This window comes from Streptomyces odontomachicola (assembly GCF_039605595.1).
GTDB lineage: Bacteria > Actinomycetota > Actinomycetes > Streptomycetales > Streptomycetaceae > Streptomyces.
In genome coordinates this window covers 230,687-288,357 of the sequence record NZ_JBCFOK010000011.1, presented here as the reverse complement: position 1 = coordinate 288,357, position 57,671 = coordinate 230,687, and the positions used below count along the sequence as shown (strand labels likewise).

Genomic DNA, 57,671 nt, shown 5'->3' with positions numbered 1-57,671 from the left:
GTGCAGCAGCGGGGTGCGGTGTTCCGCGGGCAGCACGCGGAAGTGGATCGAGCCGGGCACCGAGACCAGGGCGAGCACCCGCCACAGCGAGCGGGCGTAGTGCTCGGCGCGAGCGGCACCGTCCCACTCGTACAGCCCCCGGTAGCGGCCCTGCTCGTCGGCGGCCATCCACAGCTTCGAGACGAACCCCGGAAAACCCACGAACAGCGGGGTGTTGAGCAGGCTCTCGCGGCGGAAGAGGGCGTGTCCCGCGCCCCGTACGCCGCGCAGCCGGAAGGCGACCACCAGAACGCACGGGTCGCGCACCGCCAGGTCCCGTACGACGGTCTCCCGGTAGACCCGCGCCGAGGTGCCGTCAGCGAACCGCAGCCGGACGCCCACGCGGTCCCGGGGCAGAAGGATCCGGTGCCGGGTGAGCAGCAGTGCTGTGCGGGCGATGCACCGGCACAACGACAACAGCGCGGCCCCGTATGCCAGCGGGCGCTCCTCGTTCATGGCTCCCCCCTTGGTGCTGCGGCGTCGATGGCAATGCGCTGAGCCTCCACCGGCTTCGCCCGCCGCCCTGGACCGGAGCGGGCCGGGCTCACCGATCCTGGGGCCGCGTCAGGTTGCTCGCTATCTGCTCCGCCCAGCCGTCGATCTCCTTCCAGTCGCGGTGGTCGCCGTACCTGCCGCGCAGGGCCTTGAAGACCAGGTGCCCGAAGAAGGAGGTCTGGTCGCGGTAGAAGGCGCCCGCGAACTGGTGGTGCTGCACGGGATGGACCGAGCGCAGGAATTCCGGGATCTGGCGTGGCTCGGTGGCCAGCCGGCCGAACCGGTCGGCGACGATGCGGCTCAGCCCCACGCTGAAGAGCCATACCGGGTGCTGGGCCAGGGCCTGGCTGCTGCGGCGTACGAAGTCGGCTGCCTGCGGCATCCATGCGCCGTTGTGCACCGCGCTGCCCAGCACGAAGGCGTGGTACCCCGCCGGGTCCAACTCCACGGTCAGCGGGCGGGTCTCCACGATCAGCCCGCTGTCGATGAGGCGCGTGGAGATGCGTTCGGCGACCCCGCGTGTGGAGCCGTGCTCGCTGGCGAATCCGACCAGTACCTCCATGCCATCCCCTCCAGGCTGTGGTCCGGGCAGGCGAGAGGAGCCCGCGGCCCCCTATCCAGCGAACCCCAGAATCAATGCGCTCTTTATCCGCAGCAAGTAGGGAAAACCGCCAACTCCGAATGCTGGACGGGCGGGGTGGCCGTGGGGGCGGCACCCGGTGTTCTCGCGCGCACCCCTGGAATTCCGTATTGCCCCAGGGCTTTCTCGGGCGCCACTTTTTCTGGTCCTGTGGCGGTACCGACTGTCCAGTACGCGTGCGTCATTGCGGCGGGCGCCCTGCTGCCCCGGCAGCAGGGCGGTCCGGCGATCGTCCCTGCGGTGAATCACCTCCGGGCGGCCGTCACTCTTGGGCCGCGATGTGGGAGGCAAGGTCGAGGAGGCGGTTGGCGTAGCCCCATTCGTTGTCGTACCAGCCGAAGACCTTCACCAACTCGCCGTGCGTCATGGTCAGTTCCGGGTCGAAGACGCAGGACGCGGGGTCGCCGATGACGTCCCGCGAGACGATCGGCGCCTCCGAGACCCGCAGTACGCCGCGCAGAGGCCCCGCGGCGGCCTCGGCGAAGGCCGCGTTGACGCGCGCGGCGTCCGCCTCCTCGCGCAGCATCACCGTGAGGTCGGTGAGCGAGCCGTCCTCCACCGGCACCCGCAGCGCGAGCCCGTCGAGGGCCGCGTCGAGCTCGGGCACCACCACTCCCACGGCGCGTGCGGCCCCCGTGCTGGTGGGAATGATGCTTAGCGCTGCGGAGCGGCCCCGGCGCAGGTCCTTGTGCGGGCCGTCCAGCAGGGCTTGGCCGTTGGTGTAGCCGTGCACGGTCGTCATCAGGCCCTTGCTGATGCCGAAGCGCCGGTGCAGCACGCTGACCATGGGGACCACGCAGTTGGTGGTGCAGGAGGCGGCGGAGACGACGTGATGGGTCCGAGGGTCGTAGAGGCTCTCGTTGACGCCCATCACCACGGTGGCGTCGACGCCCTTCCCCGGCGCGGAGACGATGACCTTGCGCGCCCCGCCGGCCAGGTGCACGGCGGCTGCCTCCCGTTCGCGGAAGCGTCCGGTCGACTCGATGACGAGGTCGGCGTCATGGCGGCCCCAGCGGACGGCCGCCGGGTCCCGCTCCGCGCTCACCGGCACGGAGACACCGTCGATGACCAGGGCTTCGCCAGTGTGCGCGACCTGCCGGCGCAGGCGACCGAACGTCGAGTCGAACTCCAGCAGATGGGCCAGGGTCGCCGGCGGTGCGATGTCGTTGACGGCCACCACCCGCACCTCGGGGGCGCCTTGTGAAGTGCGCTCCAGCGCGGCGCGGAGCACGCTGCGGCCCACCCGCCCGAATCCGTTGATCCCCACCCGTACGACCATGCGCCGGCCTCCTTGTGCCCTGTGTCGCGCTCGTGCCCTGTGTCGCGGTCTGGAGGAGGCGGGCGGTACGGCAAGGCGGCACCCGCGAGCACCCCGGAACCGAGAATGCGGCGGCCTGCGCGGCGCTTCCAGGGCCGAGCGGCCCTCGGGCCGGACCGTCAGGCCCAGGGAGCGCGGGGCACTCCCGGCCTCGCCCTGCGCCCGCGCCCTTCGGCAACCGGGGCGCCCGGGCGGCCCGCCGCCCGGCCGGCGTACGCCGTACGCCGGAAAGGGCCGGTCGGCCTCCCAGCTTGCCCCGCAGGACTCTTTGGCGGCAGCGGCGCCGCGCCAAGGCTGGGACATCTGAGCACACGCCGTGGGGGACGGCGATGGCAGAGGCCCAGCCTTCATCCGTGGAGAGGGGAAGCAGGAGCATGAACATCACCACCATCAAGGTCGCCGTCACGACGGCCAACCGCGACGGTGCCAGCACCGACGGCAATGTCATGATCGGCATCTGTGGGCGCGAGTTCCACCTCGACACCACCGCGGACGACTTCCGCCAAGGGCAGTCGCAGACCTTCGTGCTGGGCGACGGTTCGAACAACCTCAACCCTCCGGGCAACGACCCGCGCAAGCCGCAGCTCGACACCGGGGAACTGGGCAACTTCCCCGTCTACGTGCACTTCAGCCCGGTGGACGCGAAGGACAACTGGTGCCTGGAGGACATCTCCATCACCGTCAACCCCGGCGCACAGCAGATCAAGTACGGCAACACCCCGGTCATCGGCGGTGACAAGTACCTGTGGATGGCGATGGACGGCGGGCGGACGCTGTATCTGAAGAAGCAGTAGCAGCCCGGGGCGGGGAGCCGCGCTGCTCCCCGCCGCTTCTCGTGCCCTTGGCGGCCGCCACGGGATCGCCCATGCTCTTCGCTTCCGGTCGAGCTCGTGCAGCCGGAGCGCTGTCGCCAAGGGGCTGCCCCGCGCGGAGCCGGTGAAGCCCTCGAAGTGTCCCAACCGAAGGAGTCGTTGAGATGAGTGGACTCGAACGGCGTCAGGGGTGGTACCCCCTGCTCCCTGAACTGATCGACTGGATGGAGGCCGGTGTACCGGGGCGCCGGACGCCCGGCATGCACGACATCCGGGTCGAGGAGCAGATCACCGAGGACGGTTATGTCCTGCGGGCCGAACTGCCCGGCATGGACCCGGAGAAGGACATCCACATCAGCACCTCGGGCGAGGTCCTGGTCATCCGCGCCGAGCGCGAGGAGCGCACCGAGCACAAGGGGCACTCGGAATTCCGGTACGGCTCCTTCGCACGGTCCATGCGGCTGCCCGAGGGCGCGCGCGGCGATGAGGCCACCGCGAGCTACGCCAACGGCGTGCTGGAGGTCACCGTGCCGCTGGCCGAGGCCAAGCCCGAGTCGCGCTCCATCCCGGTGCAGCGCGGCTGATACAGCGTCGACCTCGATCTGCACGGCGAAGCCTTGCACTTGGCCGTGGACGAGCCGGTCGTCCTGCTTCACGGACTGGGACGGACTGGGGTGCGACTGGCGCCAGTGGTCCCGTCAGATCGGCTGGCTCGTCCACTGCAGACGCACGGTCGTTCCCGACGTCCGGGGTGGCTGCGGCAAGACCCGCTGGAACAGGCCGGCTTGGACGACGGCGGACATCGCGGCTGACGTCCAAGCGGTGATGACCGCTCTCGGACTGCGCCGTGTGGCGGTGGTCGGCATCAGCATGGGCGGCACCGTGGCCCTGCGGTACGCGCTCGCCCCTCCCCAGGCCAGCCCCAGGCCAGGTGGAATCGGCCTTCGAGGCGACGGCCGGCTGGGCGGGCCGGAAGGAGTACGTGACCCCAGGCGACGGCCACCATCACGGGCTGAACGGGCCCTCGCCCGACGGGCTTGGCCCACGCGACGGCAGCGTGGACGGGGGCGACACCACCACTGCGGTCTTGCCGCGCAGCTAGCCCAGGTCGGTGGCCGCGCCCTGGGCCGAAGCCCCTCGATACCGGGCTACCGGGCGACCGCGCCCGCCCGTCCGGGGAGGCGCCCGCTCAGTACGGCTGAGCTGACCTGGTGTCGCCGAACTCGGCGTCGAGTTCGCGCCCGATGCCGCGGGCCCACTTCTGGATGCGCTCCCGGTCTCGGAAGTCTCCGCCGCGCCCGGCGGCCACGATGCGCCGGGCCAGCCACCCCTGTGCCGTGTCGTCCAGCTTGCCGCCGAAGACGAGGTGTTCCCGTGCGTCCACGCGCATGAGGGCGCGCTTGGCCTCGGGCACGGGCGGCAGTTCGCGTTCCTCGGCGGAACTGTCCAGCGGTCCGCTGCTGAACAACCACACCGGGCGGCGGGCGAGTTGCTTCTTGTACCGGCGTGCGAAGCGCCGCGCGTCACGGTGCCAGTGCCCCGAGTAGAGCGCCCCGCCCACCACCACGGCGTCGTAGCTCTCCGGTGAGGGCCTCTCGGCGGCGGACCGCACCTGAACGGCGCATCCTTCCGCCTTGAGCGCGTCAGCGATCCATTCGGCGATCTGCGCTGTGGAACCGTTCGTGCTGCCGTACGCGACAAGTACCTGCGGAGGCATGCGATCACCCGGCCCGTGTCGAGGAAACACTGTCGAGGAAGCGGTGTCGAGGGAACGACTGACCTTGCAGCCCGAGTGTCATCCCCGGGTGCGGCTTACGGGAGGGGCCGCATGGTCCCGCCGCTCGGGCAAGCCCTGCTGTCGCCGTGATCGTGCGGCGAACCGTCGTGCGGCGAACCGTCGTACGGCGGCCGTCCCGGGCGTCAGGGCCGAGTCCGCGGCCGGCACCGGCCGACGGCCGCATCCCTTCCCCGGCGGGCCGTCGGCCGCGCTCCCCTCCTGGCCGAAGTGTGGCCGACCGAGGGCATCACAGGTGTAGGCCGACCGGTCCCCTCGCAGAGGGACATGGCCCCTGGTGTGACGCGGTGGACGCGGCCGAGGGTGCAAGGGACAGGACACTCGCAGAGACCGGGGGCCGCCATGTCCTCCACCTCGTCGGTCACGCCGGATCACGCGGCCACCTATCTGGTGCGTTCCGCCCTCACGGCACCCTCGCTGCACAACAGCCAGCCCTGGCGGTTCGTGTACCGGGACCGGACGCTGGAGCTGTACGCCGAGGACGCCCGCCGCCCGCGCCGGGCCGACCCCGACGGGCGCGAGACGCTCATCGGCTGTGGGGCCGCGCTGTTCAACGTGCGGCTGGCCATGCGGCACCTGGGCTTCGTGCCCGTGGTGCGGACGTACCCGGAATCCGCGAGCCCGGAGCTGATCGCCCGCATCGGATGGGGCGCCTACGCCCCTCCCAGCGCCGAGACCGACCGGATGTACCGGGCCATGCTGGTGCGGCACACCTACCGCGGTCTCTTCCACCACCGCCGGGTGCCGTCCGTGCTCGCGGAGGAACTGTGCGGCCAGGCTCAGCAGGAGGGCAGCGACCTGTTCGCCCCCTGCGGCTATGTGGAACGGCGCCGCCTGGCTGACTTGATCCGAGCGGCTGAGGAGCAGCAGCGGGCCGACGCCGGCCTGTCAGCAGAGCTGGACGACTGGACCGCGCTGCGGGGGAGGCCACGGCTGGACGGCGTTCCGGCTTCGGCGATCGTGGCGTCGCCGGACGCGGGAATCTTCCCGGGGCGCGACTTCGCCGGCCTGGCCCGGCGCGGGGGCCCGCATCCTGTGGCGGGGTGGCGCGAGCCGCGGACGCCGGGCCTCGTGGCGGTGCTGAACACCCAACGCGACGGCTGCCGTGCGTGGTTGCGCTCCGGGCAGGCGCTGCAACGCGTGCTGCTGTACGCGTCCGCCCGGGGAATCAGCGCCGCCTTCCACACCCAGCCCCTGGAAGTGCCGTACCTGCGGCAGCAGGTGCGCGAGCTGGTCACAGCGGGCCGCTACCCGCAGATGATCCTGCACCTGGGCTACGCCGGGCGGCTGCCGCCGGTGCCGCGGCGCCCGGTGGCCGAGGTGCTGTCGCAGGGGTGCCGGAGCGGGCTGTGCGGGTGAGCCGCGGGGCATCCGTGCTCAAGGCCCAGTCGAAGAGCACGTTCCAGAAGGTGGTGATGATGCAGCCGGCACAGGGTGCCGTAGTGGTGGGCATCGACGGGTCGGTTCCTTCAGCTGCCGCGTTGCGCTGGGCGCTGGGTCAGGCACGGCTGCTGCGCACCGCGGTGCTGGCCGTGCACGCCTGGCTGCCCTCCACCGTGCTGAGGGCCCCCTACGCCCCGGCCTCCGAGGAAATGACGGAGGCCGAGGAGCGGGCACGCGCGCAAGAGGTTCTGCGCGGGGCCGTGGGCGACGCCCTCATGGGCGGACCGCGTGTCCGTGTGCGTACCGCGCTGGAGCGGGGCGCCGCGGCAGCACTCGCGCAGGGTCGGAGCGGGGCTCGTTCCGTACGTCTGCTTCCGTGAGCCCGCCGGGGTTGTCACAGGGCCCGGACCGTTCCATGGAGGGGTCGTTCGGCCCCTTAGCCCGCGGCCCGCCAGAAGGTGATGCTCGGGAGTGAAGGCTGCGGAAGCCGCTTGACGAGGGGAGCCTGCCATGACGGCGGAGACCATCCACAAGAGGGCACCGTCACCGGTCATTCCGTACCTGGGCGACTACGAGCGCGAGCGCGCGGGCTTCACCTGGAAGCAGGCGCGCGAGCGGCTGGCCGGGCTCCCGGGCGGCGGTCTGAACATCGCCTACGAGGCGGTGGACCGCCATCTGGCAGTGGGACGGGGCGAGCGTACGGCGCTGCGCTGTGTGCGTGCGGACGGCACGGTGGAGGCGGTGACCTATGGCGAACTGGCCCGGCGCACCAACCGGTTCGCCAACGTGCTGCGCGCCCTCGGGGTGGGACGCGGCGAGCGGGTGTTCACCCTGCTGGGCCGCTGTCCGGAGCTTTTCACCACGGTGCTGGGCACGTTGAAGAACGGCAGCGTGCTGTGCCCCCTCTTCTCCGCCTTCGGCCCCGACCCCGTACAGCAGCGGCTGCGCCTGGGCAACGCCCGGGTGCTGGTGACCACCCAGCAGCACTACCTGCGCAAGGTCGCCCCGGCCCGTGAGCTGCTGCCCGAGCTGGAACACGTCCTGCTGGTGGGCCCCACCACAGCAGAGGTGCCCGGCACCCTGCGCTTCGACGGCCAACTCGCGTCGTCCTCCGAGGACTTCACCACCGTAGCCACCGCCCCCGCCGACATGGCCCTGCTGCACTTCACCAGCGGCACCACGGGCAGCCCCAAGGGCGCGGTGCACGTCCACGAGGCCGTGGTGGCCCACCACATCAGCGCGGCCTACGCGCTCGACCTGCACCCCGAGGACGTGTACTGGTGCACGGCCGACCCCGGCTGGGTGACGGGCATGTCGTACGGGATCATCGCGCCGCTCACGCACGGGGTGACGGCGGTCGTGGACGAGGGCGAGTTCGATGTCCGGCGCTGGTACCGGACGCTGGCACAGGAGCGGGTGTCGGTCTGGTACACCGCGCCCACCGCGATCCGCATGCTGATGCGCGCCACGCCCAGGGAGGGGCCGTACGGGCTGCCGCGCTCCCACGATCTCTCGGCGCTGCGCTTCATCGCCTCGGTCGGCGAGCCGCTCAACCCCGAGGCCGTGCTGTGGGGGAGCGAGGTGCTGGGGCTGCCCGTCCACGACACCTGGTGGCAGACCGAGACCGGCAGCATCATGATCGCGAACTTCGCGGCGTGCGACATACGCGCCGGCTCCATGGGGCGCCCGCTGCCCGGCATCGAGGCCGCCGTGCTGGCCCGCGGCGTCGACGGCAGGGCCTGGTGCGAGGGCGGACACGTACGGATGCTGCACGAGCCGGACGCGGAGGGGGAGTTGGCCCTGCGGCCCGGCTGGCCCTCGATGTTCCGCGGCTACCTGCACGACAAGGCGCGCTATGCCGCCTCCTTCGCCGGGGGCTGGTACCTGACCGGCGATGTGGTGCGCAGGGACGCCGACGGCTACTTCTGGTTCGTCGGCCGCGCGGACGACGTCATCAAGTCCGCAGGGCACCTCATCAGCCCCTTCGAGGTGGAGAGCGCGCTGCTGGAGCACCCGCGGGTGGCCGAGGCCGGCGTCATCGGGCGCCCGCACAGCACGGCGGGCACGATCGTGAAGGCCTTCGTGTCCCTGACCCCGGGCACCGAGCCCAGCGAGGAGCTGTGCTCCGAACTCCTCGCCTTCGCCCGGCGCAAGCTGGGGCCCGCCGTGGCGCCCCGCGAGATCGCGTTCGAGCAGAACCTGCCCAAGACGCGCAGCGGCAAGGTCATGCGCCGTCTGCTGCGCGCCCGCGAACTGGGCCTGCCCGAGGGAGACACCTCCACGCTGGAGAACCCGTCATGACCGCAGCACGCAAAACCCCGAAGACGCCACGCGGCGGCACCGCAGCGAAGAAGCCCGCACGCCGCGACGGCGCCCGGGCCAAGCACCAGCGCGACCTGCTCTCGGCGATGCTGCTCATCCGCCGCTTCGAAGAGCGCTGCGTGGAGCTCTACAGCGCCGCGCGCATCCGCGGCTTCGTCCACCTGGGCATCGGCGAGGAGGCCGTCGCCGTCGGCGCCACCCGCGTGCTGGAGCCCGCCGACCCGGTGGTCTCCACCTACCGCGAACACGGGCATGCGCTGGCCCGCGGTGTGCCCGCCGAGGCGGTCATGGCCGAGATGTACGGCAAGGTCACCGGGTGCAGCCGCGGACGCGGCGGCTCCATGCACCTCTTCGACGTCGCCCGCGGCTTCTACGGCGGCAACGCCATCGTCGGCGGCGGCCTGCCGCTGGCCGCCGGCCTGGCCCTGGCCGAACGGGTGCGCGGCGGGCCCGGGTTGGTGTGCTGCTTCTTCGGCGACGGCGCCGTGGCCGAGGGGGAGTTCCACGAGACGGCGAACCTGGCCGCGCTGTGGAGCCTGCCGCTGCTGCTGGTGTGCGAGAACAACCTGTACGCCATGGGCACCCCGCTGGCCACCGAGCACGCGCAGACCGACCTGGCCATGCGCGCCGCCTCGTACGGCATGCCCGCCTGGGCGGTGGACGGCATGGACGTCCTGGCCGTGGAACAGGCCGCACAGCGCGCCGCCGACGGCATCCGCGCCGGGCACGGCCCGCACTTCCTGGAGATGCGCACGTACCGCTACCGCGCGCACTCCATGTACGACCCGGACCGCTACCGCGACAAGGACGAGATCCAGCGCTGGCGCGAGCGCGACCCCATCGACGCCCTGGCCGGGCTGATGCGCGCCGAGAAGACCCTGGACGACGCCGGATTCGCGGAGCTGGAGCGCGAGGTGGCCGAAGAGGTGGCCCGTGCGGAGAAGTCCGCTGAGGCCGCACCTGCCGAATCCCCGGACGAGCTGCTGCGATTCGTGCACACCGCGCCGGACGATGCGGAGCCCCACACCACGCCGGTACGAGGGGAGGCGCGGCCATGACCTCAGCGGGGACCACCGAGGCGACCACGGCCACCGGAGCGGCCAAGACCACCCCGTCCGCGAAGGTCACCTACCGAGAGGCCGTACGCGAGGCGCTGCGCGAGGCCCTGCGCGCCGATCCGCGCGTCTTCCTCATGGGGGAGGACGTGGGCACGTACGGCGGCGCCTTCGGCGTCAGCCTCGGGCTGGTGGAGGAGTTCGGGCCCGAGCGCGTTCGCGACACCCCGCTCTCCGAATCGGCCTTCGTCGGCGCGGGCATCGGCGCCGCGCTGGCCGGACTGCGGCCCGTCGTGGAGATCATGACGGTCAACTTCAGCCTGCTGGCCCTCGACCAGATCCTCAACAACGCGGCGACGCTGCGGCACATGTCCGGCGGCCAGTTCTCGGTCCCGGTGGTCATCCGGATGACCACGGGCGCCGGGCGGCAGCTCGCCGCCCAGCACTCGCACAGCCTGGAGGGCTGGTACGCGCACATCCCCGGCATCCGCGTGCTGGCGCCCGCGACCCTGGAGGACGCGCGCGGCATGCTCGCCCCCGCGCTGGACGACCCCGACCCAGTGATCATCTTCGAGCATGGTTCGCTCTACAACACCTCCGGCGAACCGCCCGCGCCCACCGCCCCCGCGGACCTCACCTCGGCGGCCGTACGCAGGGAAGGCGAGGACATCTGCCTCATCACCTACGGAGGCTCGCTGCCCAAGACGCTGGAGGCGGCCCAACTCCTCGCAGCGGACGGCATTTCCGCCCACGTCATCGATCTGCGCACGCTGCGACCCCTGGACGACGCGACCGTGATGGCGGCGGTCGCCCGCACCCACCGCGCCGTGATCATCGACGAGGGCTGGCGCACCGGCAGCCTCGCGGCGGAGCTGTCCGCGCGCATCACCGAGCAGGCCTTCTACGAACTCGACGCGGCCGTGGAGCGCGTGTGCAGCGCCGAGGTGCCCATCCCCTACGCGCGGCAGATGGAAGAGGCCGCCCTGCCGCAGCCGCAGGACATCGTGCGCGCGGCCCGCAAGGCGGTGGGGCGCGATGGCTGAGTTCCGCATGCCCTCGCTGGGCGCCGACATGGAGGAGGGCACCCTCACCCAGTGGCTGGTCAAGAGCGGGGACACGGTCACCAAGGGCGAGGTGGTCGCCGTCATCGAGACCGCCAAGGCCGACATCGAGGTGGAGTGCTTCGAGAGCGGCACCGTGACACGGCTGCTGGCCGAACCGGGCACGGTGCTGCCGGTCGGCGCACCGCTGGCGGAGATCACGCCGGCGGCCTCGGCCACGACGTCAGCTCCCGCGCAGCAGGCCGCCGCACCCGCTCCCGCGCCACAGGCACCCGAACCCTCAACACCCCTACCGCAGACGGGGGCCGAGCCCGCTCCCGTACCCGTCCCTGCGGCGCAGGCCGCCGCCGTCTCCACGCCCGGGCCGCAGACAGGGGCCGAGCCCGCATCCGTACACGCGGCGCAGGCCGCGGCACCCTCAACACCCGCCACGCAGAGGAGCGGTGAGCCCGATCCCGCCCCGCAGCCCGCAGCGCCGCGCGCCGCCGCACCGGCGGGGGCGGAGGCGACGCGGCGATCGGCAGGCCCCCTGGTGCGGCATCTGGCGCAGGAGCGGCACCTGGACCTCACCGCCGTCCACGGCACCGGCCGCGGCGGGCGCGTCACGCGGGCCGACGTGGAGCGGGCGGCAACAGCCCCGCCGTGTAGGCGAGTACGGGCCACACCCCTGGCGCGGCGCCTCGCCGCGGAGTCGGGCGTGGACCTCGCCGCCGTGCGCGGCACGGGGGAGGGCGGCGCCGTACGCGCAGCGGACGTGCGGGCCGCGGCGGCGATCGCGCCCCCGGCGCCGGACGGCCACGCCCCCACGCCGCGGGCGACGAACCCGCGACCGGAGCGCGCCGACCGCCACCAGGCCATGCGCCAGGCCACGGCCCAGCTCATGAGCCGGTCCAAGCGCGAGATCCCGCACTACTACCTCGCCCGCACCGTCGACATGACCCGCGCCATGGCATGGATGCGCGAGCACAACCGCAGCGCACCCGTGGCCCGACGCCTCGTCCCGGCCGCGCTGTTGCTCAAGGCCGCCGCGCTCGCCGCCCGCCGCGTACCGGAGCTGAACGGCTTCTGGGAACAGGACCGCTTCCACCCCGCAACCGAGGTCCACCTGGGCACGGCCGTCTCGCTGCGCGGCGGCGGCCTGGTCGCCCCGGCCCTGCGCGACGCCGACACCCTGGCCCTGCCCGAGCTGATGACCCGGCTGAAGGACCTGACGGCCCGCGCCCGCACCGGGCGGCTGCGCGCCTCGGAGACCGGCGTCGCCACCGTGACCGTGACGAGCATGGGCGACCTGGAGGCCGACGCCGTCTACGGCGTGATCCACCCGCCGCAGGTGGCCCTGGTCGGCTTCGGCACCGTACGGGAGCGCCCCGCCGCCGTGGACGGGCTGCTGGGCGTGCGCCCCACCGTCACGGTCACCCTCGCCGCCGACCACCGCGCCAGCGACGGCGCGACCGGCGCCCGCTACCTGGCCGCCGTACAACGGCTGTTGCAGCACCCGGAGGAGCTATGACCACCACCCTGACCACCGATGAGGCCGTACGCCTCGTCCAGCAGGAACTCCTGCGCATCGCCCCCGACGCCGACCTGGCCTCGCTGCCCGCCGACGCTCCCTTCCGGCAGGTGCTGGAACTCGACTCGCTCGACTTCCTCAGCCTCGTCGAGGCGCTGGCCGACCGTGCCGGCATCCGCATCGACGAGGAGGACTACGACCAGCTGGAGACCCTGGAGGGCAGCGCCGCATACCTCGTACGCCGCGCCTCCCACCCCGACACCGTGCGGTAGGAGCCGAACGGCCCCTGCCCCGCCGCCCGCGAGCTGCCGACTCTGAAAGCACGAGGAGGCGGGCCGCGCGGCGGACCCGTGGGGAGGTGCCGCGCATGCACCAGCACATCGTCGCCGGATTCAGCGGCTACCAGGCGAGCCTGGGAGCCGCCCACTGGGCGGCCAGGGAAGCGGAGTCGGCGCGCCTGCCGCTGCGCCTCGTGTACGCGCTGGAAGGGCTGCCGCCCGGGACCGAGGACAAGCTGGGCCTGGAGCGGCGACGCTGTCTGACCCAGTACGGTCTGCGCCACACCGCCGGTGAACTCTCCAGCCGGCACCCGCGCTTGGAGGTGGAGGCCCTCCATGCCTGGCAGCCCCGGCTTCCCGCGCTGCTGGAGGCGACACGGCACGCCGACTGCCTGGTGATCGGCAACATGGCTCCCAGCACCCTCGGAGGATTCCTCACCGGCTCCCTCACGCTGCTCACGGCGGCGCACGCCGAGGGGCCCGTCGTCCTCGTACGGCCCGGCTGGGAGACGACCGCCGCCGCGCACACGGCGGATGCGCGGCCCGTCGTGCTCGGCCTGGACCCGGCACACCACCAGGACCCGGCCATCGCCTTCGCCTTCGAGGCCGCGCTCCGCCACCACAGCACGCTGCGCGTGGTCCACGCCTGGTGGCTGCCCGTCGCGCACGCCCTCGCCCCCATATCCCCCGCCACCTGGGAGGAGGACGAGGCGGCAGCCTATGCAGCGGTACGCGCGGTCCTGCGCCCGTGGCGGGAGAAGTACCCCCAGATACGGGTGAAGCTGGACCTGCGCCACGGAGACCCCCGCCCCACCCTGTGCGTGAACGCCGCCCGCGCCTCCCTGACCGTCGTCGGCCGCGGCCCGCACACCACCCCCAGGCCTCATCTCGGCCCCGTCACCCATACGTTGATCCGCCGGGCGACGTCTCCGGTGGCAGTGGTGCCGCATGGTTGATCCGCTGCTGGCTTGTGTCAGTCCGTTCTTCCGGTTTCCTCGCCAGTACACCTTCACGTAGGTACCCCCGACAGCAGCCGTCGGGGGTCTGGTCATCCTGATGCCGACCTCATGCTGACTTTCGTGGCGGGGCGTCATTTGAGGTAGTCGGTGCCCCGGCAAGAGCGCGTCCTGGTGTCGCCAGTCCTGGTTGCACGTGCCTGGGGTGTTCTTGTGCCGTACGGCGGCCGTGGTCGAGCTGGGAGGCTGCGCTGCGAACTCGGAGCAGAAGCGCCCGAGCTGGTGCTGGGAGGGTTTCCCTCGGCCTCGTTCCGCTGGCGATCGAGGGTGCTCAGTGGCCTGCTTGCGTGTCGTGGGGTGACAGGCCGAGCAGGGGGAGCCACACCGTGTCCACGATCTCGACGATCTTCTCGTCCGGCACCGCGCCCGTGGTCGTCAGCATGTCGTGGTGTACCAGGTCGAAGGGCAGGTTCACCACGCGTTCGGGGCGCGGTGCATCCGTGAGCTCGCCTCGCTCGACGGCGCGTTGGACGAGCGTCGCGAAGGGGGGCTGCTGGTCCGTGGGGTGGAGGCGGCTGCGCAGGTCGTTGAAGTTGGTGCCGGTCTCGCGGAAGTAGTCGGCGAGCTGGATGCGCAGGAGTATCACCGTGCGGGCCCGCTCGGCGTTGACCGTGCGGAGGAAGGTGAGGGCGTCTTGGCGCAGGCTGCCGGTGTCGGGGATGTCGAGTGGACGCCAGCGTCGGGCGAGTGTGGCGATGAGGAGGTCCTCGCGTTGTGGCCAGCGCCGGTAGAGCACCGGTTTGCTGGTTCCGGCGCGCGCTGCGATGGCTTCGTAGGTGAAGCCGTTGTAGCCCTGCTCGACGAGGACTTCCCAGGCGGCATCGGTGATCGCGTCCTCCAGGGCTGCGCCCCTGCGCCGCGTGGGAGTGCCTTCTGTGCGCCGCTCACTCACCGCTGCTCCCGCATGTCCGTTCTCATGGCATCTCGCCGTGCACTTAGATCCGCTTGCGTATCTTAACTTGCGGCCGTACGCTCGGGGCAATAAGAAACGACTCCGTATCTTAGTGGGGTCGTGGACCAAGCAAGGGAAGCCCGCATGCCCATGATCAACGCCGCGCTCGTGGAGTCATTCGACGAGCCGCCGCACTTCCGCTCCGTCCCCGCCCCCGAGGCTGCCCCCGGCCAGGAAGTGGTCGACGTCCTCGCCGTCGGTGTGCACCGTGCCACCAAGGGAATCGCCGCGGGCAAGCACTACACCAGCCCCAAGACGCTGCCCGCCCTGGCCGGCGCCGACGCCGTGGTCCGCCGGGCCGACGGCAGCCTCGCCTTCGTCATGCCGATGGGCGCGGGCTCTCTGGCCGAGCGCATCGCCATCGACCCGGCCACCGCCATCCCCGTCCCGGACGGAACCGATCCCGCACTCCTGGTCGCCACCATGAACCCGGCCCTGTCCTCGTGGACAGTGCTGCGCACGCGCGTCCCGTTCCAGGCCGGGCAGTCGGTCCTGGTGCACGGCGCCACCGGCAACGCCGGCTCGACGGCCGTCAAGGTCGCCAAGCACCTCGGCGCCGAGCGCGTGGTCGCCGCAGGACGCAATCGCGCCCGCCTCGACGAACTCACCGCCGCAGGCGCGGACGACATCGTCCAGCTCACCCCCGACCAGGACGCCACCGCGGCCGCGCTCGCCGAGGCCGCCGCGGAGGTCGACGTGGTCCTCGACTATGTATGGGGGCCGCCCACCGAACTCGCCATGCGCGCCGTCCTCGAAGTACGTACCCAGCACACCCGCCTGCTCGACTGGGTACAGGTCGGCGGCATGGGCGGAGACTCCATCACGCTGTCCGGACACGCCATGCGCTCCAACGCATTCCGCGTCCTGGGCAGTGGCTTCGGAGCGGTCCCCATGGACGTCCTGCAGCGGGAGTTCGCCGAACTCGTCGCCGCGATCGCCGCGGGCGGCATGGCCGTGCGCCCGCACCCGTTCCCGCTCGACCGGGTCGAGGCGGCCTGGGCCCACGAGGATGCACCCGGCGAGCGCACCGTCATCCTCCTCTGACACGCCCGCCGTCGGCTGACCGCGCGCATGACGGACTGCTGCCGCCTTCTGGAAGCGTGCGAACGCCTTCTTCGCCGACCACGGCATCACCGTCGATCGCGTCCTCACGGACAATGGCTCCTGCTGCCGATCCCGGCCGTTCTCCCAGCCCCTGAGCGCCGCTGGCATCGTCCACAAACGCACGCGCCCTTATTGCCCGCAGACGAACGGCGAGGCCGAGCGTCTGCATCGCACTCTGCTCGACGAGTGGGCGTACGTGCGCCCGTACTCGCAACACCGAGCGCACCGAGTCCCTCGGCGCTGCGGCGGCCGGGGGTGGTCGTCGTAGCGCCGTCGGTCGGAGGGATGGCGGAGGGTCAGGGGCGGCCCACTGTGAAGGTGGGGCGGCCGGGTGGCAGGGGCACGGTGTTCTGGCGCAGGTATGTGTCCAGGTACGGCGAGCGCTCGCCCGCTGTGGGGGTGTCGTCTGACGGGTCGTCCAGGGACAGCGCCAGGCGTGCGTCCTTGACCCGGATCGTCTCGCCCGACGGTGTGTCGTTCCACGAACCGGTCTGGATGGAGCCCGTCTCCACGACCAGCCTGTGGCCGGCGGCCAAGGTCCAGTCGGTGGACTTGAGATCGATGCTCAGCCGGCCCGAACGCACCAGGGAGACCTGCTCGTCGAACATGACGGCGCTCCCGTCCGGGGCGCGGTCGTACAGCTTGAGCATGATGTTGCCCTTGCCCTTGGCGTTCAGGGTGATCCGTGGGGTGCCGGTGATGCGTACGTCCCGCTTGAGTGGGCGTGACCAGGTGAAGTAGCTGGAGGTGACCTCACCGGCCTGCTGCTTCTTGACCGTTCCCTTGGCGAGGTTCTCCGGGATCTGCGCGGTCGCGGGCGCCTTCTCCATGTCCCCCTCGCCGGAGGAACGGTCGGGTTTCGCCGGCGTACCGGACAGGCCCGCGGCCCTACGGGCGGAGGTGCCGCCGTCGTCCACGTAACTGCCGCCGCCGAGCGGCAGGTTGGCGGAGTGTTCCGGGGCCGGCCAGGTCTTCTGACCGCGCCAGGCGCCGGTGGAGTCCTCCACGGCGTATGCCGGATACCGCGCCGAGGGCTTCTTGCCCTTGAGGTAGCGGTCGTAGAAGGAGAGCGTCTCCTCGTACCAGCCCTCGCGGCCCATGGCCAGGCGCCCGTCCGGGGTGCGGTCGCCGCCGCGTACGTGGTCCCACTGGCCCACCCAGCCCCGTTCGACACCCTTGTGGTTGCCGAGGTACTCCGTCATCTCCTCGGGCTTGGTGTTGGGCTCGATGAAGCCCTGGGTGATGAACAGAGGGGTGTCGCTGCCCTTCGCCGCCTTGGCGAGGTCGCGTGAAGTCCAGTGCGGATCGTTCCGGTCGGATATGCGGTATCCGGCGGAGTTCTCCGTGAGGCACTGCGGATGGCCGTCCTCGTAGCGGGCGTTGGCCCGGTAGTGGGCGTCGTCGTCCGCCAACGGGTCCATCGTGGCGATGGAGTTGTACGCGTTGGCGGTGCCGGTCACGTTCGGCCGCGGCACGCCGTTGGAGTAGATGTAGGGGTACATGTCCCACAGGGGTTCCTGCGAGACGACGGCCTTGAGGGCCTTCTGGTCCAGGTTGTTGCCGATCAGGCCGGTGACCCCGTCGTAGGACTTGCCGTACATGCCCACCGCTCCGGTCGACCAGGGCCGGCTCGCCGACCAGTCGACCGCGGCCTTGACGTCGGCCTGTTCGCCGGGGCCGCCCCAGTCCAGGCAGCCGGTGGAGCCGCCGAAGCCGCGCAGGTCCACCATGACGAAGGCGTAGCCCCGCTTGAAGAGGTCGGTGCCCTCGATGAAGTCCTGGAAGCGGTTCGAGGGGCCGGTGTGCGTCCAGCCCTCGGGGCCGCTCTGCCCGCTGTGCGAGAAGTACGGGCCGACGGAGAGGATCACGGGCACCTTCTTGCCCTTGGGCATCCCCTCGGGCCGCAGGACGTCGGCGTGCAGCTCGGTGCCGGAGCCGTCGGAGGAGGGGAAGTAGTGCTGGGTCCATTCCGCGCCCTTGGGGACGCGGTCGTTCTCCTCGTGGGTGACGGGGCCGGACGTCGGGGCGGCCGGCCCCGTCGCGGTGCGCGCGGAGGCGGTTTGCGCCGAGGTGGTCTGCGCTGAGGCGGCGGGAGCCGCGAGTGCGCCGGTCAGCGCCAGGGTGGTGATCAGTGCGGCGACGGCCCGTACGGCCGTCTTGGGTCTCTTCACATGCTCCTCCCGGGGCGGTGGGTGCGGGATGGTGCAGGTGGTACCGGTCGGGCAGCGGCCGTCGCCGTGCCGGGCGCCGCGATGGGGAACGGCCCCACGCACAACGGCTATTCGCTCGTGCGTACGGCCGGAGCCGACGGCGAGTGAGCCTAGGATCGGCCGCAATGGACGTCAATGTGGCGCAGTGGGCTACGAGTTGCCGATGTGCGGAGTTCGGGGGCCAGGTCGTTTCTGTGGGCCCTTGCTGAGGTCGGTGGAGCAGCCCTGCGGCTGGGCGGGCGCGGGGCGGCGGGTTCGCCGGCAGCCTGAACCACTACCGCGGCTGCCAGCGCTACGGCGCCGACGACCTGGCCCGCCGCATGCACCGGCTCCTGCCGGCGCCGAACCACTCGACGCCGTTCTCCGCGCGGCGCGCTGCGGGAAGCGCAATCTCCTTCTGAGCGCGGTCACGACGGTCGGCTTGACGGGACGTCAGGGCATACGCAGGGAGGCGGATAATCGCCGATTCTCCGTGCGACTTCGGGTGGATGCGAACGCGACCAGAGGGTGACGCGCTGGACAGGTGCCGGTCTCAAGAATGTTCGCATGACCCAGACCATTTCGGGACTGTACATGTCCCCTCTGGAAATCCTCTTGGTGCTGGGCGCCGTCGTGTTGGTGGTCGCGCGCTGGATTCCTCCCGTCGCCCGCCCGCCGGTCACCATTGCCTCGGCATTAGCGGTCGTGGTGTCCGGGGTCGCGCTGGGCGTGGTCGGGCTGCGCTGGCAGGTGGCGCTCGTGCTCGTGGCGGCGGCCCTCGCATTCCCTTTCGCGGTCTCGCCCGTGCTGCGCGCGCGTACCGGAAAGCCGGCGAGGAGGGCCCGATGGTGGCTCGCGTTGCCGGGTTCTGTGGCATGCCTCGGGTTGGTCGCGGCAGGCCCGGTGTCGGCCTGGGCCTTCCCCGTACCGGAATTTCCGAAGCCCTCGGGGGAATTCCCGGTCGGCACCCGCGTCATGGAATGGACTGATCCGGAACGAGCAGAGCCCGCGACCGCCGCGGCCGATGACCGGCGTACGGTTGTGGCCCAGCTCTGGTATCCCGCCCAAAAAGCGGCCCACGGCGCACAATCGGCGCGGTACCTGGGGCGTACGGAGCGCGAGGCGCGCATCGTCTCCGATGCCTTTGCCGACTCTGTGGGCGTTCCCGGATTTCTGCTCGACGGCGTCGCATCCGCCCGTACGCGCTCGGTTTCCGGTGCGGCGGTGGCCGAGGGGAACGGGCGATTCCCCATTGTGCTGTTCTCTCCTGGGTTGGGTGGGGTGCGTACCCAGAACACGGCCTGGGCTGAGGAATTGGCCAGTCACGGGTACGTCGTCGTAGCCCTCGACCATCCCTACGACTCCGCCGCCGTCACGCTGGCCGACGGCCGGACCGTCCACAAGAAGATCGAGGCCACGGGCGACCGGGCCACGGACGACAGGCGGGCTGCTGGATGGGCTGCGGTGCGGGCCGCCGACCTGCGCTTCGTGCTCACTCAACTCACCCGCGTGGACCGGGGCCAGGGCGCGGGCCCCCTGGCCGGACGGCTCGATGCCGGCCGGGTCGCGGTGACCGGCCATTCCATCGGCGGCGCCGCGGCCTTGCTGGCAGCGCGCCAGGACCGGCGGTTCGACGCCGTCATCAACGTGGACGGCTTTCCGCGCGACCCCGCGCCCCGTCCGTTCCACCAGCCGGTGCTCGCGCTCACCCAGGACGTCACGAAGGACATCGACCCCGACTACCTTCCCCGCCTCGCGAAGACCCTCGCCTTCAGCACCGCGACGACCTACCGGCTCTCGGTCCCCGGCGCGGTACACCTCACCTTCACCGACGCCCCGCTGTACCTGCCGCCGGTGCCCGCACTCGTCGGGTCCCTTGACCGTACGGAGGGCCCGCGTGTCACCGCGGCTGCCAGTCTTGCGTTCTTGGATTCCACGGTGCGGCAGAAGCGTGGCGATCTCGGGGCGGCCTTGTCGCGGTACGGCGACCTGAGCGTCCGCGCCCGCCATCCCCGCTGATCAGCAGCTCGTTCATGCCGCGAGGGTGCGGTCTCCGCGTACGGGCGGTCCTGGGGTTTCCCGAGTCCTGGTATTCGTGGCGCCATCAATTGCCGGCCGTCGCCGGGGCCGGTCACCGGGCGGTGGCCGTCGACGTACGGGGTTACGGCCGCTCCTCCAAGCCGGACGGGCCGGACGCGTACCGGATCGGCGAGCTGGCGGCCGACAGCCACGCCGTCGTCCGGGCGCTGGGCGAGGAGTCGGCCGTGATCGTCGGACACGACTGGGGCTCGCCCATCGCCACGGCCTCGGCGCTCTCGTACCCGGACACCTTCCGCGCCGTGGGCCTGCTGAGCGTGCCGTACGCGCCGCCCGCCGACGTCAGACTCACCGAAGCCCTGGCCCCGTTGGCCCAGGGCGGCGAGTTCTACCTGGACTACTTCCAGCGGCCGGGGCGGGCCGAGGCCGAGATCGAACCCGATGTACGCGGCTGGCTGGCCGGTTTCTACGCGGCCCTGGCCGCCGAGGGGATGGGGGATCCCGACCGCCCGGACCCGTTCACGATCCCGCCGGGCGCCCGGATGCGCGACCGCTCTCCCACCGGACCGCTGCCCGGCTGGCTGTCGGATACCGAACTCGACTGGTACGCGGCCGATTTCGAGCGCACCGGACTGACCGGAGGGCTCAACCGCTACCGGGCCATGAACCACGACGGCGACGACCTGCGCGCCTACCACGGCGCCCCGCTGGTCCAGCCCTCCCTGTTCATCGGCGGGAGCCTGGACGGGCCGACCCGGTGGCTGGGCGAGGCGATCACCGCGTTCCCGACGACGATGCCCGCGCTGTTCGCCTCGCACGTCCTCGACGGCTGCGGCCACTGGGTGCAGCAGGAGCGCCCGAAGGAGACCAACGCGCTTCTCCTGGACTGGCTGGCGTCGCTGCCCTCGTGAGGGAGGCACGTCCAGGTGGGCCGACCTCCGCCGTACCTCGCCGCGGTAGAACGTGTCGTGGGCGCTGGTCGGCGTTGCTGGAGAGGAACTGCTGGATGAGGTAGCCGTAGGCGCCATGCAGTTCGACTCCGTCGAAGCCCGCGTCCAGGGCGGGTTCGGCGGCGTCGGCGAACGCCCAGCAGCGCGGGGTCGACGTCGACGTCGACGTCGAGCGCCCCGGCCGCGCGCAGCTCGGCGAGCCTGCGCCGGGCGGTGGTCCGCGACCTGCCGGTCGCCTTCGCCAGGTCACGGAAGTCGGCCCGCAGGCGCGCGTAGCGGTGCGCCACCGTCTGGTCCGACCGGCCCATCGCGCCCTACACCACCCGCGAACCGGACACCACCCACGAACCGGTCAAACACCCTGTGGCCGGGCAATATAGATGTCCCATAAGGCGCGCCCCCGAGGATCCCCACCGGGTCCAGCAGTTCTCTCGGGTTCTCAGGGGAAGCACACACATGACGCAGCAGCGCACCTCCACCACGCCGGTCCTCGTCGATCTGGACGGCGCGGCGAGCCTCGACAAGTGGCTGGCCGGGAACCCCGACTGGGTCGGCTCCCTGGTGGAGCACGGGGCGGTGATCTTCCGGAACGCCGGGGTCGGCACGGTCGAGGAGTTCGACGAGGCGGTCTCCCTCCTCGTCGACCCCAGCACGCAGTTCGGGGAGGAGTCCTCGCCGCGCACCGCGCTGAGCGGGAAGGCGTTCACCTCGACCGAGTACCCGGCGGCGTTCCCGATCCAGTTCCACAACGAGTTCTCCTACCGGCGCCACATGCCCGACTGCCTGGTCTTCGCCTGCCTGGAGGCGCCCGCCTCGGGCGGCAGCACGCCCATCGCCGACGGCCGAGCCATGCTGCAAGCCCTGCCGGACGAGGTCGTGGCCCGCTTCGAGGGCGGCGTGCGCTACGCGCGCAACTTCTGCGGCCTGGGCGTCTCCTGGCCCGACGCGTTCGGTACGGAGTCCCGTACGGACGTCGACGCGTACTGCGCGGCCAACGGTGTCGAGGCCCGCTGGAGCGAGCTGGGCCTGCACACCACCCAGGACGCGCCCGCCATTCGCACCCACCCGGTGTCGGGGGAGCGCACCTGGTGCAACAGCGTGCTCAACCTCAACGTGCGCGGCACCGAGCCCAAGGAGGTGCACGAGGCGCTGCTCGCCACCGACCCGGGGATGCGGCCCAACGACACCTTCTACGCGGACGGTTCCGAGGTCGGCCCCGAGACCATCGAGGCGCTGCGCGGCGCGTACGAGCAGGTCGCCTACCGGCACCCGTGGAGCCGCGGCGACGTGATGATCATCGACAACGCGCTGATGTCGCACGCCAGGGACCCGTTCACCGGCTCCCGCCGCGTCGTCGTCGGCATGGGCGCGCGCAAGAGCTGACGCGAGAGCCGACGCGAGAGCCGGCTCCGACGGGACCCGAGCTTCGGGCCCCGAGCTCCGAACCCCGGGCCCCGGGCCGTGCCGCACCGCGAGTGCCGCACGGCCCTCCGCCGCGCGGGCACGGCCCCGAACCCACCCCACCTTGAAGGGACTTGCATCCATGGTTGACCAGAACGCCTGGGCCCCGCTGGAGATCACTCCGGGGGACGCGGGGGTACCGGCCTCATTCGACGGGCTGGTCGGCTACCTGGACCGCCTTGACGGTCTGGGCGAACTCCTGACCCGCGAGAAGGCCCTGGTCTTCCGGGGCTTCGGGCTGGACAAGGAGCAGCTCGACCCGGTCCTTGACCGGCTCCTGCCGCACCGGCTGGCCTATGTGAACGGCAACTCGCCGCGTACGAAGGTCGGTTCCAACGTCTACACCTCGACCGAATACCCGGCCGAGTTCGTCATCTCGATGCACAACGAGCTCTCGTACGCGTCGAGCTGGCCCACCCGGCTCGCCTTCTACTGCCAGGTCGCGGCCGAGACCGGCGGCGCCACCCCGGTCGTGGACGCCGCGCTGTGGCTGGAGTCGCTCGACGACGAGGTCCGCGAGGCCTACCGGGACGGCGTCCGCTATGCGCAGAACCTGCACGGCGGCAAGGGCCTCGGCAAGAGCTGGCAGGACACCTTCGAGACCGAGGACCGCGACGAGGTGGACGCCTACCTCAAGGAGGCCGGCTCGGAGTGGAGCTGGCTGCGGGACGGGACGCTGCGCGTCAGCACGGTGCGCCCGGCCACCCTCACGCACCCGGTGACCGGTGCCGAGGTGTGGTTCAACCAGTCCGACCAGTGGCACCCCGCCGCGCTCGGCGACGAGACCGCCAAGGCGCTGGCGCAGATCATGCCGCCCGAGGAGCTGCCCCAGTCGGTGACCTTCGCCGACGGCACGCCGATCCCGGACGCGTACGTGATCCAGGTGCGCGACCGCGGCCTGGAGAACGCCGTGGACGTCGACTGGCGCGAGGGCGACGTGCTGCTGATCGACAACATCCTCGTCGCGCACGGCCGCCGCTCCTTCACCGGGAGCCGCCGCGTCCTGGTCGCCATGACGGGCTGAGCACGGTCGCCACGACCGGCTGAGCGCGCGTACGCCGTGATCCGCCGCCGTGAGCGCCGCCGTGATCCGCACGCCGTCGTACGTACGCCGCATATAGGTCATATATGGCGCGGGTCCGCAGACTGACCGCGTACGGGGCCGGCGCGCCCCCGGGCGGGCCCGCGCCCACCCACGTACCCGCCAACGCATCCCCGTTGGCCGAACCGAACTCATCAGGAGAGCGCAGTGAGCGAGCAGCAGAGCACCGAGACCTTCCGCGTCGTCCTCAACGACGAGGAGCAGTACTCGATCTGGTGGGCCGACCGCGACCTGCCCGCGGGCTGGCGCGAGGAGGGCACCTCCGGCAGCCGCGAGGACTGCCTCGCCCACATCGACCAGGTGTGGACCGACATGCGCCCCGCGAGTCTGCGGCGCCGCATGGACGCGCAGGCCACGGCCTGACCTGACCCCACCCCTCCATCCCGCGACCAGCCACCCACCCGCGACCAGTCATCAAGAGGAGCGGACATGAATCCCGCGCAGGGTACGGACTCCCCGGCGAGGCCCCCGCTGACGCCCGAGCTCATCGCACGTCAGGCGGTGGCGACCCCGGACGCCGTGGCGGTGGTGGCCGGCCGTACGGAGCTGACGTACGCGGAGCTGGACCGCCGCTCCGCCCGCGTGGCCCACGGACTGAGGGCGCACGGCGCCGGGCCCGAGACCACGGTGGGCGTCCGGCTCGGCCGGGGAACCGACCTGGTCGCCGGCCTGCTGGGGATCTGGCGGGCCGGCGCCGCCTACCTGCCGCTGGACCCCGGCGCGCCACAGGCCCGACTGGAGGCGCTGGTGCGCGCCTCCGGCACGCGGCTGGTGCTGTGCGAGGCCGGCGACGCGGATGCGGTGGCGGCCTCAGGGGCGCGGGCGGTGACGGTGGATCAGCTCGCGGAGGAGCCGTCGGCTGAGGGCTCGTCGGCCGGTGCTGAGGCGGTGTCCCTGGACCCGGACGGTGCCGCGTACGTGCTGCACACCTCGGGTTCCACGGGTGAGCCCAAGGGCGTGGTCGTCAGCCATGAGGGGATCGGCAACCTGATCCGCTGGATGGTGGAGACCTTCGGGTTCGGGCCGGGGAGCCGGGTGCTCCAGCGCACGTCGCTGATCTTCGACGCGCACGTGTGGGAGGTCTTCGCCCCGCTGGCGTGCGGCGGCGCCGTGGTGCTCGCGGAACCCGGCGCGGAGCGCGACCCGGGCGCCCTGGTGCGCGAGGTGGCCGAGCACCGGGTGACCACGCTCCAGGTGGTGCCCTCCATCCTGCGGCTGATGGTCGCGGAGAGCGGCTGGGAGGGCTGCGGCGCCCTGTGGCAGGTGCTCTCGGGCGGCGAGCAACTGCACGCCGAACTCGCGCACCGCGTGCGGGAGTTGGCCGACGTCGAGGTCTGGAACACCTACGGGCCCACCGAGTGCTCCGTGAACGCCACGGCGCACCGCTTCGACCCCGCGCAGGCCACCGGGCCCGTGCCGATCGGGCGGCCCGTCGCGCGCACCCGGGTGCTGGTGGCGGACGCCTCCTTCCGGCCGGTCGGCGTGGGCGTTCCCGGCGAGCTGCTGATCGGCGGCGCCGGGCTGGCCCGCGGCTATCTGGGCCGCCCCGGCCAGACCGCCGACCGCTTCGTGCCCGACCCCTTCGCCAAGGACGCCTCGCGCCTCTACCGCACGGGGGACCGCGTGCGGTGGACGCCGGAGGGCGTGCTGGAATACCTGGGCCGCGCCGACGACCAGGTGAAGATCAACGGCGTGCGGATCGAGCCGGGCGAGATCGAGGCACACCTGGCGGCCCACCCGTCCCTGCGCGCCGCGGTGGTGCGCCCGTACAAGGTCGAGGACGGCGGACAGCGCCTCGCCGGGTACGTCGTGCCGCGGGAGGGCGCCGAAGGTGAGGTGACCGAGCACGCGCTGCGCGCGTACCTGCTGGAGCGGCTGCCCGGCAGCCACGTCCCCTCCCGGTTCGTGCCGCTGGACGCGCTGCCGCTCGGCCCCACCGGCAAGGTCGACACCAAGGCCCTGCCCGACCCGCTCGCCGCTCCGGCCGCTGAGGCCGGTCATATCTCGGGCCGAGCCACGGAGTTGGTGGCGGAGGTCTGGAAGGACGTGCTGAACGTCGCCGAGGTCGCGCCGGGCGATGACTTCTTCCGGCTGGGTGGTACGTCGTTGCAGGTGGCGGTGTTGGCGACGCGGTTGCGTGCGGCCACGGGGCAGGACATCGGCCTGCACGATCTGCTGCGTACGCCGGTCCTGGCCGAGCAGGCCGCGCTGCTGGAGCTGGACGAGGACGGGGAATCCCTCGACACGGCGCAGCAGTTGGTGGCCGACTGTTGGAAGGACGTGCTGAAGGTCGAGGACGTCGCGCCCGGCGATGACTTCTTCCGGCTGGGTGGTACGTCGTTGCAGGTGGCGGTGTTGGCGACGCGGTTGCGTGCGGCCACGGGACAGGACATCGGCCTGCACGACCTGCTGCGTACGCCGATCCTGGCCGAGCAGGCCAAGCTGCTGGGGACGGTGGCGGCACCCGCGCCGGCCACCACGGTCGTGCCCGTGCCCAAGGACCGCGGCGTGCCGCTCTCGTACGGCCAGCGGCGCCTGTGGTTCCTGGACCGGCTCAATCCGGGCAGCCCCGAGTGGGTCGCCGGGCTGCTGCTCAAGATGCCGCGCATCGCCGGGCCCGAGGTGGCGGAGCAGGCGCTCCAGGTGCTGGTGGACCGGCACGAGGCCCTGCGCACCCGCTACGCCGAAGTCGACGGCGAACCGCTCCAGTTCATCCGGCCCTCCGTGCGCGTCCCCTTCACCACGGTGGACTGCACCCGCGAGGAGCTGCCCGCCGAGCTCAACGCGCTGATGACCGCCGGCTTCCGGCTCGACGCGGAGGAGCCGCTGCTGCGCGGCGCCTACTGCCGGCTGGACGACGGCTCGCGCATGCTCGTCGTCGCCATGCACCACATCACCACCGACGGGTGGTCCTCGAAGGTGCTGGAGAGCGAGTTCCACCAGGTCGTGGACGCCCTGGTGTGCGGCGAGGAGCCGGAGCTGCCCGCACTGCCCGTGCAGTACGCCGACTACGCGGCCTGGCAGCGCGACCGCCTGACCCCGGACGTCGTACGGGACGAAGTGGCGCACTGGCGCGAGGTACTGGACGGCGCCGAGCCGGTGTCCGCGCCCGCCGACAGGCCCCGCCCTGCCGTGCGGGACGGCAAGGGCGCCATCGCCCCGCTGACCGTGCCCGCCGCGACGGTGCGCTCCCTCGACGCGCTCGGCCGGGAGATCGGCACCACCCGCTTCACCACCGTGCTGACCGCGCTCGCCACCGTCGTGGCCCGCTACACCGGCCAGTGGGACGTGCCGGTGGGCGCGCCCGTGTCCGGGCGCGGGCTGCCCGAACTCGACGGCGCCGTCGGCTTCTTCCTCAACACCGTGGTGCTGCGCTGCGGCCTGGAGCCGGGGCTCGGCTTCGCCGAGGCCGTCCGGCGCACCGCCGCGGTCACCCGCGACGCGATGCTGCACCAGGAGCTCCCCTTCGACCTGCTGGTCGACGAGCTGGCCCCCGAGCGCGACCTCTCGCGCACCCCGCTCTACCAGGTCGCCTTCGACCTGCACGGCGAGGACTTCAACGGGCCCGTGGACGGCGACCTGGAGACCCTCTACCGGATGTGGCACCTGGCCCACACCGACCTGACGCTGCTGCTGCGCCCGGAGCGCGACGGCTCCCTGGTCGGCGGGCTGGAGTACGCCACCAGCCTCTTCGACCACGCCACCGCCGAGCACCTGGCCTCGGCCCTGGGCCGCGCCCTGGAGAGCGCCGCGGCCGACCACTCGCGCAGCCTCGCCGAGCTGCCGCTGCTGACCGAGGAGGGGAGGGCGCGGCTGGACGCGTGGGGCCGCGACCCCGCGCCGCAGCCCGAGCGGGCGGCGCACGTGCTCATCGCCGAGCAGGCCGTACGCACCCCGGACGCGGTCGCCGTCGAGACGGACGAGACGCGGCTGACGTACCGTCAACTCGCCGAGCGGGCCGGTCAGATCGCCGATCACCTGCACTCCCTCGGCGTGCGGCGCGGCACCCCCGTGGGCGTCCTCGTCGACCGCGGCCCGCTGCTGCACGCGGCGCTGCTGGGCACCTGGTGGGCCGGCGCCGCCTACCTGCCCATCGACCCCGGCTTCCCGGCCGACCGCGTGACCGCGATGCTCGCGGACGCCGGAGCCTCGGTGCTGCTCACCGACCGCGCCCCGGACGGCGGGGCGACGGGCGGCTTCGAGAGCGCGATGGCCAGCGGGGCGAACGGCGGCTTCGACGGCGGCCCGGGCAACGGAGCGGCCGGCGGCTTCGGCGGCCGTACGGTGCACCTCGCGGGGCCCGGCCTCGACGCCGTACGCGACAGGCCCGTGCGGCCGCTCGGCGAACTGGCCGAGGCGGCACGCGAGGTGAGCCACCCCGACGACCTCGGCTACGTCATCTACACCTCCGGATCGACCGGCCGCCCCAAGGGCGTGGCCGTCACCCACCGTGGCATCGCCAACCACCTGTTGTGGGCCGCGGAGGCGCTGGCCGGCGCGGGGCAGGGCGGCGGGGCGGTGTTCTCCTCCGTGGCCTTCGACCTGGTGGTGCCGAACCTGTGGGCGCCGCTGCTGACCGGGCAGCGCGTGGTGCTGCTGCCGCAGGAGGCCGACCTGTCCGAGCTGGGCGAACGCCTGGTGAAGTCGGGCCCGTTCAGCTTCCTCAAGCTCACCCCGGGACACCTCGACGTGCTGTCCCGCCAGCTCACCCCCAGCGAGGCGGGGAGCCTGGCGGCCAGGATCGTCGTCGCGGGCGAGGAGCTGCCCGGGCGCCTGGCCGCGCACTGGGGCGAACTCCTCGGCGAGGGGCGGCTGTTCAACGAGTACGGCCCCACCGAGGCGTCCGTCGGGAGCACCCTCCTCCCGGTGCCGCGGGACCCCGGCACCGGCACCGTGCCCATCGGCGGCCCCCTGCCCGGCATGGAGCTGCGGGTGCTGGACGAGGGCATGCGTCCCGTGCCGGTCGGCGCCGTGGGCGAGCTGTACGTCGGCGGCACCGGCGTGGCCCGCGGCTATCTGGGCCGCGCCGCGCTGACCGCCGAGCGCTTCCTGCCCGACCCGTACGGCGCACCGGGCGCCCGTCTCTACCGCACCGGCGACCTGGTGCGCTGGCGGGACGGCGGGGTCGTGGAGTTCCTGGGCCGCGGCGACGACCAGATCAAGATCCGCGGCCACCGCGTCGAGACCGGCGAGATCCGCACCGTCCTGCTGGGCCACCCCGGCGTCGCAGAGGCGGTCGTGGTGCCGAGGGGCGAGGGCAGCGCACTGCAGCTCGTCGCCTACTGGACGCCGGCCGGGCCGGAGGAGGCCGACGAGCGGGCACTGACCGAGCACTGCGCCCGGTACCTGCCCGAGTACATGGTCCCCTCGGCCTGCGTACGGCTCGACGAGATGCCGCTGAACCGCAACGGCAAGGTCGACCGGCGCGCGCTGCCGGACCCGGCCCCCGCGGCGGCGGCCGATGAGGCGCCGCTGAGCCCCGTCGAGGAGACCGTCCAGGAGATCTGGCGGGACACCTGCGGCGTCGAGGCCGGCGCGCACGACAACTTCTTCCACCGCGGCGGCAATTCGATCCTCGCCATCCGGATGATCGCGGAGATCCGGAGCGAGTTCGACGTGACCCTCCCGGTGCGCGCCGTCTTCGACGCGCCGACCGTCGCCGGCATCGCGCGGACCGTCGAGGACCTGATCCGCGCCGAGATCGACCAGATGAGTGACAGCGACGTGATCGCGGACTCTGAGCAGACGAAGGAACCCACCGCATGAGCCACCAGGAACAGTCCGCCGCAGCTCTGCGCGAGGAACTGCTGCGGAAGCGGCTCGCAGGCCGGGGCGCGCGCGGCGCGGCCCGCAGGGACGCGCTCCCGCGCGCCGACCGCTCGGCGCCGCTGGCGCTGAGCCACGGACAGCAGCAGATGTGGTTCCTCAGCCGCCTGGAGCCGGACAGCACCGAGTACCTGGTGCCGCTCGTGCTCCGCATGCGCGGCACCCTCGACACCGAGGCGCTGCACACCGCATGGCAGCACCTGTGCGCCCGGCACGAGATCCTGCGCACCCGCTACGCGCTCCACGAGGGCGAACCTGTCCAGGTCATCGACCCCGTCGGCACCGTCGCCCTGCCGGTGACCAGCCTCGACGGCGACACCGCCGAGGCGCGCGAGGCCGCGGCGCGCGCCGCGCTCGACACGGAGATGGCCACGCCCTTCGACCTGGCCGAGCAGTGGCCTGTGCGGGCCAGGGTGCTGCGCCTGGCAGAGGACGACCACGTACTGGCCGTGGTCTTCCACCACATCGCCTGCGACGCCTGGTCCACGCGCGTCTTCGGCCAAGAGCTCAGCGCCGTCTACACCGCGGCGCTGGACGGCCGCGAGCCCCAACTGCCGCCCGTGCCGCTGCAGTACGCCGACTACGCCGCCTGGGAACGCCGCGAGCTGGCCGGCGAGGGCGCCGCCCCGCACCTGGCCTACTGGCGCGAACGGCTCGCCGGCCTGGAGCCCACCGAGCTGCCCACCGACAGACCCCGCCCCGACGTGCGCGACCACGCGGGCGCCGACGTCGGCTTCGAGCTGCCCCAGCAGCTCTCGGACCGGCTGCGCGAGGTGGCCGGGCGCTACGACACGACCCCGTTCACGGTGCTGCTCACCGCGTTCCAGGCGCTCGTCTCCCGCTACACGGGGCGCACCGACGTGCCGGTCGGCACGGTGGTGTCGGGGCGGAACCGCCCCGAGTTCCAGGGCATGTTCGGCTACGGCATCAACTCGCTGGTCATGCGCGCCCGGTGGGAGGGCGCCGAGACCACGTTCGGCGAGCTGCTCACCGAGGCGCGCCAGGACGTGCTCGACGCCTTCGACCACCAGAGCGTGCCCTTCGCCCGCCTGGTCGACGAGCTCCAGCCGGAGCGGGACCAGTCGCGCACGCCGCTCTACCAGGTCGCGTTCACGATGCACGAGTGGCGGATGGACTCCTTCACGCTGCCCGGCCTGACCGTCGAGCCGTTCCATCACGAGGACGGCATCGCCAAGTGCGACCTAACCCTCCAGGTGCAGGAGCATCCCGAGGGCCCCTTCCAGGGCCGCCTGGTGTACGCCACCTCCCTCTTCGACGAGGAGACGGCACGGCGCCTCACCGGCCACTTCCGCACGCTCCTGGAGCAGGCGCTCGGCGCCCCGGACACCGCGATCGCACGCTTCGACATCCTCGGCGAGGAGGAGCGGGCACTGGTCACGGCCGGCCCGTCGGCGGGGCGCGGCGCGGGTGAACACACCGTCCTGGCCCACGAGTTGTTCGAGGCAGCGGTCGCCGATGCGCCGTCCGCGGTCGCCGTGGTCGCCGGTGGCACGGAGCTCTCGTACGCGGAGGTGAATGCCCGCGCGAACCGTCTGGCGCATCTGCTCCGGGGCGCGGGTGTGCGCCCCGAGGACATGGTGGGCGTGCATCTGGAGCGTGGGGTCGAGCTGATTCCCGCGCTGCTGGGCGTGCTGAAGTCGGGTGCGGGTTATCTGCCGCTCGATCCGGCGAATCCGGTGGAGCGGCTGGGCTATGTGCTCGGCGACGCGGGGGCGGGGGTCGTGGTGACCACGTCCGACCTGGCCCCGGGGCTGTCGGCGGTCTTCGACGGGCGGCTGATCGTGCTGGATGACGCTGCGACCGTTGGTGAGTTGGCACAGCAGTCGGCGTCCAACCCCGTGCGGGTGTCCTCGCCGGAGAACGTGATCTACACGATCTACACCTCGGGCTCGACGGGCCGCCCCAAGGGTGTCGTGCTGTCCCACACCAATGTCGTGCGGCTGTTGTCGACCGCGCGTGAGCACTTGGCGTTCGGCGCGGGCGATGTGTGGTCGATGGCGCATTCGTACGCCTTCGACGTGTCGGTCTTCGAGATGTGGGGCGCCCTGGCGCACGGTGGCCGGCTGGTCGTGGTGCCGCGCGCGGTCACGCGTTCCCCCGAGGAATTCCTCGACCTGCTCGTCCAGCAGCGGGTCACCGTGCTGAGCCAGACCCCGTCGGCCTTCGGCTCGCTGGTCGGTCTGGCCGGCGCCGGCGACACCCGCATCGATGAACTCGCCCTGCGCGCGGTCATCTTCGCCGGCGAGAAGCTGGAGATGGGCGAGCTGCGCCCGTGGACCGAGCGCGTCGGCCTGTCCGCTCCGGTGCTGGTCAACATGTACGGGATCACCGAGACGACCGTGCACACCACGTACCACGAGGTCGGCACGTACGACGCGGAGCACCCGGCGCTGAGCCGCGTCGGGCACCCGCTGTCCGACCTCGCCGTGTACCTGCTGGACGCCGAGGGGCGCCCGGTGCCGGTCGGCGTGCCGGGGGAGATGTACGTCTCAGGGCCGGGTGTCGCGCGCGGCTACCTGGGGCGCGCGGCGCTGACCGCCGAGCGGTTCGTTCCCGATCCCTTCGGCGCGCCCGGCGCCCGGATGTACCGCAGCGGTGACGTGGCCCTGCGCCGTGCCGACGGCAGTCTCGAGGTGCTGGGCCGGATCGACGACCAGGTCAAGATCCGCGGCTTCCGCATCGAGTTGGGCGAGATCAGCGCCGCGCTGATGGCCTGCGCCGGCGTACGGCAGGCGGTGACCGTCGTCCGCGAGGACACCCCGGGCGACAAGCGCCTGGTGGCCTACCTCGTGCCGGCGGAGGGCGCCGAGGTGTCCCCGGCCGATCTCCGTACGGAACTCCTCCAGACGCTCCCGGAATACATGGTCCCCGCCGCATTCGTGGAGCTGGAGACCATCCCGCTCACCACCAACGGCAAGCTCGACAAGCGCGCCCTGCCCGCGCCCGCGGGTGCCGCGCTGCGCAGCGCCGGTGCATTCACCGCGCCGCGCAACGACCTGGAGCGCCGCATCGCGGGGGTGTGGCAGTCCGTACTCGGCGTCGACCAGGTCGGCGCGCACGACAGCTTCTTCGAGCTGGGCGGCGACTCGCTGCGGGCCGTCGCGCTGGTCGGAGAGCTGCGCGAGGCCGGGTTCGAGGTGACCGTGCGGGACATCTTCGACGTCCGTACGGTGGCCAGGCTGGCCGAACTCACCGGTGAGGCGCGGGAGCAGAGCGTCACCCAGCGGCTCGTGCGGCCCTTCGAGCTGATCGCGGAGGAGGACCGTTCCCTCCTGCCCGAGGACGTGGTGGACGCCTATCCGCTCGGGCAGAACCAGCTCGGCATGGTCGTCGAGATGCTCACCGACGACACGCAGAACAACTATCACAACGTCTCCTCGTACTGGATCCGCGACGCCGCCCCCTTCTCCGCCGAGGCGTTCGCCGCCGCGGGCCGCGTGCTCGTGGGCCGGCACGAGGCGCTGCGCACCTCGCTCCACCTGTCCGGCTACTCGCGCCCGCTCCAACTGGTGCACCGGCAGGCCGAGATGGTCGCCCGCACCATCGACCTGACCGCGCTGGACAAGGACGCGGTGTGGGAGGAGGTGCGGCGCTTCGCCACCGCCGAGCGGGCGCACGCCTTCGACATGACCGTGCCGGGGCTGATGCGCTACCACGCGCACACCACCAACGGCGACGGCTGGTGGCTCTCCATCACCGAGTGCCATCCGATCATGGAGGGGTGGAGCTACCACTCCCTGATCATGGAGCTGCTCACCACGTACTTCGCGCTGCGCGACGGGAGGGAGCCGGAGTACGCGGGCACCCCCGACGTACGGTTCGCGGACGCCATCGCGGCCGAGCTGGCGGCGCTGGAGTCCGAGGAGGACCGCGCGTACTGGGACGAGACCGTCCGGGACTACGCGCCGCTGCACCTGCCCGAGGACTGGGGCGACCAGGGCGCCGGGCGCTTCGACGCGCACAAGGCCGCCTTCTCCTTCCGGCACATCGAGTCCGGGCTGCGCGCGCTGGCCGCGGCCACCGAGACCTCCCTCAAGGCCGTGATGGTGGCCGCGCACCTGAAGGTGCTGAGCCAGCTCACCGCCGAGGAGGACTTCCACACGGGCCTGGTCTGCGACATCCGCCCCGAGATGGTCGGCGCCGACCGCGTGGCGGGTATGTACCTCAACACCCTGCCGTTCCCCTTCCGCCGGGGCGCCGGCACCTGGGGCGAGCTGGTGCGCCGGGTGTTCGACGCCGAGGTGCGCATGTGGGGGCACCGCCGCTACCCGATGCCGACCGTGCAGCGGGCCTGGGGCGGCAGCGGCCGGATGATGGACGTCTACTTCAACTACCACGACTTCCGGCAGGTCGACACCGACCTGATCGACATCATGGCGGGCAACGACGACAGCCCGACCGAGTTCCCGCTGACCGTCTCCTCCCGCTCCGGCCACATCATCCTCACCGCCAACCGCCGCTGGCTCGACGACACCCACATCCACCGCCTGGTGGAGATGTACGGGGCCGTGCTGGAGGCGATGGCGGCCGAGGGTGTGGGCGGCGACGCGATCGCTTCCCGACTGCCTGCCGGTGAGCGGGAGTTGATGACGGCTGCTGCTGCGGATGCGGGGGAGCCGGTTGCTTCGCTGGCGCATGAGTTGTTCGAGGCGGCGGTTGCGGATTCTCCGGATGCGATTGCCGTGGTTGCTGGTGGTACGGAGCTTTCGTACGAGGAGGTGAATGCGTGGGCCAATCGTCTGGCGCATTTGCTGCGGGGTGCGGGTGTGGGCCCTGAGGACATGGTGGGCGTGCATTTGGAGCGTGGGGTTGAGCTGATTCCCGCGTTGCTGGGTGTGTTGAAGTCGGGTGCGGGTTATTTGCCGCTCGACCCCGCGAATCCCGTGGAGCGGCTGGGTTACGTGCTCGGCGATGCCGGTGCGCGGGTCGTGGTGACGACGTCTGAGCTGGTGGGCGAGCTGTCGACGGTGTTCGACGGGCGGCTGATCGTGCTGGACGATGCCGCGACGCAGCAGCAGTTGGCGGAGCAGCCGAGCTCGAATCCCGCACGCGTGTCGTCGCCGGAGAACGTGATCTACACGATCTACACCTCGGGCTCGACGGGCCGCCCCAAGGGTGTGGTGCTCACGCACGCCAATGTGGTGCGGCTGCTCTCGACGGCCCGCGAGCACTTGGCGTTCGGCGCGGGCGATGTGTGGTCGATGGCGCATTCGTACGCCTTCGACGTGTCCGTTTTCGAGATGTGGGGTGCCCTGGCGCACGGTGGCCGGCTGGTCGTGGTACCGCGCGCGGTGACACGTTCCCCGGAGGAGTTCCTGGACCTGCTCGTCCAGCAACAAGTCACAGTGTTGAGCCAGACCCCGTCGGCGTTCGGTTCGCTGGTCGGTCTGGCTGGTGCTGGCGATACCCGTATCGACGCCCTGTCCCTGCGCGCGGTCATCTTCGCGGGCGAGAAGCTGGAAATGGGCGAACTGCGCCCGTGGACCGAGCGGTTGGGTCTCGACGCGATCTCGCTGGTGAACATGTACGGGATCACCGAGACCACCGTGCACACCACCTACCACCGCATCGACGGCTTCGACGCGGAGCACCCGGCACTGAGCCGGGTCGGCTACCCGCTGTCCGACCTCGCGGTCTATCTGCTCGACGCGCAGGGGCAGCCCGTACCCGTCGGGATCCCGGGGGAGATGTACGTCTCAGGCCCGGGTGTCGCGCGCGGCTACCTGGGCCGCCCGGCGCTGACGGCCGAGCGCTTCGTGCCCGATCCCTTCGGCGCGCCCGGTGCGCGCATGTACCGCAGCGGTGACGTGGCCCTGCGCCGTGCCGACGGCAGCCTCGAAGTCCTGGGCCGGATCGACGACCAGGTCAAGATCCGCGGCTTCCGGATCGAGCTCGGCGAGATCAGCGCCGCGCTGATGGCCTGCGCGCACATACGCCAGGCCGTCACCGTGGTCCGTGAGGACGCACCCGGCGACAAGCGCCTGGTCGCGTACGTCGTGCCCGAGGGCGAGGTGTCCCCGGCCGATCTCCGTACCGAACTCCTCCAGACGCTTCCCGAGTACATGGTTCCGGCCGCCTTCGTGGAGCTGGAGTCGATCCCCCTCACCACCAACGGCAAGCTCGACAAGCGCGCCCTGCCGGAGCCGGCGGCGCAGCAGCTCGATCAGGGGCGCTACGTCGCCCCGCGCACTCCCGCCGAGGCGCGCATGGCCGCCGTGTGGGCGGAGGCCGTCGGCGCCGAACGCGTCGGCGTGGAGGACGACTTCTTCGCGCTCGGCGGTGACTCGCTGCGGGCCGTCACGCTGGTCGGTTCGCTGCGCGCCGCGGGCTTCGAGGTCTCCGTACGCGACGTCTTCGAGCACACCACCGTCGCGGCGCTGTGCGCGGCGGCCACGGGGCGCGAGGTTCCGCGTGCCCCGCTGGCGCCGGTCCAGCCCTTCGCGCTGATCAGCGACGAGGACCGGGCGCTGCTGCCGGACGGCCTGTCCGACGCCTACCCGCTGTCGCAGAACCAGACCGGCATGCTGGTGGAGACCCTCGCCTCCGGCGAGCGCGGCAACTACCACGACTTCATCTCGTTCCTGGTCCGCGACGACAACCCCTTCGACTTCGGCAAGCTGACCGAGGCCGTACGGATCGTCGCGGAGCAGCACGACATCCTCCGCACCTCGGCGGCGCTGACCGGGTTCAGCGTGCCGATGCAGCTCGTGCACGCCGAGGTCGACATCCCGCTGGCCTGGCGCGACATCAGCCACCTCGACGCCGACGAGCAGCAGGCCGAGCTCGTCGCCTTCGCCGCGGCCGAGCGCGCGAAGCGCTTCGACCTGAACTCCTCCGCGCCGCTGCTGCGCATCTTCTTCCACGTACAGAGCCCGACCACCTGGCGCTGCTCTTTCACCAAGAACCACGCGGTGCTTGAGGGGTGGAGCTACCACACCCTGCTCAAGGACCTGGTCGACGTGTACGGCCAGCTCTGCGCGGGCGGCGACGTGCACTACGAGGCGCCGCAGGTCCGCTTCGCCGACACCATCGCGGCCGAGCTGGAGGCGCTGGCCTCCGCCGAGCAGCGGGAGTTCTGGCAGGACATCGTGGACGGCCACGCCCGCTTCACGCTGCCCGACGGCTGGCACGGCGACCTGGACGCCCCGGCGCAGCGCGTGGGCGCCGCGTACTCGTACCGCCATCTCGAACCGAAGCTGCGCGGTCTCGCCGCCGCGGCCGGCGTGCCGATGAAGGCGGTGCTGCACGCGGCCCACCTCAAGGTGCTGAGCCAACTCAGCGGCGAGGAGCGCTTCTTCACCGGCCTGGTCGGCCACACCCGGCCCGAGGTGGACGGCGCCGACCGGCTGATGGGCATGTACATCACCACGTTGCCGCATCCGCACGCGCGGACCGCGCGCACCTGGGGCGACCTGGTGCGGGAGGTCTTCGACCGCGAGGCGGAGGCGTGGCCGTACCGCTCCTTCCCCCTCCAGGGCATCCAGAGCGAGGGCCAGCGCCTGCTGGACGTGTTCTTCATCTACCTCGACTTCCACAACATCGGCGACGACGAGGTCGTCGACGAGGGCAACGGCATCAACCGGACCGAGACCGAGTTCGGCCTCGCCGTCACCACCGTCGCCGGCCAGATCGGCCTCCGCAGCAACACCCACGTCCTCACCCAGGCCAACGTCGAGCGCCTGGTGGAGATGTACGGGGTGGTGCTGGAGGCGATGGCGGCTGAGGGTGTGGGCGGCGACGCGATCGCTTCCCGACTGCCTGCCGGTGAGCGGGAGGTGATGACGGCTGCCGCTGCGGATTCCGGTGAGCCCGTTGTTTCGCTGGCGCATGAGTTGTTCGAGGCGGCGGTTGCGGATTCGCCGTCTGCGATTGCCGTGGTTGCTGGTGGTACGGAGCTTTCGTACGCGGAGGTGAATGCGCGGGCCAATCGTCTGGCGCATCTGCTCCGGGGCGCGGGTGTGCGGCCCGAGGACATGGTCGGTCTGCACCTCGAGCGCGGGGTCGAGCTGATCCCGGCGCTGCTGGGCATTCTCAAGTCCGGTGCCGGATACCTGCCGTTGGACCCGGCCAACCCCGTGGAGCGCCTGGGCTACGTGCTCGGTGACGCGGGCGCGAAGGTCGTGGTGACGACATCTGAGCTGGTGGGCGAGCTGTCGACGGTATTCGACGGGCGGCTGATCGTGCTGGACGACCCGGCGACGGAAGGGGAGTTGGCTCAGCAGCCGGTCTCCAACCCCGTGCGGGTGTCGTCGCCGGAGAACGTGATCTACACGATCTACACGTCCGGCTCGACGGGCCGCCCCAAGGGTGTCGTGCTGTCCCACGCCAATGTGGTGCGGCTGCTCTCGACGGCCCGCGAACACCTCGAATTCGGCGCGGGCGATGTGTGGTCCATGGCGCACTCGTACGCGTTCGACGTGTCGGTCTTCGAGATGTGGGGCGCCCTGGCGCACGGCGGCCGGCTGGTCGTCGTACCGCGCGCGGTCACGCGTTCCCCCGAGGAATTCCTGGACCTTTTGACCCAGCAGCGGGTGACCGTCCTGAGCCAGACCCCTTCGGCCTTCGGTTCGCTGGTCGGTCTGGCTGGTGCTGGCGATACCCGTATCGACGCCCTGTCCCTGCGCGCGGTCATCTTCGCGGGCGAGAAGCTGGAAATGGGCGAACTGCGTCCGTGGACCGAGCGGTTGGGTCTCGACGCGATCTCCCTGGTGAACATGTACGGCATCACCGAGACCACCGTGCACACCACGTACCACGAGGTCGACACGTACGACGTGGAACACCCGGCGCTCAGCCGCGTAGGCCACCCGCTCGCGGACCTCGCCGTGTACCTGCTCGACGCGCAGGGCCACCCCGTCCCGGTCGACGTCCCCGGCGAGATGTACGTGTCCGGCCCCGGCGTGGCCCGCGGCTACCTCGGTCGCCCGGCGCTCACCGCCGAGCGCTTCGTGCCGGACCCCTTCGGCGCGCCCGGCGCCCGGATGTACCGCAGCGGTGACGTCGCCCTGCGCCGTGCCGACGGCAGTCTCGAAGTCCTGGGCCGGATCGACGACCAGGTCAAGATCCGCGGCTTCCGCATCGAGCTCGGCGAGATCAGCGCCGCGCTGATGGCCTGCGCGCACATACGCCAAGCCGTGACCCTCGTACGCGAGGACACCCCGGGCGACAAGCGCCTCGTGGCGTACGTCGTACCCGAGAGCGGTCCCGAGGGCGAGGTGTCCCCGGCCGAACTCCGTGCCGAACTCCTCCAGACGCTCCCCGAGTACATGGTCCCGGCCGCCTTCGTGGAGCTGGAGGCCATCCCCCTCACCACCAACGGCAAGCTCGACAAGCGCGCCCTGCCCGCTCCCGACGCCGGATCCCTGCGCGCGGCCGGCGCGTTCGTCGCGCCGCGCAATCCGCTGGAGCAGCAGCTCGCCGCGGTCTGGGCCGAGGTGCTGGGCCTGGAGACGCTCGGCGTGGAGGACTCGTACTTCGACCTGGGCGGCGACTCGATCCGCGCCGTCGCGCTGGTCGGCGCCGTACGCGCGGCCGGGCACGACGTCAGCGTCGCCGACGTCTTCGAGCAGCGCACCGTCGCGCGCCTCGCCGCGCTCATCGGCACCCGCGGCGCGCCCGCCGAGGCGTACCGCCCTGTGGCACCGTTCGAGCTGATCAGCGCGGCGGACCGGGCGCTGCTGCCGGACGGCCTGGACGACGCGTACCCGCTGACCCAGGTGCAGACCGGCATGCTCTACGAGCAGCAGTCCGGCGCCCGTGCGCACTACCACAGCACCGCCGGATACAAGGTGCGCGATCAGCGCCCGCTGGACGAGGCGGCGCTGCGCGCGGCACTGCGCGAGGTGGCCGCGCGCCACGAGGCGCTGCGTACCTCCTTCGACCTGTCGACAGCGTCCACCCCGCTCCAACTGGTGCACAGCCGGGTCGAGGTGCCGTTCGCGGTGCACGACCTGCGGGGGCTCGACGCCGCGGAGACGGAGCGGGCGCTGGAGCGGTACGTGGCCGAGGAGTCCTGCACGCCGCTGGACCCGGCCCGGGCGCCGCAACTGCGCATGGCGGCCCATCTCGCGGACGACGGCTGGTGGCTGAGCCTCACGCGGTCCCACATGGTGACCGAGGGCTGGAGCCAGCACTCCATGCTGATGGAGCTGATCGACTGCTATCGCGCGCTGGCCGACGGCCGGGAACCGGTGGTGCCCGAGCCCGCCGGCGTACGGTTCGCCGACACGGTCGCCGCCGAACTGGCCGCGCTGGCCGGCACGGAGGACCGCGCGTACTGGCAGCGCCTGGTCGACACCCACGCTCCGCTGACCCTCCCGGCCGACTGGGCCGGCAGCGAGGGCGCTTCCGAGGCGTACTCCGTCACCGTTCCGGTCGCCGACCTGGAAGGACGCCTGCGCGCGCTGGCCACCGAGTCCGGCGCGTCGGTCAAGAGCGTGCTGCTCGCCGCCCACCTCAAGGTGCTCGGCCAGCTCACGCACGCGGAGCGCTTCCACACCGGTCTCGTCGTCGACGTACGGCCCGAGGTGCAGGGCGCGGACCGGGTGCACGGCATGTTCCTCAACACCCTGCCGTTCCCGTACGAGCGCGGCGCCCGCACCTGGGGCGAACTGGTCCGCCAGGTCTTCGACGCCGAGGTCGGCCTCTGGCCGCACCGCAGGTTCCCGCTGCCCGAGGTGCAGCGGCTGGCCGGCGGGGCCTCTGACCGGCTGATCGACGTGATCTTCAACTACCGCGACTTCCACAACCTCGACGCCGAACAGCTCGACCTCGGCGCCGGGTTCGGCTCGGGCGGTACGGAGTTCGCGCTGACCGTCGGCACGGGCGGCAGCGGCCTCGTCCTCAAGACGCACACGGGCGTGCTCACACGCGAGGCCACGGAACGGCTGGCCGGCATGTACCGGCAGGTCCTGGAGGCCATGGCCGAAGGCGCCGACGGCGAAGCGCGTGCGGTACGGCTGCCCCACGGCGACGCGGAGCGGCTGGAGTCCTGGAGCACGGCGGCGCCCATGATCTCCGAGCGTCCGGTGCCAGCGGTGCTGGGCGAGCGGGCGGCGCGGGTGCCGGGTGCGGTGGCCGTGGAAGGGGACGGTTTCGCCGTGTCCTTCGGTGAGTTGGAGGCGCGCGCGAATCGCTGGGCCCGGCATCTGCGGGATGTGGGTGTGGGGGCCGGCTCGGTGGTGGGTGTGCTGCTGGACCGTGGTCCGGATCTGCATGCCGTGATGCTGGGTGTGTGGAAGGCGGGGGCGGCGTTTGTGCCGCTGGATCCGGCCTTCCCGGCCGCGCGGATCGGGACGATGTTGGAGGACGCCGGGGCGCGTGTGCTCGTGACCGGCTCTGAGTACGCAACTGACCTGCGTGAGGCCGCCGAGACGGTTGTGGACGTGGAGGGCGAGGCGGCCGCGATCGCTGCTTGCGACAGTGCGCCGCTGGACCTTCCCGTGGATCCGGAGAGCACCGCGTACGTGATCTTCACGTCCGGCTCGACGGGGCGGCCGAAGGGTGTGGCGGTCTCCCATCGTGGACTGGCCAACCATGTCGCCTGGGCTGCGCGGGACTTGGCGGAGGCCGGGGCTGCGCACGGCGGGTCCGGTGGCGCGGTGTTCTCCTCTGTGGCCTTCGATCTGGTGGTGCCGAATGTGTGGGCGCCGTTGGTGGCGGGGCAGCGGGTGGTGATGCTGCCGCAGGAGATGGATCTGTCCGAGTTGGGTGAGCGGCTCATCGCGGCTGGCCCGTTCGCGTTCTTGAAGCTGACGCCGGGCCATCTGGAGATCCTCTCCGAGCAGTTGACGGTGGATCAGGCACGGGATCTGGCGGGTGTGGTGGTCGTGGCCGGTGAGGCCCTGCCCGCACCGTTGGCCCAGCGCTGGACCTCCTGGCTGGGCGCGGGCCGCTTGATCAATGAGTACGGGCCCACGGAGGCATCAGTGGGCACCTGCATCCATCCGGTGCCGACCGAGGTGCGTCAGCCGGTGGTGCCCATCGGCGCCCCGCTCCCGGGCATGACCATGCGCATCCTCGACCCGCACATGGCCCAACTCCCCATCGGCGCGACCGGCGAGCTGTTCGTAGGCGGCACGGGCGTGGCACACGGATACCTCAACCGGCCCGCGTTGACTGCGGAGCGCTTCGTCCCCGACCCCTACGGCGCCCCGGGCTCCCGTCTCTATCGCACGGGTGACCTGGCCCGCTGGTTGGCGGACGGCACGGTGGAGTTCCTGGGGCGTACCGACGACCAGGTCAAGATCCGCGGCCACCGCATCGAGATCCCGGAGATCGAGTCGGTGCTCCAGCGGCACTCCGCCGTGCGGGAGGCCCGCGTCACCGTGTACGAGGACGCCGAGGGCGGCAAGCGCCTGATCGCCTACGTGGTCGCCGGGCAGCAGCAACCGCTCGACACCACGGAGCTCGAGGAGCACTGCTCCGACCAGCTCCCCCCGTACATGGTCCCGTCCGCCTTCGTGCCGCTGGACTCCCTCCCGCTGAACGCCAACGGAAAGCTGGACCGCACGGCGCTCCCCGCCCCCGACGGCGGGCAGCGCTCGGGAGCCGACGCCGGCCCCGGGTTCGTCGCGCCCGTCTCGGAAGCCGAGGCCGATGTCGTGGAGGTCTGGCAGCAGGTCCTGCGCGCCGAACGCATCGGCACCGCCGACCGCTTCTTCGACCTCGGCGGCGACTCCATCCGCGCGGTCGGCGTGGTGGGCGCACTGCGGGGCCGGGGCTACGAGGTGTCCGTGCGCGACGTGTTCGAGCAGCGCACCCCCGCCAGGCTCGCGGCCGTGATCGAGGGCCGCGCGCGTAACGGGGAGGAGCGGGCCGCGACCGCGCCGTACGCGCTGATCAGCGAGGCCGACCGCAGGGCGCTGCCCGAGGGCCTGGCGGACGCCTATCCGCTGGGGCAGGTGCAGCTCGGCATGGTCGCCGAACTGCTCAGCGGCAATGAGCGGAACAACTACCACTCGGTGATCGCCAAGCGGATCACCGACGACGGCCCCTTCGACCAGGAGGCACTGCGCGCCGCCGTGCGCACCGTGGCCGCCCGGCACGACTCGCTGCGCACCTCGGTCCGCGTCACCGGCCACTCGGTGCCGCTCCAACTGGTCCACGCGCAGGCCGAGATCCCGGTGCAGGTCATCGACCTGCGCGGAACCGGCGAGGAGGAGGGCGAGCGGGAGCTGCGCGCCCATGTGGCCGCCGAACGGGCCCGCCTGTTCGACCTGACCGAGGCTCCGCTGCTCCGCGTCTCCGTCCTGCTGGAGAGCGACGAGGCGTGGTGGCTGACCCTGACCACCTGCCACGTCATCATCGACGGCTGGAGCACCCAGAACCTCGAGATGGAACTGCTCTTCGCCTACCGGGAGTTCCGCGACGCCGGCGCCCCGGCCCCGTACCCGCCGCTGCCGGTCCGGTACGCGGACACCGTGGCCGCCGAGCTGGCGGCGCTGCGCAGCCCGGACACGCGCGGCTACTGGCAGCGTGTGGTGGACGAGTACGCGGTGCTCACCCCGCCGTCCGGCTGGGCCGGACAGGGGCGGCCCGCGCCGCTCGCCGTGGACGTGCCGGTGGCCGATCTGGCGGAGCGGCTGCGGCAGCGGGCCGCCGAGGCGGACGTGCCGTTCAAGACGCTGATGCTGGCGGTCCACCTCAAGGTGATGAGCCAGGTTACGGACGCGTCCGCCTTCCACACGGGCGTGGTCTTCCACGGGCGCCCCGAGGCCGTCGGCGCCGAGCGCGTGATCGGCATGCACCTCAACACCCTGCCGTTCCCGTACGAGAGGGGCTCGCGCACCTGGCGCGAGCTGCTCACCCGCGTACTGGCGCACGAGACCGCGGTGTGGACGCACAGGCACTTCCCGCTGCCGGCGATCCAGCGGGAACTCGGCGGCGGACAGCGGCTGGCCGAGGTGTTCTTCAACTTCGTCGACTTCTACGAGACCGACGGAGCGCTCGTCGACAAGTCCACCGGCATCAGCGAGGCCCCCAACGAGTTCGGCCTCGCCGTGCACGCGCACGGCGACCGCAAGATCGGCCTGCGCGGCAGCACCGAGCTGATCGGCCAGGAGGCGGCCGAGCGGCTGGGCGCCATGTACCGGGCGGTCCTGGAGTCGCTGGCCGAGGACGTGGACGGCGACGCGACCGCGCTGCACCCGCACGAAGCGACCGCGGCGAACCCGCGGCAGAGGGAGATATCGATGCCGACGGACCCGGCGAAGGACATCGCCGACGGCACCCTGGTCCACGAACTGTTCGAGGCGGCGGTTGCGGATGCTCCGGATGCGATTGCCGTGGTCGCCGGGGGTACGGAGCTCTCGTACGCGGAGGTGAATGCGCGGGCGAACCGCCTGGCGCATCTGCTGAGGGACGCGGGCGTGCGCCCCGAGGACATGGTCGGCCTGCACCTGGAGCGCGGGTCCGAACTGATCCCGGCCCTCCTGGGCATCCTCAAGTCCGGCGCGGGCTACCTGCCGCTGGACCCGGCGAACCCCGTGGAGCGGCTCGGCTATGTGCTCGGCGACGCCGGTGCGCGCACCGTGGTGACCAGCTCCGACCTCGTACCGGTGCTCTCCACGGTCTTCGACGGCCGCCTCGTCGTGCTGGACGACCCGGCGCTGGAAGGGGAGTTGGCGCAGCAGCCGGCCTCCGACCCCGTGCGGGTGTCCTCGCCGGAGAACGTGATCTACACGATCTACACCTCCGGCTCCACCGGCCGCCCCAAGGGCGTCGTGCTCACGCACGCCAACGTGGTGCGGCTGCTGTCCACGGCCCAGGAGCACTTCGCCTTCGACGAGGCGGACGTGTGGTCCATGGCGCACTCGTACGCGTTCGACGTGTCGGTCTTCGAGATGTGGGGCGCGCTGGCGCACGGCGGCCGGCTGGTCGTCGTACCGCGCTCTGTGACGCGCTCGCCCGAGGAGTTCCTGGACCTGCTCGTCGAGCAGGAGGTCACCGTCCTGAGCCAGACCCCTTCGGCCTTCGGCTCGCTGGTCGGTCTGGCCGGCGCGGGGGACCGCCGGGTCAAGGGCCTCTCCCTTCGTGCCGTGATCTTCGCGGGCGAGAAGCTGGAACTGGGGCAGCTCACGCCGTGGACGGACAAGCTGGGCCTCGGGCGGATCTCGCTGGTGAACATGTACGGGATCACCGAGACCACCGTGCACACCACCTACCACCGGCTCACCAAGAAGGACTTCGGCGCCGACGGCAACCCCATCGGGCGCCCGCTGTCCGACCTGACGGTGCACCTGCTCGACGCCGACGGGCGCCCCGTGCCCGACGGTGTGGCGGGGGAGATGTACGTGTCCGGGCCCGGTGTGGCCCGCGGCTATCTCGGCCGCGCGGCGCTGACCGCCGAGCGTTTCGTGCCCGATCCCTTCGGGGCGCCCGGCGCGCGCATGTACCGCAGCGGCGACCTGGCACAGCGCCGCCCGGACGGCAGCCTCGAATTCCTCGGCCGGATCGACGACCAGGTCAAGATCCGCGGCTTCCGCATCGAACTCGGCGAGATCACCGCCGCGTTGGCGGAGTGCGAGGGCGTACGCCGGGCCGTGACCGTCGTACGGGAGGACACCCCGGGCGACAAGCGGCTCGTCGGCTACCTCGTACCGGAGGACGACCGGGCGCCCGACGCCAGGACGATCAGGGAGACCCTGGCCACGACGCTGCCCGAGTACATGGTCCCGGCCGCCTTCGTGGAGCTGGAGTCGATACCGCTCACCACCAACGGCAAGCTGGACAAGCGCGCCCTGCCGGCGCCGGACGCCGGATCGCTGCGCGCCGCGGGCGAGTTCGTCGCCCCGCGTACGCCGCTGGAGGAGCAGGTCGCGGCGATCTGGCAGAGCGTCCTCGGCGTGGACCGGGTCGGCCTGCGCGACGGCTTCTTCGAGCTGGGCGGCGACTCCATCCGCAGCGTCCTCCTCGTGGGGACACTCCGCGACGCCGGGATCAGCGCCGAGGTGCGGGACCTGATGGAGCGTCCGGTGCTGGAGGACTTCTGCGCCCTGCTCGCCGGACGGGAGGGCGCCGGCGTGACACCGCCGGTCGAGCCGTTCGCGCTCCTCGGCGAAGCGGACCTGGCGCTGCTCCCGGACGGCCTGGACGACGCCTACCCGCTCACCCGCAGCCAGCTCGGCATGCAGATCGAGATGCTGGCCGCCCCCGAGAACCCGGCGTACCACCTGGTCAAGAGCATGCGCGTGCGCGACGGGCGGCCCTTCGCCGCCGCCGTCTTCCAGAAGGCGGTCGACACGCTGGTCGCCGGGCACGACGTGCTGCGCACCAGCGTGCACCTGAGCGGCTACTCGCAGGCGCTCCAGCTCGTCCACTCCGACGCGGCGCTGACCGTGGAGGTCGAGGACCTGGACGGCGCGACCGGCGAAGCGGCCGACCGCCTCGTACGGGAGCACGTGGACCGGCTGGGCCGTACCGCACTGCCGCAGGACGCCTGCCCGCTGCTGCGGCTGAGCGTGCTGCTGTGCGGCGACGGAAGCTGGCAGCTCACGGCCGCGTACGCGCACGTCATCCTGGACGGCTGGAGCCTCCAGCAGATGCTCACCGAGCTGATGGGCGTCTACCACGGCCTGCTCGACGGCGTGCTCGACGCGCAGGACGCCGGCGTACGGACGCGGACGCCGAAGGTCCGGTTCGCCGACACCGTCGCGGCCGAACTCGCCGCGCTGGAGTCGGAGGCGTCCCGGGACTACTGGCGCGGCCAGGTCGCCGGACAGGAGCGCTTCCGGCTGCCGGACGGCTGGGGCGAGGACGGGGCGGGCGACGACCGCCCCGCAGATGCGGGTGACGAGTACGCCGACGAGGCGCTGTACGTGCTGCCGGTGTCCTACGAGGACATCGGGGACGGTCTGCGCGGCCTCGCCGCCCGGGCCCACGCGCCGCTCAAGAGCGTGCTGCTGGCCGCCCATCTCGCGGTGCTCGCGCGGCTGACGCCGGAGGACGCCTTCCTCTCCGGCCTGACCCACCACGTGCGGCCCGAGGCCGCCGACGCCGACCGGGTGCACGGCATGTTCCTGAACGTGCTGCCCCTCCGCCACCGGCGGGGCGCCCGTAGCTGGCGGGAACTGGTCGCCGGCACCTTCGCGACCGAGCGGGAGATGTGGACGCACCGGCACTTCCCGATGCCCGCCATCCAGCGGGAGTTCGGCGGCGGGGAACGCCTGCTGGAGGTCTACTTCAGCTACCAGGACTTCGGCTCCGTCGAGGACCTGGAGGAGCGCGGCGGCATCACCGTCGACGCCTCGGCGGGCGCCGGGTCCAGCCACAACGAGTTCGGCTTCTCCGTGTCCTCGGCGCCTGGGCGGCTCCAGCTCCGCTGCGCCCCGGGCACCGTCAGCCGGGCGAACGGGCAGCGGCTCGCCGCCCTGTACCGGCAAGTCCTGGAGGCCATGGCGGCGGACGCCGAAGGCGACCCCCGCGACCTGGAACTCCCCTACGGAGAGCGGCAGGTGCTCGGCGACTGGGAGACCGCCTCAGAGGGCGCGGTGTCCGAGCGTCCGGTGCCGATGGTGCTGGGCGAGCGGGCGGCGCGGGTGCCGGGTGCGGTGGCTGTGGAGGGGGACGGTTTTGCCGTGTCCTTCGGTGAGTTGGAGGCGCGCGCGAATCGGGTTGCTCGGCATCTGCGGGATGTGGGTGTGGGGGTCGGCTCGGTGGTGGGTGTGCTGCTGGATCGTGGGCCGGAGCTGCATGCGGTGCTGCTGGGTGTGTGGAAGGCGGGGGCGGCGTTTGTGCCGCTGGATCCGGCCTTCCCGGCCGCGCGGATCGGGACGATGCTGAGCGATGCGGGCGCGCGTGTGCTGGTGACCGGTTCGGCGTACGCGGGGGAGCTGCGTGATGCTGCCGCTACGGTCGTGGATGTGGAGGGCGAGGCGGACGCGATCGCCGCGCAGGAGTCCGCGGGCCTCGACGTGACCGTGGATCCGGAGAGCACCGCGTACGTGATCTTCACGTCGGGGTCGACGGGGCGTCCGAAGGGTGTGGCGGTCTCCCATCGTGGACTGGCCAACCATGTCGCCTGGGCTGCGCGGGACTTGGCGGAGGCCGGGGCGCGCCGTGGTGGTTCTGGTGGCGCGGTCTTCTCCTCCGTCGCGTTCGATCTGGTGGTGCCGAATGTGTGGGCGCCGTTGGTGGCGGGGCAGCGGGTGGTGATGCTGCCGCAGGAGATGGATCTGTCGGAGCTGGGCGAACGGCTTGTCGCGGCTGGCCCGTTCGCGTTCTTGAAGCTGACGCCGGGCCATCTGGAGATCCTCTCGCAGCAGTTGACGGAGGGTCAGGCTCGCGGTCTGGCGGGTGTGGTGGTCGTGGCCGGTGAGGCTCTGCCCGCACCGTTGGCCCAGCGTTGGACCTCCTGGCTGGGCGCGGGCCGTCTGATCAATGAGTACGGGCCCACGGAGGCATCAGTGGGGACCTGTATCCATCCGGTGCCGACCGAGGTGCGTCAGCCGGTGGTGCCCATCGGTGCCCCGCTGCCGGGCATGACCATGCGCATCCTGGACGCCCACATGAGGCAGCTCCCCGTCGGTGCGACCGGCGAGTTGTTCGTGGGCGGCACGGGCGTGGCGCACGGTTACCTCAACCGGCCCGCGCTGACCGCGGAGCGCTTCGTCCCCGACCCCTACGGCGCCCCGGGCGCCCGGCTCTACCGCACGGGTGACCTGGCCCGCTGGCTGGCGGACGGCACGGTGGAGTTCCTGGGGCGTACCGACGACCAGGTCAAGATCCGCGGCCACCGCATCGAGACCGGTGAGGTGCGTACCGTCCTGACGGATCACCCCGCAGTCCGCGAGGCCGCCGTGCTCGGCAGGGAGCACGCGCCGGGCGACGTACGGCTCGTGGCCTACGTGGTGCCGGCCGACCCCGCCGCGCCCCCGGCGTCCTCCGAACTCGCCGCGCACTGCGCGGAGAAGCTGCCCGCGTACATGGTCCCATCGGACGTCACCCTGCTGGAGTCCATCCCGCTGAACGCCAACGGGAAGGTCGACCGGAGGGCGCTGCCTGAGCCTGGGCAGGACGACGTACGGGAGGAGGACTTCGCGCCGCCGGCCACCGGGACCGAGGAACGGCTCGCGCGGATCTGGTGCGAGGTGCTCGGCGTGGAGAAGGTCGGGCGCGAGGACGGCTTCTTCGCCCGGGGCGGCCACTCCATCCTGGTGATCCAGGCGGTCGCCGCTGCCCAGCGGGAGGACCTGCCGCTGACGCTCTTCATGCTCTACCAGCACGAAACGCTCTCGGCCGTGGCTGCGGCCCTCGACGCGGCGCTCGACGAGGCGATGGCCGAGGCGATGGAGGAGGGGGCGGACGAGGCGCAGGCCGAAGCCGACTCCGCGCAGGCGGGGAAGCAAGCCGAGCAGCCCGCCCCCACCTCCTGGTGGACCGAGGGCACGCTGCCGGACACGGACTTCGTGCACCGGATCCTGGACGAGCACCGCGTGCCGGGCGCGAGCGTCGCCGTGATCCACGACGGTGAGCTGGTGGCCGCCGAGGGGTACGGCACGGCGGCGGGGGAGACCCCGGTGCGCGCCGACACCCCCTTCCAGGTCGGTTCCCTCAGCAAGCACATCACCGCGCTGGGCGTGCTGCGCCTGGTGGACCGGGGCGTCCTCGTACTGGACGGTGACGTCAACGACCGGCTCACCACCTGGAAGGTGCCGACCGAGCCGGGCCAGGAGCCGGTCACCGTACGGCACTTGCTCGGCCACCGTGCCGCGTTGTCGCCCACCCCGGGCAACGGCTTCCCGGCGGACGGCGAGGGGCCCTCGCTGCTCGACCTGCTGGACGGCAGCGCCTCGCGCGAGGTGCCGCCGGTCGCCCGCGACGGCGTCCCCGGCGAACGGTTCCGCAAGGCCAACGTCAACTACTGCGTGCTCCAGCAGCTCGTGGAGGACGTGACGGGCCAGCCCTTCGCGCAGGTCATGCGGGAGCTGGTGCTCGAACCGCTCGGCATGCGGGACAGCGGCTTCGGCCAGGACTTCCCGTACGGCCCGGGCCGCACCGTGGCCGCCGGCCACGGCGCCGACGGCACCCCGTACGCGGGTGGCTGGCGCATCAGGCCGGACGCCGCGGCAGCCGGCATGTGGTCGACGGCCGTTGACCTGGCCAAGGCGGCACTGGAGGTACGCCGCTCCGCGTTGGGCCGCCCCGGCGCGCTGCTCCGGAAGGAGACCGCCGAGGCGATGCTCACGCCGTCGCCGCTCAGCCTCTACGGACTCGGTACGGCGGTCGATGTGACCGCGTCCGAGACGGAGTTCGGGCACGGCGGGACCCCGGTGGGCTACCACGGCGTCTCGGTGACGCGGCTCCGCGCGCGCACCGGCTTCGTCGTGCTGACCAACGGCGACGCGGGCGTCCAGGTGGTGAAGGCCCTCACGGCCTCGCACAGGTCCGTCTGACGCATCAGCCCCAGGCGGCCCGGCCACGTACGGCCGGGCCGCCCTTCCACGTGAGGACCGCCACCTTGACCAGCGTTGGACCAGCAGAAACACCCGAAGCCGACCCGGCACCCGCACCGCCGCCGCCCCTGCGCCGCAACCGCGCCTTCCGCAAACTGTGGGCCGGGGCGGGTGTCTCCATGCTGGGCGTGCGGTCCGCCACGGCCGCGTACCCGCTGCTGATGCTGTGGAGCACCGGGCTGCCCGCGCACGCGGGGCTCGTCGCCTTCGCCGCTCTGCTGCCGCAGCTCCTCCTCGTACTGCCCGCCGGTGCGCTCATCGACCGGTGGAACCGGCGCCGGACCATGATGGTCTGCGACCTGACCGGGCTGCTGGGCATGGCCTCGCTCGTCGTGGCGCTGGTGCTGGGCAAGCTGTGGGTCGGCCACGTGATGCTCGTCGCCTTCCTGGAGGGCGGCGCGGTCATCTTCTACCGGCTGGCCGAGCGGGCGGCCGTACGGCACGTCGTCCACCCCACCCACCTCTCCCAGGCGCTCTCGCAGAACGAGGCGCGCGGGCACACCGCCGGGCTGCTCGGCCACCCCATGGGCGCGGGACTGTTCTCGCTCGCGCGATGGGCGCCGTTCCTGGCCGCCACGGTCACCCATGTCACGGGCCTGTGCACCATGCTGACGCTGCGTCAGAGCTTCGAGGGCGCGCGGAAGGGCACGCCCAGGGCGCTGCGCAAGGAGATAGGCGCCGGGCTGCGCTGGATGTGGCGGCAACGGTTCCTGCGCGCGGCCCTGTTGGTCATCAGCGGGAGCAACATCGCCTTCCAGGTGATGGCCCTCGCGATGGTGGTGATCGTGAAGGAGGGCGGCCACCCGGCGTACATGGTGGGCGCCGTGGGCCTGTTGGGCGGCGTGGGCGGCATCATCGGGGCGCTCACGGCGTCCTGGTTCATGCGGCGGCTGCGGATCCAGCACATCCTGTTCCTGGCGCTGGGCCTGTGGACGGCGCTGATGGGCTCCCTCGCGGTGCTCGGCCACCCCGTCGCGCTCGGGCTGGTGAGCGGCGGCGCGAGCTGGGCCGGCGCACTGCTCAACGTCGCGGCGGGCGTCTACCAAGTCACCGTGACGCCCGATGAGTTGCAGGGCCGCGTGAGCAGCGTCATGGGCCTGGTCAGCTCGGGTCTCAACTCCCTCGGCGCGCTGGTCGGCGGCGTGGTGCTGGGCTTCTTCGGCGGGGTCGGGACCATGACGGGCGTCGCGGCCGGCATGGCGGTGCTGACGCTGCTCGCGCTCGCTTCGCCCACCATCCGCAGGGCGGACGGGATTTCGGAGGCGGGCAGCGGGTCTGAGGCGGGCGGCGAGTCCGGTGCGGGCTGCGGCTCCGAGGACGGTGAAACCGGAGGCGGTGTCTCCGATGTCCGGCCTGTCAAAAATCTTTGACACGTCCCTCTTTGTGTGTCAGAGTTTCCTGACACGTGAAAGGGGGAGCTGTGTCAGGCGACCCGACTCCCTCCGGTGACGAGTTCCTGCAAGTCATGTCGGCACTGGGGAATCCGCACCGGATGCGGATCATCGCGGCGCTGGCTCACGGGCGTAACTACGTCAGTCAGCTGGCCCGGGAAATCGGCATGAGCCGCACGCTGCTGCACATGCATCTCAAGCGCCTGGAGGCATCGGGCCTGATCGTCGGCACGTTGGAAGTGTCGGAGGGGGGAAAGGCCATGCGGTACTTCGAAGTCGAGCCGTTCGCATACGTGTTGACGCCGGAGCGCGTGGCCGAGGCGGCGCTGACGCTCACCGACGAGGGCGCGCAGCCGGCACAGGTCGACGACGGCGAGAAGCCGGCGCTGACCGAGGGAGTACAAGAGCAGATCGTGAAGGATCGGGACGGAGCCCTCCCCGAGGGCGTCCGAAGGGGGAAGGGGTCGTGACGCTCGCCATGGATGACACCGCGCTCGTCGGGATGATCGGCGCCGGGGGACTGTTCGTGCTGCTGACGGTGCTCGTCTGGCAGATCGCCGCGACCTGGCGTGCCCGCATGATCGCCGCTCGTGAAGAGCAGTACAAGGAACTGGCGCAGAAGTACGCGCAGTTGCTCGAGGACAACGTCGAGATCCAGCGGCGCATGAACGAGGAGCTGAGCGCGGCGCAGAAGTCGGTGTCCTCGATGGAGCGCATGATGCGCGAGATCGAGTGATCGGGCGCCACGGGCGCCACCCCGCGAGCGGCCGGGCCGAGCAGGCCCCGGGCCCCGCGTGACGATCCACCACTGAACGACCGCGGTACGCGCATCATGCGCGCCGCGATCCCGCACCACCGCACTACGCGCACAACCCGCACCACCGCACCATCAGCACTGCGCGCACCACCGCGCCCCGGGCGGCAACCCGCGGCGCGGCGCGCGAGAAGCACGTGCCCCTCGGGGCTGAACCACCGCCCGTACCCGGCGAGGTCTCGCACACCTCGTGAGCCGGGGAAGACGGGCGTTCTCATCCGGAGTGAGCCACGTGGCGCCGAGCGGTGAACCGGCCCGGAGGCTCCCCGAAACGCACTTCCAAGGCAGGGGAACCCTATGTCGAACACGCCACCGTCGGGAACTGCCCGAACGGGCACGTCTCCGTCCGGAGCGCCGCCCGAGGAGGGCAGGAGCGAACGGCACCCGCTCACCGAGCGGGTGGCCGGCTGGTCGGCCCGGCACGCGAAGAAGACCATTCTCGGCTGGTTCCTGCTGGTCGTCGTGTGCGTGGTGGCCGGCGGCGCGGCCGGGAGCGGCGCCAAGACCTCCGACGCGGGCGAGTCGGGGCGCGGCCAGCGCATCATGCGGGAGCAGGACAAGAAGGACGTCAACTTCCGCGAGAACATCCTCATCGAGGACAAGCACCGCGCCCAGCCCTTACAGGGCAACGCGAAGCTCGAAGCCGTGGCGAAGGACGTGGCCGCCCAACTGCGCGCCGACAGCGGCGTGGTGAAGGACGTGGCCGCCCCCGGCGACAGCCCCGAGGCGGCGAAGCAGCTCATCTCCAAGGACGGCAAGAGCGGGCTGGTCACCGCCGTCATACCGGGCCCCGCGGGCCCCGACGCCGACAAGCGGCTCTTCGCCCTCGAGGACAAGGTCGAGGAGCTGCAGAAGCAACACCCCGACGCCCGTGTGGCGATGGCAGGTGAGCTCTCCCTCGACGTCGCCATCAGCGACGCGGCCGACAAGGACCTGGGCCAGGCGGAGATGCTCTCGCTGCCGGTGACCCTGGTCATCCTGCTCGTCGTCTTCGGCGCCCTGGTCGCCGCCTCCGTACCGGTCCTGCTCGCGGTGAGCGCGGTGGCCGCGGCCCTCGGCGTGGTCTCCGTGATCGGCACCGTCATCCCCGCCAACAGCACCGTCTCCTCGGTGGTGCTGCTCATCGGCATGGCCGTCGGCGTGGACTACTCGCTCTTCTACCTGCGGCGCGAGCGCGAGGAGCGGGCCGCAGGCAAGCTCCCCAAGGAGGCACTGCGCATCAGCGCCCGCACCTCGGGCCACGCGGTGATCGTCTCCGGCCTGACCGTGATGCTGTCCATGTGCGGGCTGCTCATCGTCGGCGTGGACGTCTTCAACGGCATGGCCATGGGCACCATCGTGGTCGTCGGCCTGGCCGTGCTCGGCTCGGTGACCGTACTGCCCGCGATGCTCGCCCTGCTGGGCCGCAGGGTCGACGCGCTGCGCCTGCCCTTCCTCGGCCGGCGCCGCACCCAGGCCACCGAGTCCCGGAGCTGGGCCGCGACGGCACGCGCCGTGGTGCGCAGGCCGCTGCTGCTGGGCGGCGTCGCCCTGCTGGCGCTCGGCGCCCTGTCGGTGCCCGCGCTGCACCTCAAGCTCAGCGAGCCGGGGTCGCTCAACTCCCTGCCGCGCAGCATCGACACGGTGGACGCCGGCATCCGGCTCCAGCAGGCGTTCCCCGGCGGCGCCTCCCCGGCGCAGGTCGTCGTGTGGGGCGAGGGCGCCACGACCGGCGAGGCCGACAAGGTCGTCGAGGTGCTGCGTCAGAAGGCGGCCGAGAGCGACCTGCTGGGCGAGCCCATCACCGCGCAGAAGGTCGACAAGGTGCTGAGCATCAGCGTTCCGCTGGCCGGCAAGGGCACCGACGCGAAGTCCACGCAGGCGCTCCACTCCCTGCGCCGCGACGTGCTCCCGCAGGCCTTCGAGGGCACCGAGGGGCTGCACTACGCCACGACCGGCGAGGTCGCGGGCAAGCAGGACCTCGCTGACGTGCTGGAGCAGCGGCAGCTCTGGGTGATCGGCTTCGTGCTGCTGCTGGCGCTGGTGACCCTGATCCTCGCCTTCCGCGCGCCGCTGGTCGCCGTGGTCTCGGTGATCCTCAACCTGCTGTCCATCGGCGCCGCCTACGGCGTGGTGGTGCTCGGCTTCCAGGACGGCCACCTCGCGGGGCTGCTCAACTTCCAGTCCAGCGGGGGCGTGGTCAACTGGCTGCCGCTGTTCATGTTCGCCATCCTCTTCGGCCTGAGCATGGACTACCACGTCTTCATCCTCAGCCGGATCCGCGAGCGCTGGCGCAACGGCGAGGACGCCAGGACGGCGGTGGTACGCGGCGTCGCGGGCAGCGCCGGCGTCATCACCAGCGCCGCAGCCGTGATGATCGCTGTGTTCGCGCTGTTCGCCACGCTCAGCGCGGTCGAGTTCAAGATGCTCGGCGTCGGCATGGCCGCGGCCATCCTGATCGACGCCACCCTCGTACGCGGCGTGCTCCTCCCGGCGGCGCTGACGCTGCTGGGCGAGCGGGCCTGGGGCAAGCGCCCCGCGGCCGCCGCGCCCTCCCCGGACGCCTCGTCCGGGGCGCCGTCCCCCTCCGGCGCCGAGTCCGGCGATTCCCTCACTCTCACCAGGAAGCACTGACCATGAATGCGGACCACCGGAAGACCGTTCCCCCCACCCGGAAGCCGGCCACGGGGAAGCTGGCGCGGTGCGCGGTCGCTGCCGCTGCCGCCGCCCTCGTCCTGAGCGCCTGCGAGGCGCCGGCCAGCGACGACAAGAAGACCAGCGAGCGCAGCTACGACATCAAGGAGAAGGCCACCGCGCTGCACATGAGGACCGCGGGCGGCGACATCAGGGTCACCGCCTCGGGCGACGACACCGTCCGGGTCAAGGAGAAGATCCGCTACTCCGACGACAAGCCGCAGTCCTCGCACTCCACCAGCGGCGGCGTCGTCAGCATCAGCGACAAGGGCTGCGGCAAGGGCAACTGCGCGATCGACTACGAGATCGCCGTACCCGCCTCGCTGAAGCTCCAACTGGACACGGACGGCGGGGACGTCGAGGTGCGCGGCGCCTCGGGCGACGTCGCCGTGGCCACCGAGGGCGGCTCGGTGAAGCTCAAGGACCTGCGCAGCAAGCAGACCGAGGCCACCACGAAGGGCGGCGACGTCGAGCTGGCGTTCCGCGACGCACCCGACAGCGTGCGCGCCACCACCGAGGGAGGCGACGCGGACATCACAGTGCCCAAGGGCGCCTACGCGGTCGACGGCGGCACCGAGGGCGGCGAGGAGAAGGTGGAGGTCGAGAAGGACGCCAAGTCCTCCCACTCCATCGAGGCCCGCACCGAGGGCGGCGACGTGACGGTGAGCGCCGCCTGACGCCGAGCCGCTGAGCACCGCACACAAGGCCCGCCGCGCAACCGCGCGGCGGGCCTTGCGCGTTCGAGCTTCGTTCCGGCTTCGTTCGGGCTTCCGCCGGGAGGGGCGCCGGGGCGTACGTACGACGTCCGTGCTCGCCGCCGGTGGCCGTGCCCCGGTCCCGTGTCCGACTCATGCGGGGAATGGGGGAGATGTGGAGAAAGTATAGGCGGGTGCGGCACGGTGCGGTCGGACGGAATTGCCGTCCGACCGTCCAACGCCGGGTCGCAAGCAGGGAGTCGCCGCGCCCATGTCTACCGTCAAAGCCCTCGCACCGAGTGAGTGGCTGCGGGTCTACAGCCCGCGTCCCGCCGCGCACGCGCGGCTGATCTGCTTCCCCCACGCGGGCGGAAGCGCCACCGCCTTCCGCGACGTCGCGCAGAGCGCTCCGGAGGCGCTGGAGGTCACGGCGGTGCAGTACCCGGGGCGGCAGGACCGCTTCGGGGAGCCGGTGCCGGCCTCACTGGACGAGCTGGCCGACCGGATCACCGAGGTCGTGGCCGGCGGACTCGACCGCCCCACGGCCCTGTTCGGGCACAGCATGGGCGCCACCGTCGCCTTCGAGGTCGCCCGGCGGCTGCGCGCCACCCACCCCGGCGCCCCGGTGCGGCTGTTCGCCTCGGCGCGCAGGGCACCGCACGCGCCGGTGAGCGCCGCGGTGACCTTCGCGACCGACGAGGACGCGCTCGCCTACGTGCGCTCGCTCGGCGGCCAGGGCAGCACGATGCTGGACGACCCCGACCTGCGCGCCATGGCGGTGCACATCCTGCGCGCCGACTTCCGCATGCTCGCGGACTACCGCTGCGCCGCCGACGCCCCGCTGACCTGCCCCGTCACCGTGGTGTGCGGGGCGGACGACGCGGCCTGCACCCCGCGTGAGGCCCGCGAGTGGGCACGGCACACGGTGGGCGGGCTGAGCGTGGAGACACTGCCGGGCGGCCACTTCTATCTGGAGACGGCGGCCGAGGAGCTCACGGCGCTGCTGACGCGCTATCTGACGGCTGATCTGCCCGGCCTCGCCGCCGGGGCGCAGCGCCCGGAATGAGCGGCGCGTTGCCGACCGTCCACGAAACCTGGCACGAGCACGGGGGTAAGCACATGTCCGAAGCGGCGAGCGAGCGCTGGCTGCCACTGTCCGGCGCGCAGCGGGGCATCTGGTTCGCGCACGGCCTGGAGAGCACGGGTCACGCGTTCAACATCTCCGAGTACCTGGAGATATCGGGGCCCCTCGACCTGGAGGTCTTCCGCCAGGCGTGGCGCAACCTGATCGAGCAGGCCGACGCCCTGCGGGTGCTGCGCATCGAGGAGCGGCCCGACGGCACGGTCCGGCAGCTCCTGGGCGACCGCGCCGAGAGCGAGCTGCGCTGCGTGGACCTGCGCGGGCATGCGGACCCCGAGGCGGAGGCGCGCGCCCTGATGGGGCGCGACCTGACCCGGCCCATCGACCTGGCAGCGGGCGGCGGGCTGACCACGTGGGTGCTCTACCGCGTGGGCGCCGAGCGGTACTTCTACTACCAGCGCGTCCACCACATCCTCGTCGACGGCTACGGCGGCTCGCTGGTCAGCCGCAAGATCGCCGCCGAGTACACGGCGCTGCTCGACCCCGCGGCCGAGCGGCCCGAGTCGTTCGTCGCGCTGGAGCGCCTGGTGGAGGAGGACGCCGAATACCGGGCCGGCGAGAAGGCGGCGGCCGACCGGGCGTACTGGGCCGAGCGCTTGGCCGACGCTCCCGAGCCGGTGCTGATGCACCACAGGACCGCCACCCACGGTCCGGGCCCCGCCGACCCCGGCGCCTCCGTCGTGCGCCTGGCGAGCGAGTGGCCGGTGGAGTTCACCGGTGAGCTCGCGGAGGTCGCGCGCGCGTGCCGCACCCGGTGGCCGCTCCTGCTGATCGCCGTGACCGCCGCCTTCCTGCACCGCGAGACGGGCGCCCGCGAGGTCGTGCTCGGCCTGCCGGTCACCGCCCGCACCAGCGCCGAACTGCGCAGCACGCCCATGATGTTCGCCAACGTCGTGTCGCTGCGCATCGAGGTGGCGCCCGGTGACAGCCTGCGCGACCTCGTACCGAAGGTGGCCAAGGAGGCGCGGCTCGCGCTGCGGCACCAGCGCTGCCGGCACGAGGACGTGCAGCGCGACCTGGGCCGCGGCGGGCAGGACGGCGGCGTGGTGCGCCCGGTCGTGAACATCATGGACTTCGATTACCAGCTGCGCTTCGGCGGCAGCAGGGCCGTCGCGCACAACCTCTCGCTCGGCCTGAT

General features: G+C 72.1%; 31 protein-coding genes and 3 pseudogenes (2 of these 34 running past the window's edge). 27 read left to right on the top strand and 7 right to left on the bottom strand.

Features of this window, described 5'->3' with window-relative positions; genetic code table 11:
• From ABEE00_RS21735 to gap, 3 genes are all read right to left on the bottom strand, one after another.
• Positions 1-495, bottom strand: the 5' portion of a protein-coding gene (locus tag ABEE00_RS21735; RefSeq protein WP_345747275.1) for a hypothetical protein. It extends 81 nt beyond the left edge of the window; 495 of the gene's 576 nt are visible here — the first part of the coding sequence; the start codon lies at positions 493-495; its stop codon lies off the left edge, out of view.
• A gap of 88 nt (positions 496-583) precedes the next feature.
• Positions 584-1,096, bottom strand: coding sequence for a flavodoxin domain-containing protein (locus ABEE00_RS21730; RefSeq protein ID WP_345747274.1), 513 nt, complete (start codon positions 1,094-1,096; stop codon positions 584-586).
• 340 nt (positions 1,097-1,436) lie between these two features.
• A complete protein-coding gene (gene gap / locus ABEE00_RS21725) occupies positions 1,437-2,453 on the bottom strand; it encodes a type I glyceraldehyde-3-phosphate dehydrogenase (RefSeq protein ID WP_345747273.1) in 1,017 nt (338 codons plus the stop codon).
• 413 nt (positions 2,454-2,866) lie between these two features.
• Between gap and ABEE00_RS21720 the strand changes: the two genes are divergently transcribed.
• The 3 genes and pseudogenes from ABEE00_RS21720 to ABEE00_RS21710 form a co-directional block, all read left to right on the top strand.
• Complete coding sequence (locus tag ABEE00_RS21720; RefSeq protein WP_345747272.1) at positions 2,867-3,286, top strand: PLAT/LH2 domain-containing protein; 420 nt, start codon at positions 2,867-2,869, stop codon at positions 3,284-3,286.
• A gap of 182 nt (positions 3,287-3,468) precedes the next feature.
• Positions 3,469-3,888: an Hsp20/alpha crystallin family protein gene (locus tag ABEE00_RS21715; RefSeq protein ID WP_345747271.1), complete on the top strand. Its 420-nt coding sequence runs from the start codon at positions 3,469-3,471 to the stop codon at positions 3,886-3,888.
• Positions 3,788-4,468: pseudogene (locus tag ABEE00_RS21710) on the top strand (alpha/beta fold hydrolase); the annotation flags it as partial. The gene ABEE00_RS21715 and the pseudogene ABEE00_RS21710, both read left to right, overlap by 101 nt.
• 25 nt (positions 4,469-4,493) lie before the next feature.
• Here the strand turns inward: ABEE00_RS21710 and ABEE00_RS21705 are convergent.
• Positions 4,494-5,021 (bottom strand): flavodoxin domain-containing protein, encoded by a 528-nt coding sequence (locus ABEE00_RS21705; RefSeq protein ID WP_345747270.1) that lies wholly within the window; start codon positions 5,019-5,021, stop codon positions 4,494-4,496.
• Between the two features lie 420 nt (positions 5,022-5,441).
• Between ABEE00_RS21705 and ABEE00_RS21700 the strand changes: the two genes are divergently transcribed.
• The 8 genes from ABEE00_RS21700 (at position 5,442) to ABEE00_RS21665 (ending at position 13,664) form a co-directional block, all read left to right on the top strand.
• Positions 5,442-6,458, top strand: coding sequence for an Acg family FMN-binding oxidoreductase (locus ABEE00_RS21700; RefSeq protein WP_345747269.1), 1,017 nt, complete (start codon positions 5,442-5,444; stop codon positions 6,456-6,458).
• Complete coding sequence (locus ABEE00_RS21695) at positions 6,455-6,862, top strand: universal stress protein (protein WP_345747268.1); 408 nt, start codon at positions 6,455-6,457, stop codon at positions 6,860-6,862. The genes ABEE00_RS21700 and ABEE00_RS21695 overlap by 4 nt, the downstream gene beginning before the upstream one ends.
• A gap of 130 nt (positions 6,863-6,992) precedes the next feature.
• Positions 6,993-8,783 carry an acetate--CoA ligase gene (gene acsA, locus ABEE00_RS21690; protein ID WP_345747267.1) on the top strand — a complete coding sequence of 597 codons (1,791 nt, stop codon included), beginning with the start codon at positions 6,993-6,995 and terminating at the stop codon, positions 8,781-8,783.
• The gene (pdhA, locus tag ABEE00_RS21685; RefSeq protein WP_345747266.1) at positions 8,780-9,862 is read left to right on the top strand and encodes a pyruvate dehydrogenase (acetyl-transferring) E1 component subunit alpha; all 1,083 of its coding nucleotides are present in this window, start codon (positions 8,780-8,782) and stop codon (positions 9,860-9,862) included. Before acsA ends, pdhA begins: the two co-directional genes overlap by 4 nt.
• The gene (locus ABEE00_RS21680; protein ID WP_345747265.1) at positions 9,859-10,902 is read left to right on the top strand and encodes an alpha-ketoacid dehydrogenase subunit beta; all 1,044 of its coding nucleotides are present in this window, start codon (positions 9,859-9,861) and stop codon (positions 10,900-10,902) included. The genes pdhA and ABEE00_RS21680 overlap by 4 nt, the downstream gene beginning before the upstream one ends.
• On the top strand, positions 10,895-12,430 hold the full coding sequence (locus ABEE00_RS21675; RefSeq protein ID WP_345747264.1) for a 2-oxo acid dehydrogenase subunit E2: 1,536 nt from the start codon (positions 10,895-10,897) through the stop codon (positions 12,428-12,430). The genes ABEE00_RS21680 and ABEE00_RS21675 overlap by 8 nt, the downstream gene beginning before the upstream one ends.
• A complete protein-coding gene (locus ABEE00_RS21670) occupies positions 12,427-12,702 on the top strand; it encodes an acyl carrier protein (RefSeq protein ID WP_345747263.1) in 276 nt (91 codons plus the stop codon). The genes ABEE00_RS21675 and ABEE00_RS21670 overlap by 4 nt, the downstream gene beginning before the upstream one ends.
• Before the next feature lie 95 nt (positions 12,703-12,797).
• Positions 12,798-13,664, top strand: coding sequence for a universal stress protein (locus ABEE00_RS21665; RefSeq protein ID WP_345747262.1), 867 nt, complete (start codon positions 12,798-12,800; stop codon positions 13,662-13,664).
• Positions 13,665-13,995: 331 nt separating this feature from the next.
• On the opposite strand, the gene ABEE00_RS21660 is transcribed toward ABEE00_RS21665, so the two are convergent.
• Positions 13,996-14,616 (bottom strand): TetR/AcrR family transcriptional regulator, encoded by a 621-nt coding sequence (locus ABEE00_RS21660; RefSeq protein WP_345747261.1) that lies wholly within the window; start codon positions 14,614-14,616, stop codon positions 13,996-13,998.
• 144 nt (positions 14,617-14,760) lie between these two features.
• Here ABEE00_RS21660 and ABEE00_RS21655 point away from each other — a divergent pair, with 144 nt between their 5' ends.
• A complete protein-coding gene (locus ABEE00_RS21655) occupies positions 14,761-15,720 on the top strand; it encodes a quinone oxidoreductase family protein (RefSeq protein WP_345747260.1) in 960 nt (319 codons plus the stop codon).
• Between the two features lie 34 nt (positions 15,721-15,754).
• Positions 15,755-16,048 (top strand): annotated as a pseudogene (locus ABEE00_RS21650) (integrase core domain-containing protein); the annotation flags it as partial.
• 28 nt (positions 16,049-16,076) lie between these two features.
• Here ABEE00_RS21650 and ABEE00_RS21645 read toward each other — a convergent pair.
• On the bottom strand, positions 16,077-17,951 hold the full coding sequence (locus ABEE00_RS21645; RefSeq protein ID WP_345747259.1) for a CocE/NonD family hydrolase: 1,875 nt from the start codon (positions 17,949-17,951) through the stop codon (positions 16,077-16,079).
• Positions 17,952-18,536: 585 nt separating this feature from the next.
• Here ABEE00_RS21645 and ABEE00_RS21640 point away from each other — a divergent pair.
• Both ABEE00_RS21640 and ABEE00_RS21635 read left to right on the top strand, forming a co-directional pair.
• Positions 18,537-19,988, top strand: coding sequence for an alpha/beta hydrolase family protein (locus ABEE00_RS21640; protein WP_345747258.1), 1,452 nt, complete (start codon positions 18,537-18,539; stop codon positions 19,986-19,988).
• Positions 19,989-20,002: 14 nt separating this feature from the next.
• Positions 20,003-20,917 carry an alpha/beta fold hydrolase gene (locus ABEE00_RS21635; RefSeq protein ID WP_345747257.1) on the top strand — a complete coding sequence of 305 codons (915 nt, stop codon included), beginning with the start codon at positions 20,003-20,005 and terminating at the stop codon, positions 20,915-20,917.
• Between the two features lie 61 nt (positions 20,918-20,978).
• On the opposite strand, the pseudogene ABEE00_RS21630 reads toward ABEE00_RS21635, so the two are convergent.
• Positions 20,979-21,086 (bottom strand): annotated as a pseudogene (locus ABEE00_RS21630) (oxidoreductase); the annotation flags it as partial.
• Positions 21,087-21,412: 326 nt separating this feature from the next.
• Between ABEE00_RS21630 and ABEE00_RS21625 the strand changes: the two are divergent.
• From ABEE00_RS21625 to ABEE00_RS21570, 12 genes are all read left to right on the top strand, one after another.
• Entirely contained in the window at positions 21,413-22,339 is a 927-nt protein-coding gene (locus ABEE00_RS21625) for a TauD/TfdA family dioxygenase (protein WP_345747256.1), read from the top strand.
• Between the two features lie 160 nt (positions 22,340-22,499).
• Complete coding sequence (locus ABEE00_RS21620) at positions 22,500-23,441, top strand: TauD/TfdA family dioxygenase (RefSeq protein WP_345747255.1); 942 nt, start codon at positions 22,500-22,502, stop codon at positions 23,439-23,441.
• A gap of 225 nt (positions 23,442-23,666) precedes the next feature.
• Complete coding sequence (locus tag ABEE00_RS21615; protein WP_345747254.1) at positions 23,667-23,882, top strand: MbtH family protein; 216 nt, start codon at positions 23,667-23,669, stop codon at positions 23,880-23,882.
• A 66-nt stretch (positions 23,883-23,948) separates the two neighbouring features.
• Positions 23,949-29,285 carry an amino acid adenylation domain-containing protein gene (locus ABEE00_RS21610; RefSeq protein WP_345747253.1) on the top strand — a complete coding sequence of 1,779 codons (5,337 nt, stop codon included), beginning with the start codon at positions 23,949-23,951 and terminating at the stop codon, positions 29,283-29,285.
• Positions 29,282-49,759, top strand: a complete 20,478-nt coding sequence (locus ABEE00_RS21605) for an amino acid adenylation domain-containing protein (RefSeq protein WP_345747252.1) — start codon at positions 29,282-29,284, stop codon at positions 49,757-49,759. The genes ABEE00_RS21610 and ABEE00_RS21605 overlap by 4 nt, the downstream gene beginning before the upstream one ends.
• A gap of 65 nt (positions 49,760-49,824) precedes the next feature.
• Positions 49,825-51,189, top strand: coding sequence for an MFS transporter (locus ABEE00_RS21600; RefSeq protein WP_345747251.1), 1,365 nt, complete (start codon positions 49,825-49,827; stop codon positions 51,187-51,189).
• 50 nt (positions 51,190-51,239) lie between these two features.
• Complete coding sequence (locus ABEE00_RS21595) at positions 51,240-51,680, top strand: ArsR/SmtB family transcription factor (RefSeq protein ID WP_451918635.1); 441 nt, start codon at positions 51,240-51,242, stop codon at positions 51,678-51,680.
• Between the two features lie 8 nt (positions 51,681-51,688).
• Positions 51,689-51,946 (top strand): hypothetical protein, encoded by a 258-nt coding sequence (locus ABEE00_RS21590; RefSeq protein ID WP_345747250.1) that lies wholly within the window; start codon positions 51,689-51,691, stop codon positions 51,944-51,946.
• Between the two features lie 375 nt (positions 51,947-52,321).
• Positions 52,322-54,637 (top strand): MMPL family transporter, encoded by a 2,316-nt coding sequence (locus ABEE00_RS21585; RefSeq protein WP_345747249.1) that lies wholly within the window; start codon positions 52,322-52,324, stop codon positions 54,635-54,637.
• A 2-nt stretch (positions 54,638-54,639) separates the two neighbouring features.
• Positions 54,640-55,374 (top strand): DUF4097 family beta strand repeat-containing protein, encoded by a 735-nt coding sequence (locus tag ABEE00_RS21580; protein WP_345747248.1) that lies wholly within the window; start codon positions 54,640-54,642, stop codon positions 55,372-55,374.
• A 289-nt stretch (positions 55,375-55,663) separates the two neighbouring features.
• Positions 55,664-56,458: a thioesterase II family protein gene (locus tag ABEE00_RS21575; protein WP_345747247.1), complete on the top strand. Its 795-nt coding sequence runs from the start codon at positions 55,664-55,666 to the stop codon at positions 56,456-56,458.
• A gap of 53 nt (positions 56,459-56,511) precedes the next feature.
• Positions 56,512-57,671: the 5' portion of an amino acid adenylation domain-containing protein gene (locus tag ABEE00_RS21570; RefSeq protein WP_345747246.1), read on the top strand. Its footprint extends 4,780 nt past the window's final position; the window shows 1,160 of its 5,940 coding nt (coding positions 1-1,160); it begins with the start codon at positions 56,512-56,514; its stop codon lies beyond the right edge, outside the window.

Excerpts from the sequence above, each read along its gene's own strand:
- ABEE00_RS21705 (WP_345747270.1), bottom strand. The coding sequence starts at position 5,021 with ATGCCTCCGCAGGTACTTGTCGCGTACGGCAGCACGAACGGTTCCACA.
- ABEE00_RS21625 (WP_345747256.1), top strand. The coding sequence starts at position 21,413 with ATGACGCAGCAGCGCACCTCCACCACGCCGGTCCTCGTCGATCTGGAC.
- ABEE00_RS21670 (WP_345747263.1), top strand. The coding sequence starts at position 12,427 with ATGACCACCACCCTGACCACCGATGAGGCCGTACGCCTCGTCCAGCAG.
- ABEE00_RS21585 (WP_345747249.1), top strand. The coding sequence starts at position 52,322 with ATGTCGAACACGCCACCGTCGGGAACTGCCCGAACGGGCACGTCTCCG.
- ABEE00_RS21580 (WP_345747248.1), top strand. The coding sequence starts at position 54,640 with ATGAATGCGGACCACCGGAAGACCGTTCCCCCCACCCGGAAGCCGGCC.
- ABEE00_RS21715 (WP_345747271.1), top strand. The coding sequence starts at position 3,469 with ATGAGTGGACTCGAACGGCGTCAGGGGTGGTACCCCCTGCTCCCTGAA.
- ABEE00_RS21590 (WP_345747250.1), top strand. The coding sequence starts at position 51,689 with ATGGATGACACCGCGCTCGTCGGGATGATCGGCGCCGGGGGACTGTTC.
- ABEE00_RS21605 (WP_345747252.1), top strand. The coding sequence starts at position 29,282 with ATGAGCCACCAGGAACAGTCCGCCGCAGCTCTGCGCGAGGAACTGCTG.
- ABEE00_RS21635 (WP_345747257.1), top strand. The coding sequence starts at position 20,003 with ATGCCGCGAGGGTGCGGTCTCCGCGTACGGGCGGTCCTGGGGTTTCCC.
- gap (WP_345747273.1), bottom strand. The coding sequence starts at position 2,453 with ATGGTCGTACGGGTGGGGATCAACGGATTCGGGCGGGTGGGCCGCAGC.
- pdhA (WP_345747266.1), top strand. The coding sequence starts at position 8,780 with ATGACCGCAGCACGCAAAACCCCGAAGACGCCACGCGGCGGCACCGCA.
- ABEE00_RS21610 (WP_345747253.1), top strand. The coding sequence starts at position 23,949 with ATGAATCCCGCGCAGGGTACGGACTCCCCGGCGAGGCCCCCGCTGACG.
- ABEE00_RS21720 (WP_345747272.1), top strand. The coding sequence starts at position 2,867 with ATGAACATCACCACCATCAAGGTCGCCGTCACGACGGCCAACCGCGAC.
- ABEE00_RS21655 (WP_345747260.1), top strand. The coding sequence starts at position 14,761 with ATGCCCATGATCAACGCCGCGCTCGTGGAGTCATTCGACGAGCCGCCG.
- ABEE00_RS21675 (WP_345747264.1), top strand. The coding sequence starts at position 10,895 with ATGGCTGAGTTCCGCATGCCCTCGCTGGGCGCCGACATGGAGGAGGGC.
- ABEE00_RS21700 (WP_345747269.1), top strand. The coding sequence starts at position 5,442 with ATGTCCTCCACCTCGTCGGTCACGCCGGATCACGCGGCCACCTATCTG.
- ABEE00_RS21620 (WP_345747255.1), top strand. The coding sequence starts at position 22,500 with ATGGTTGACCAGAACGCCTGGGCCCCGCTGGAGATCACTCCGGGGGAC.
- ABEE00_RS21575 (WP_345747247.1), top strand. The coding sequence starts at position 55,664 with ATGTCTACCGTCAAAGCCCTCGCACCGAGTGAGTGGCTGCGGGTCTAC.
- ABEE00_RS21640 (WP_345747258.1), top strand. The coding sequence starts at position 18,537 with ATGACCCAGACCATTTCGGGACTGTACATGTCCCCTCTGGAAATCCTC.
- ABEE00_RS21680 (WP_345747265.1), top strand. The coding sequence starts at position 9,859 with ATGACCTCAGCGGGGACCACCGAGGCGACCACGGCCACCGGAGCGGCC.
- ABEE00_RS21665 (WP_345747262.1), top strand. The coding sequence starts at position 12,798 with ATGCACCAGCACATCGTCGCCGGATTCAGCGGCTACCAGGCGAGCCTG.
- acsA (WP_345747267.1), top strand. The coding sequence starts at position 6,993 with ATGACGGCGGAGACCATCCACAAGAGGGCACCGTCACCGGTCATTCCG.
- ABEE00_RS21730 (WP_345747274.1), bottom strand. The coding sequence starts at position 1,096 with ATGGAGGTACTGGTCGGATTCGCCAGCGAGCACGGCTCCACACGCGGG.